Origin of the sequence: Peribacillus sp. NPDC096540 (assembly GCF_050278525.1) — a bacterium.
Classification (GTDB): Bacteria; Bacillota; Bacilli; order Bacillales; family DSM-1321; genus Peribacillus.
On sequence record NZ_JBNNTG010000011.1, the window covers coordinates 101,143 to 143,621 of the forward strand.

General features: G+C 35.4%; 32 protein-coding genes, 4 pseudogenes and 1 riboswitch. Of the genes and pseudogenes, 8 read left to right on the forward strand and 28 right to left on the reverse strand.

The window, feature by feature from the left end:
• Positions 1 to 232 precede the first annotated feature (232 nt).
• A complete protein-coding gene (locus tag ACQKMR_RS12175; protein WP_427697532.1) occupies positions 233 to 622 on the forward strand; it encodes a hypothetical protein in 390 nt (129 codons plus the stop codon).
• A gap of 137 nt (positions 623 to 759) precedes the next feature.
• On the opposite strand, the pseudogene ACQKMR_RS12180 reads toward ACQKMR_RS12175, so the two are convergent.
• Positions 760 to 1,164, reverse strand: a pseudogene (locus tag ACQKMR_RS12180) (recombinase family protein); the annotation flags it as partial.
• Positions 1,165 to 1,968: 804 nt separating this feature from the next.
• Entirely contained in the window at positions 1,969 to 3,399 is a 1,431-nt protein-coding gene (locus tag ACQKMR_RS12185; RefSeq protein ID WP_427697533.1) for a PQQ-dependent sugar dehydrogenase, read from the reverse strand.
• 968 nt (positions 3,400 to 4,367) lie between these two features.
• Between ACQKMR_RS12185 and ACQKMR_RS12190 the strand changes: the two genes are divergently transcribed.
• Together ACQKMR_RS12190 and ACQKMR_RS12195 are read left to right on the forward strand one after the other, a co-directional pair.
• Positions 4,368 to 4,937: a hypothetical protein gene (locus ACQKMR_RS12190; protein ID WP_427697534.1), complete on the forward strand. Its 570-nt coding sequence runs from the start codon at positions 4,368 to 4,370 to the stop codon at positions 4,935 to 4,937.
• Positions 4,938 to 5,243: 306 nt separating this feature from the next.
• Entirely contained in the window at positions 5,244 to 5,612 is a 369-nt protein-coding gene (locus tag ACQKMR_RS12195) for a PQQ-dependent sugar dehydrogenase (RefSeq protein ID WP_427697564.1), read from the forward strand.
• Between the two features lie 285 nt (positions 5,613 to 5,897).
• Here the strand turns inward: ACQKMR_RS12195 and ACQKMR_RS12200 are convergent, their stop codons facing one another.
• Positions 5,898 to 6,146 (reverse strand): hypothetical protein, encoded by a 249-nt coding sequence (locus ACQKMR_RS12200; protein WP_427697535.1) that lies wholly within the window; start codon positions 6,144 to 6,146, stop codon positions 5,898 to 5,900.
• Between the two features lie 83 nt (positions 6,147 to 6,229).
• Complete coding sequence (locus ACQKMR_RS12205) at positions 6,230 to 7,858, reverse strand: acetolactate synthase large subunit (protein WP_427697536.1); 1,629 nt, start codon at positions 7,856 to 7,858, stop codon at positions 6,230 to 6,232.
• 602 nt (positions 7,859 to 8,460) lie between these two features.
• Between ACQKMR_RS12205 and ACQKMR_RS12210 the strand changes: the two genes are divergently transcribed.
• Positions 8,461 to 8,883 carry a VOC family protein gene (locus ACQKMR_RS12210; protein ID WP_427697537.1) on the forward strand — a complete coding sequence of 141 codons (423 nt, stop codon included), beginning with the start codon at positions 8,461 to 8,463 and terminating at the stop codon, positions 8,881 to 8,883.
• A 246-nt stretch (positions 8,884 to 9,129) separates the two neighbouring features.
• Here ACQKMR_RS12210 and ACQKMR_RS12215 read toward each other — a convergent pair whose 3' ends face one another.
• The 10 genes and pseudogenes from ACQKMR_RS12215 to ACQKMR_RS12260 form a co-directional block, all read right to left on the reverse strand.
• On the reverse strand, positions 9,130 to 9,933 hold the full coding sequence (locus tag ACQKMR_RS12215; RefSeq protein WP_427697538.1) for a DUF2935 domain-containing protein: 804 nt from the start codon (positions 9,931 to 9,933) through the stop codon (positions 9,130 to 9,132).
• 517 nt (positions 9,934 to 10,450) lie between these two features.
• On the reverse strand, positions 10,451 to 11,593 hold the full coding sequence (locus tag ACQKMR_RS12220) for a M20 peptidase aminoacylase family protein (protein ID WP_427697539.1): 1,143 nt from the start codon (positions 11,591 to 11,593) through the stop codon (positions 10,451 to 10,453).
• 19 nt (positions 11,594 to 11,612) lie between these two features.
• Positions 11,613 to 12,146 (reverse strand): AbgT family transporter, encoded by a 534-nt coding sequence (locus ACQKMR_RS12225; RefSeq protein WP_427697540.1) that lies wholly within the window; start codon positions 12,144 to 12,146, stop codon positions 11,613 to 11,615.
• Positions 12,147 to 12,246: 100 nt separating this feature from the next.
• Positions 12,247 to 13,353: a mandelate racemase/muconate lactonizing enzyme family protein gene (locus ACQKMR_RS12230; protein ID WP_427697541.1), complete on the reverse strand. Its 1,107-nt coding sequence runs from the start codon at positions 13,351 to 13,353 to the stop codon at positions 12,247 to 12,249.
• An 86-nt stretch (positions 13,354 to 13,439) separates the two neighbouring features.
• Positions 13,440 to 14,756, reverse strand: coding sequence for a MarR family transcriptional regulator (locus tag ACQKMR_RS12235; protein ID WP_427697542.1), 1,317 nt, complete (start codon positions 14,754 to 14,756; stop codon positions 13,440 to 13,442).
• Positions 14,757 to 15,313: 557 nt separating this feature from the next.
• A pseudogene (locus ACQKMR_RS12240) lies at positions 15,314 to 15,835 on the reverse strand (DUF2199 domain-containing protein).
• A 206-nt stretch (positions 15,836 to 16,041) separates the two neighbouring features.
• Entirely contained in the window at positions 16,042 to 16,536 is a 495-nt protein-coding gene (locus ACQKMR_RS12245) for a GNAT family N-acetyltransferase (RefSeq protein WP_427697543.1), read from the reverse strand.
• A 140-nt stretch (positions 16,537 to 16,676) separates the two neighbouring features.
• Complete coding sequence (locus ACQKMR_RS12250; RefSeq protein WP_427697544.1) at positions 16,677 to 17,186, reverse strand: DUF3916 domain-containing protein; 510 nt, start codon at positions 17,184 to 17,186, stop codon at positions 16,677 to 16,679.
• 347 nt (positions 17,187 to 17,533) lie between these two features.
• Positions 17,534 to 17,725: pseudogene (locus ACQKMR_RS12255) on the reverse strand (M20 family metallopeptidase); the annotation flags it as partial.
• A gap of 167 nt (positions 17,726 to 17,892) precedes the next feature.
• Positions 17,893 to 18,150, reverse strand: coding sequence for a hypothetical protein (locus ACQKMR_RS12260; protein WP_427697545.1), 258 nt, complete (start codon positions 18,148 to 18,150; stop codon positions 17,893 to 17,895).
• A gap of 178 nt (positions 18,151 to 18,328) precedes the next feature.
• Here ACQKMR_RS12260 and ACQKMR_RS12265 point away from each other — a divergent pair, with 178 nt between their 5' ends.
• A complete protein-coding gene (locus ACQKMR_RS12265) occupies positions 18,329 to 19,042 on the forward strand; it encodes a class I SAM-dependent methyltransferase (RefSeq protein WP_427697546.1) in 714 nt (237 codons plus the stop codon).
• A 468-nt stretch (positions 19,043 to 19,510) separates the two neighbouring features.
• On the opposite strand, the gene ACQKMR_RS12270 is transcribed toward ACQKMR_RS12265, so the two are convergent.
• From ACQKMR_RS12270 to kdpA, 7 genes are all read right to left on the reverse strand, one after another.
• On the reverse strand, positions 19,511 to 21,310 hold the full coding sequence (locus ACQKMR_RS12270) for a S9 family peptidase (RefSeq protein ID WP_427697547.1): 1,800 nt from the start codon (positions 21,308 to 21,310) through the stop codon (positions 19,511 to 19,513).
• A gap of 460 nt (positions 21,311 to 21,770) precedes the next feature.
• Positions 21,771 to 22,211: a YjfA family protein gene (locus ACQKMR_RS12275; protein ID WP_427697565.1), complete on the reverse strand. Its 441-nt coding sequence runs from the start codon at positions 22,209 to 22,211 to the stop codon at positions 21,771 to 21,773.
• Positions 22,212 to 22,301: 90 nt separating this feature from the next.
• Complete coding sequence (locus tag ACQKMR_RS12280; RefSeq protein WP_427697566.1) at positions 22,302 to 22,766, reverse strand: YjfA family protein; 465 nt, start codon at positions 22,764 to 22,766, stop codon at positions 22,302 to 22,304.
• Between the two features lie 604 nt (positions 22,767 to 23,370).
• Positions 23,371 to 25,695, reverse strand: a complete 2,325-nt coding sequence (locus ACQKMR_RS12285; protein ID WP_427697548.1) for a universal stress protein — start codon at positions 25,693 to 25,695, stop codon at positions 23,371 to 23,373.
• Between the two features lie 63 nt (positions 25,696 to 25,758).
• A complete protein-coding gene (gene kdpC / locus ACQKMR_RS12290; RefSeq protein WP_427697549.1) occupies positions 25,759 to 26,316 on the reverse strand; it encodes a potassium-transporting ATPase subunit KdpC in 558 nt (185 codons plus the stop codon).
• Between the two features lie 24 nt (positions 26,317 to 26,340).
• The gene (kdpB, locus tag ACQKMR_RS12295; RefSeq protein ID WP_427697550.1) at positions 26,341 to 28,380 is read right to left on the reverse strand and encodes a potassium-transporting ATPase subunit KdpB; all 2,040 of its coding nucleotides are present in this window, start codon (positions 28,378 to 28,380) and stop codon (positions 26,341 to 26,343) included.
• 22 nt (positions 28,381 to 28,402) lie between these two features.
• The gene (gene kdpA, locus ACQKMR_RS12300) at positions 28,403 to 30,076 is read right to left on the reverse strand and encodes a potassium-transporting ATPase subunit KdpA (protein ID WP_427697551.1); all 1,674 of its coding nucleotides are present in this window, start codon (positions 30,074 to 30,076) and stop codon (positions 28,403 to 28,405) included.
• A 715-nt stretch (positions 30,077 to 30,791) separates the two neighbouring features.
• A riboswitch (cyclic di-AMP (ydaO/yuaA leader) is annotated at positions 30,792 to 30,933 on the reverse strand.
• A 243-nt stretch (positions 30,934 to 31,176) separates the two neighbouring features.
• On the opposite strand from kdpA, the gene ACQKMR_RS12305 reads away from it, so the two are divergent.
• The gene (locus ACQKMR_RS12305) at positions 31,177 to 31,551 is read left to right on the forward strand and encodes a DUF2294 domain-containing protein (RefSeq protein ID WP_427697552.1); all 375 of its coding nucleotides are present in this window, start codon (positions 31,177 to 31,179) and stop codon (positions 31,549 to 31,551) included.
• Between the two features lie 744 nt (positions 31,552 to 32,295).
• Here ACQKMR_RS12305 and ACQKMR_RS12310 read toward each other — a convergent pair.
• Positions 32,296 to 32,448, reverse strand: a pseudogene (locus ACQKMR_RS12310) (permease); the annotation flags it as partial.
• Between the two features lie 459 nt (positions 32,449 to 32,907).
• Between ACQKMR_RS12310 and ACQKMR_RS12315 the strand changes: the two are divergent.
• Complete coding sequence (locus tag ACQKMR_RS12315; RefSeq protein ID WP_427697553.1) at positions 32,908 to 33,471, forward strand: peptidoglycan-binding domain-containing protein; 564 nt, start codon at positions 32,908 to 32,910, stop codon at positions 33,469 to 33,471.
• 130 nt (positions 33,472 to 33,601) lie between these two features.
• Here the strand turns inward: ACQKMR_RS12315 and ACQKMR_RS12320 are convergent, their stop codons facing one another.
• The 6 genes from ACQKMR_RS12320 to ACQKMR_RS12345 all read right to left on the reverse strand — a co-directional run bounded on the left by ACQKMR_RS12320 (position 33,602) and on the right by ACQKMR_RS12345 (position 40,909).
• On the reverse strand, positions 33,602 to 34,468 hold the full coding sequence (locus tag ACQKMR_RS12320) for a nitrilase-related carbon-nitrogen hydrolase (RefSeq protein ID WP_427697554.1): 867 nt from the start codon (positions 34,466 to 34,468) through the stop codon (positions 33,602 to 33,604).
• A 90-nt stretch (positions 34,469 to 34,558) separates the two neighbouring features.
• A complete protein-coding gene (locus ACQKMR_RS12325) occupies positions 34,559 to 36,049 on the reverse strand; it encodes a sodium:solute symporter family protein (protein WP_427697555.1) in 1,491 nt (496 codons plus the stop codon).
• Positions 36,046 to 36,246 (reverse strand): DUF3311 domain-containing protein, encoded by a 201-nt coding sequence (locus tag ACQKMR_RS12330; RefSeq protein WP_427697556.1) that lies wholly within the window; start codon positions 36,244 to 36,246, stop codon positions 36,046 to 36,048. Before ACQKMR_RS12330 ends, ACQKMR_RS12325 begins: the two co-directional genes overlap by 4 nt.
• Before the next feature lie 190 nt (positions 36,247 to 36,436).
• Entirely contained in the window at positions 36,437 to 37,669 is a 1,233-nt protein-coding gene (locus tag ACQKMR_RS12335; RefSeq protein WP_427697557.1) for a Zn-dependent hydrolase, read from the reverse strand.
• A gap of 113 nt (positions 37,670 to 37,782) precedes the next feature.
• Positions 37,783 to 39,402, reverse strand: a complete 1,620-nt coding sequence (locus tag ACQKMR_RS12340; RefSeq protein ID WP_427697558.1) for an amidohydrolase — start codon at positions 39,400 to 39,402, stop codon at positions 37,783 to 37,785.
• A gap of 622 nt (positions 39,403 to 40,024) precedes the next feature.
• Complete coding sequence (locus ACQKMR_RS12345; RefSeq protein ID WP_427697559.1) at positions 40,025 to 40,909, reverse strand: hypothetical protein; 885 nt, start codon at positions 40,907 to 40,909, stop codon at positions 40,025 to 40,027.
• Positions 40,910 to 41,433: 524 nt separating this feature from the next.
• On the opposite strand from ACQKMR_RS12345, the gene ACQKMR_RS12350 reads away from it, so the two are divergent.
• Positions 41,434 to 41,592, forward strand: coding sequence for a hypothetical protein (locus ACQKMR_RS12350; RefSeq protein ID WP_427697560.1), 159 nt, complete (start codon positions 41,434 to 41,436; stop codon positions 41,590 to 41,592).
• Positions 41,593 to 42,479: the final 887 nt, after the last annotated feature.

Here is a 42,479-nt window from a genome sequence, read left to right on the forward strand (position 1 = left end):
ATTTTAAGTTTTTATTGAAAAATGTCGACACCCTATTAGCTTTTTCTATATGTCTCTTAAGTTCTTCAAAGGTGGACAATCCTTCTTAATCTTAGTAAATCTTTGTGAATGCATGGAATATCTATTAATGAAACATGTCTAACACATCGATTCGCTTTGGTGCAGCCGTCCCTTAAGCTGTTGCTCGGGGTGAAAATGTGCTTGTCATTTGATATTATGGGGCTGAAAAGGAATGAACGAAAATAAGAAGAGATATCTTAATCCGAATGACATTGCATTGCCCAGAGGATATGAAATAGACATATTCTGGCCTGAATTACATATACCTATTAATCTAATGAACACAAAAGCAGGAGACATGCTGGTTGCTGATGCTGGAGTGTTAACTGGAAATGGAAAGGTAGGTAAATTAACGGCTTCCGGATATCAGCTCATTCCAGATGGTTTTAATCCTCCATTGACAGGAATGAACGAATACAACGGCTATATTTATGTTTCACATCGAGGCTCCATCAATGCTATTAAACCATATGGACAAAAAGTAAATATCCTCACCGGTCTCCCAAGTTTGGGGGATCATCATAATAAAAGAGTAGTATTTGGGGCTGACGGGAAAATGTAATTTGGACAGGGAACAGCTGTCACTTTAGGAGGTAAATTGCACCTGTTTTAAGTGCTATTTTGCACTTAAAAATACGCCTATTCTAAACAATAAAAGCACTTATCCAAACTGTGAGTTGGTAACATGTGCTTTACGTTTTATTTTAGAGGTTTTTCCAAATAGCGATAAATGGTTGTTCGAGATACTCCCCATTTTTCCGCCACATCTTTAATTGATGTGCCATTGAGCGATTTCATCATTTCAATATCTTTCGCTTTCAGTTACTCCGGACGTCCCCCAAGACGGCCACGCGCTCTAGCTGCTGCTCGTCCTGCTGCTGAGCGTTCCTCGATCAGATTCCGTTCAAATTCTGCAAAGGCTGCGAAGAGGTGGAACATTAATTGCCCCGTTGCGTTGCTTTTGTCCATCGTTAGGTTTTCTTGCAGGCTGTGAAAGCCCACACCTCGTTCATTCAAAGTATTCACAATCTGTATTAAGTCCTGCATGTTGCGACCAAGACGATCTAATCGCAAAACAACAATGGTATCGTCTTCACGTGCAAAGAGAAATTTCATATAAAAAACCTCTACTATTTGAAGCTTCTTCAATTGTAGATGTAGATTTTTATGAATTTTCTGTCACAGAATACCAACCTACTGACTTCGTTGATTGGCAAAAAGGGATATCTGTTACTGGTATATAGAGATTACCAGATGATCTAAAGCAAAATTATTTCTATTTTTATTGAGACACCACCCAAAGAGATACCATTATCATATCTAGATATTTCGCTGTTTGATAATATCCGAATAGATCGAATATATTCTAGATTACGTAATAAATACTCTGATGATAAAAAAATTGAAGAGGAACTCTTTGAATCTATTAAGAACCTTATACAAGTTCGTCATTTTATTTCTAAAGAAAATTTAACACATTTAAAAAATGAATCAGACAGACGTGCCAAATATGATTTATATTTTTAAAGAGACTTTCTCACAAAACTTTTCCCTTCCTCTAGATGAAAAATGTCCATGTTGCTCCGAAGAGCTATTCAAAGACTATGGATAAGATTGTGGAGAATTATACTTAAGTTCCAAATACAGGAGAACCTTGTCTAAGAAGTCGCAGAATATAACTTCTTCATAGACGACGAGTTATCTCAAGAGGACAAGCAACATAATATCTGTTCTATTGAAAGAGAAATACAAATATTTGGGATGAAATTAAGATGTTCGGCTTTTAAATTTCCTGAAAAATAAACAAACGAAGGAACATGATTGCTTTCTTGTTTGTTTTAAATTTCGATTCAAATAAATCCAAGAAAGAGATTTTTCTGGTATTAAGTAGAATTTTATGGTCATAAATCATGGAACAATTTCAAAAACAGTACCTTGGTTAAAATCAGTCGCTTTCATAGAGCCATAAACCCCTAAATATAGTCTGGTTTGATCCAGATTCGTTCCCAAACTAACATAATAAGCTGATTGCGACCCAAAGTTATAATCGGTTTCAATAACACTAAAATCATTTAGTTTACAATCTGTACTTACCCTGGTATAAGCTAAAACCCCTCTAACCGGAGGTCGAGATTCTTCCTTCCGGGCAAGATCGGTAAACACAACGCTTCCCGTTAAATTTGGGATTCTATTCCCCATATACGGCTGGACTCCTGTAAGTGCAGTTCCTCCAAACTTATCGGGTCGAGGATCTTTATGAAAATAACTAGTTAAAGGCTGTAGACGCCTCACAGAAGTTTTTACTGTGTCATTGTAATAAGCAATCGTTTTCTCATTCAAAGTCGGATTTGCAGAACAGTCCCTTATAAACGAAGTAGGAAAAGCACCTTCCCACCCTCGCCATCCAAAGTTAATAAATCCTTCTTGGTCAGGTTTAATTCTCATTAAAGAAGCTTGAATAAGCTGAGTAACCGGTATTGGTTTATAATGAACGAATGAAAAAATTGACTCTACCAAATCCTGTCCGACATTCCCCACATATTTGATATACTGATTATAAAACTTTTGAAATGAAATGCCTGTTATATTGCGAACCCCTTTTGCAATGACCGTAAGCGTTTCCTGAATAGGTGAGGGAAGTTCATTAAAACGTGTGACTACGGGTGGATCATCGATAAATGTATTCTTAACTACATCAATTTCAATTATTTTACCAGCTATCTCCATATCATCCTGACTTAAATTAAATGGATCATAGCCTGATCCACCATCTCCAGTTGTTAAAATAAGTTTTCCGGTTTCAGGTGAAAAGTTTAAGCTATTGACACCATTATGATTAAAAAATGGTCTTCTTATGTTAAATAATGTCCGTCGTTTTTGAGGTTGACCATTCGATTGTAAAATCCATTCTTCAACTGTATCAATATGATCATATTGAGTTTCTCTATTTATCCACTTTAGGTTTAAAGTTCTGGGATCACACGGGTTAGGCTTAAAATGTTCAGTAAGGGCCCCTGGCCCTTGTGTTCCAGCTACTGAATAATGAAGATAAAACAAACCGTTATAATAAAATTCTGGATGAAACGCTAGCCCTATTAATCCCCGTTCATCATATCCCCTACCTGAAACACCTTGTTCAGAACTACCTAATTTTAAGATTCGCGAGCGAATATCTAAAAAAATCCTAATAACTCCGTTTCCTATGTAAAATATCTCTCCTACCTGAGTTGCAATAAATAGGCTTTCAATTGAGTCTCCCGGAAGTATAGCTGTTTTCAAAACAGTGGGTAAATTTATTTTACTTACAATGGGCCGTAAACTAACCTTAACTTTTATCAACTATTTACACTCCTTCTTATTGTTTTCTTTTATAAGAATATGATTAGAACTGTTCTATTAGTATCAAATAAAGGCCGGGAAATTTACTTAATAATATAAACATATATAGAACAATCTCTTTGTCCACATCTTCAATTTGAATTTCAGCTTGAATCCGTATTTTTGTCGGTTGTCCTTCATAAATAACATCTAAGGTTCCAATTTCTTTTACTTCGTTTTCTTCTTTCATTAAATAGTATTGATTTCGTCTTAACTAAAACCTGAATCCAATATTGAGGATGATAACGTTTTAAAAAAAGTTCTTCCTCTTCAAGAACAAAATTCATTCTTGCTGCATATGATGCTTCTTCATAGTCATTTGTATTATTTTTTTGTTAACCATATAAATGGCCGGACAAACGTTGGCTCGTTTTGAACGTCACAGTTCATCAAATATATTCGATTTTTCAACTCAACAGCCATTCGGCCATGTCGGTGAAATGTTTATCGACCAAACCAGGGATATGGACTTTGTTCCCGCGGAAAGAACTTTGGCTTTAAAGTCGTACGAGTCACTCTTAAAACCGGTAAATTAGGACTTTCTTGTGAATAAGAAAGGTGAGGAGAATTCCCAAGGTTGTATTCGTCCAGTTCAAACAAAATTTAGTCCGAAGGAAAAGTCTTTATATATTGTCGATTTTGGAATCTTAGGAATTCCGACTATTGGAAAAAAAACGATCCCTAAAACCGGTTCTATATGACGTGTTAAAAAGGATAGAGGACTTGGACTTTAATTGAAATGACTGCTGTTTACTCTGAATTACCACTCGAAATATGATTGATTTTCTTTTCTTTTTTTAGTGATGTTAGTAGGTATAAGTGATGTAGTGAAGGCGATTGCATAGATAAATGCGTTTTATGTGAAGTTTCGTACAAAAAAAGGATGGAGTAATAAAGCTTATGTGCTGTAAGAAGAGAAGGAGGAACTCATGAATTGGTTTAGCATTTTATCACATGAATCATACAAGCTCCACCATTATTTTAAAACGTTTTCTTATTCTAAAAAGCTCGTATTAGCCGCCCTTTTTTCTGCACTTGCAGCTATCCTGCAGTCAACCGGAAACTTTCTCCCAGGGATCGGTTATTTTATCAGTCCTTTTGCCACTCTCCCTATCTTGATTAGTACCATTATATCTATTCCCTTTGGGCTTCAAAGTTACGTTTTAACGTTTCTTTTACTGATTCTGATCCAACCTGGCGAATCTTTTGTTTTCCCGTTTACAACAGGGATAGTAGGTTTAGGAATTGGAATAGCTCTTCTTATTTTAAAAAGACGAATTGGCATCATAGTTTTTACGTCTATATTATTAATGGGTGGAATTTGTTTTCTTCTATATATTGTCCATTTCCCTGTTTTAGGACCAATCGCCAGTACATCTCTTTCATTAAAGGTTATAGGATTTATTTACATTTTTTCTTTTATATATAGCTGGGTATGGGCTGAATTAAGCAGGTTTATCTTTAAGAAATGGTATAAATTTATGGGGAAAAATAGGTAAGCAAGTTTAGGGCGCATTGCCAGGAATAAGAAATGCGCTCTTTCTTTGTAAAGGTTCATATAGTTTAATAAGATGTTAGTCACAAAAGAATTTCTTGTTAAAGTATCTTCATATCAGGATCATTTTCGCTACTCCGTTAACGGGCGCGATTGCGGAATAACGAGCAGTCGTTTTTTTACTAAACCGATCACAATAGTACTATAAATGATTGAATATTAATAATTAAGAAACCCAGCTAATCTTCATATGAAGGTAGCTGGGTTTTTTAAGTTGGATGTGCAAAATATCGCCTAAAATAAGTGCAAAATAACTCCTAAAGTGACAGCATGGGGATTGAGGAATCCTTTTCGTCTGAAATTTGATCATGAGAATCGCTTGTTCGCAACCATTCATGGGATTGATGAACGTGGAAGCAGACCAATTGCTAACTCACCAGATGAGTTTCATATTATAAGTCCCGGTACCTGGTATGGCTGGCCTGATTATACTGGCGGGCTTCTTGATACATTACCAATGTTTAAACCGGATAACAAACCTCAGCCAGAGTATCTATTACGTTCCCATCCGATGCAGCCGCCAAAGCCTCTGGCAAGTTTTGAACCACATTCTGCGACTTTGGCATCTTCCCGCCTAAGGGAAACCCTCCATTACCAACCGGTGTTATTTGGCGTGTGATAAAAAAGTAACATAGAGTTTTTTTGTTTAAGTATGCTATTTAGCGGTTATTTTGAACAATTACTTGAAGTCGTTTAAACATAAATGCAGTAAGCTCGACCCATAATCCAGCTGTACAAAAATGAAAATAAGGAAATTGGAAGAATCGCGCTTCCGAATATGATCAGAATCCCGTTTAGCAATAAGACTGCGCCTGTAATAATCAGGCTCAGGCGCCTTTTCCATATATGGCATGCAAAACCGATGCCAATCCATCCCTAACAAACCACTTAAATGCAAAGATTATTACTTCACTCGGTTGAATGAACCAAGCAAACCATATCTTACTGATAAAACCATACTAAGGATAGCGGGTGCCGTTGTAAGGGGACTAATGAACAAACCAGCTGCCGGAATCAATCCGCCAGCTTTCTGGAGAGTAGCCGCCATAGTACTTAGCAGTGCAATGACCGTAATCTTTCTTGAAATAGAAGCCTTTTCATTAAAGGCATAGTGGACTATTTTCGCATGATCTGTAATTGGTTGAAGTAACAATTTATGCTCACCCCTTCAATCGTTGGTCATGCATACTATATTCGGCTTCTCTTTCCTTTATTTATTAAAGTTTTGTGAGTTATCTAACGAGAGTCCTTTAAACGTTCACTCAACCTGAAACTTTCTTGATAATCAACCTCACATTCAACAATTACCGGTCCATCTTCAGATATTGCTTTTTGTAAGACTGTTGTTAGCTCTGCCGCTTTATTTACCTTATATCCTTTCGCACCATATGCTCTTGCAAGGGCGGCAAAATCCGGGTTATTAAATTGGATGTTAGATGAATGCCCTAACTTGTTTCTTTGTTCCCATTCAATCATACCGTATCTTCCATCTCGCCAAATCATAATAACAATCGGTATCTTCAAGCGAACTGCTGTTTCAAACTCTGCTATTGACATGATAAAAGCCCCGTCGCCGCATACAGCCATTACTTTTTTTTCAGGACAGGCAAGTTTTGCACCAATTGCTCCCGGAAGTGCAATCCCCATTGAAGCAAGCCCATTTGATAGGATACATGTATTTGGCTTTAATGTCTCATATTGCCGAGCAATCCACAGTTTATGAGCTCCAACATCTGAAATTAAAATATCGTCATTTGATAGAACTTCCCGTATTTCCTTAATGATACGTTGAGGAGCCATTGGGTATGAATTACTGGTTGAATGTAACAAACGATCTGTCATTATCGTTTCCTTTACATTACGATAAAATGGATCGATTTCTTTCCTTTGGTCAATTTGGTCAATTAAACGCAAAAGATTTGCAGATAAGTCACCAACAAGGGAAGCTTTTACCGGATAATAGTGATCTAACTCATGGTCTTGTACATCGATATGAATGATCGGTGATAGTAATGGGTTCCATTTTTTAGGTTCGTATTCGATGGGATCATATCCTATAGCAATGACTAAATCTGCCCGGCTAAAGGCTTGATTTACAATATCACCTTCTGGTAGCCCAATTGTTTGTAAATGAAGTGGATGATTTTCTGGAACGACGCCTTTCGCCATAAATGTTTCTGTGAAAGGGGCTTGAAGCTTTTCAATTAAAGTTAAAATATCCCTAGATGCCCCACCTTTTGAGGCATTATTCCCTATTAAAAATAGTGGGAACTTTGCTTGATTGATAGCCATAGCCACATCATTGATTGCTTGCTCGGACGACCGTACTTTTTTGTCATAAAGCTGAGTTTGTAAAGGTTCTCCATGGACAAGGGAGGTGGCGATATTATTTGGAAACTCGATATGGATGGCTCCAGTCAAATCCTTTGCAGCAAATGCAAAAGCCTTTGTTATAATTTTAGGAATAACTGAACCATCGTTAATAGGTGTACTCCATTTAGTAATCGGGCGGTATAGCTCGAGAAGATTTATATATTGATGCGCCCCCTTATGCTGCATAGGGAGATCGTTCTGTGCCGTAATTGCAATTAGCGGAATTCGATCCAAAGTAGCACAGGCAACCCCCGTCACCATATTGGTAGCCCCGGGTCCAAGTGTTGAAAGACAAACTCCAGGTTTTCCTGTCAACTTACCCATCATCCCAGCGATAAACGCTGCTCCAGTTTCATGCCGGCAAACGATAAATTGTATGCTCGACTTATTTATCGCGTCCAGCACATCTATGTTTTCTTCCCCCGGCACTCCAAATATGTACTCGACACCCTGATCCTCTAAACATTTTACAAAAAGCTCTGCTGCCTTCAAAAATACATCCCCTTCCTAAAAGCCACTAGTTTTATATCCTTATTAACTTACCTTTTATCTATCCCCTTTCAGGATGGATTTATTCGAGATCAAAAATACGTTATTACTGAATTTATATCAGGGCGAACAAATTTGTTAACTCAAGTAATTTCTACGAGTCACTATCAAATCGTGTGAGTTAAAAATCGAAGATGGATTCCCCGTGATGGGAATGTTTTATTATTCCGATAATGTAGTTGCCCACTTTGTTTATTTATATCCTAATATCGGTATTTATTGTTTGTATTTTGCGGTGCCCTCGATAGTTAATCGTTTTTATTAGGATAGAGCTTTATTGTAGTGTAGGGAATTTAACGATGATAAAGAAGATTGGAGTTCATTGAAAAAGGTTTGTATACTATAAGTGGAAACATATTTTTTTGTGGATTCTACTATCTCTTTGATTATATATTCCATTACTATTCATTTTTAATTTTCTATTCCGTCTAAATTCTTTTATATGGATTATATGTAAATATTTTGATTCCGAACAGTTGAATGATACAATATGTAAATAAATCTTGTAACAATGAAAAACAATACAATTCATAGGAGTGAAAGAAATGTCAGTTGATGTTTATCTTAATTTTAATGGGAACTGTCGTGAAGCAGTAGAGTTTTACGCACATGTTTTTGGAACAGAAACACCACAAATTATGACCTTTGGAGAAACACCACCTAACCCTGATTTCCCTCTTCCAGATGAAGCAAAAAATTTAGTCATGCACACAAGACTTAATATTGATGGAAGTAATGTAATGTTTTCTGATGTTTTTCCTGATATGCCTTTTGTTGAAGGAAACAACATAAGCCTTGCAGTAGTTAATAAGAACATGGATGAAGTTAAATCTATCTTTAATAAACTGAAAGAAGGCGGCACAGTAGTCATGGACCTTCAAGAAACATTCTGGAGTAAACTCTACGGTCAGGTAACAGATAAATTCGGAATTATTTGGCAATTGAATTATGATACTGAAGAAATGTGAAAATTCATTTTTTATAGAAATTTACAATGAAGGATATAGGACTTTTCTCTAGAGAAAAGTTTCTATATCCTTTTTGTTTTTTTCTAATTGAGGATGGTTGAAGGGATAGATTTTAAAAGAAGTAATGAAATTTTAGACTAATGCATGGTTACATTTCACCAATGGCAGGTATACATTACAACTTAATATCAACAAGAATGTGTAAAGATAAATTTAAAAGTCTCCGTTTACGAACATATTAACATCTCAAATACCATCATTTAGTCTAGGTTTGGCTGGGTCGCAGTTAGGCTTTTCTGAATTGGTCGATTCAGCGAGTTTCATTAAATAATAGCATTCTTCACGCGACATATGATCCGCCATTAATGGAGAAAATGTTCCTAGAGCTTGTACACTAAGTTCAAGTTCCTCCAATTCATTTAGAAAGTGCTGAAAAAGTTTTATTTCTAATTTGACCTCTGCATTCATCTTTTCTAATGCAGGGAAAGTGGATAAATTAGTCCGTAAATATCCGGCCAATTCGACTGCTTTTATATAATAATCATTAAAATGCTTCGTATATTGGACACTTTTCTCTTTTAATCGTTTTTCAACATCATCCAATTTGGATGATATGGCACCCGCATGCCCAGCGGCATCTAACAGCCAAACCAAATGATGATGGAGCTCATGATAAACTGGTGGAGTTTGATTGGATTTAAAGTGTTTTAATAACCTTAAATATTCTTCTAATTCGTTCACCATATGATTCAAAAATGTCGGTGAAAGATGTATTTTGATTCTCCCTACTAAATGTTTTTTCATTAGTTTTAACTTAAACTCTCGAAGTTTTAAAGCCGCATCTTCTGCCGCAAAAGTCAATTGTGAAATATCTTCCGAATTGACTTTACCAAGGAGAGTGTCAAATATTCGAATAAACTCCGATGCAATTTCAATATTTTTCAGTTCAACAGGTGCTAAAGACTCATGGATAAAACGGGAATGATCTCCTAAGATTTGCAGCCAAAACTGATGCTCGAATCTTGCTGTCTTTTCCCATACTTCGTTCATTTGTATCCCCCATATCCTAAAATATCAAAACCACTTATGATTTTTTATTCCTTTAAAGATATACTTATGAACAAAAGAATGAAAAAAGGTCAGCAAATTATGTTTATCCGCAAGTTTTTTAAATTATCATTCTAAACGGAAAGATTAAGGTGCGTTGCAGTCCTCTTTGCACTTCAACTTATACTAACCAAGCAGATGAAGAATGTATCTTCACTAGTTATGACTTATCCCAATAATCTTTACCTTGCAATCTGTTTGTATAAGCAACAAATGAAGTATAATAAAGTGTACTCTTATTTATTTTAGGATTAAAAAGAAAAGGCAAAACAAATAGGGACAAGTAGTTTTAAAGTCCTTGAGAATAGAGATTCACTTTTTCTGAAAAAGAAAAACTCATAGAAAACGCTATCCTTCCTGTATATTTCTACAAAAAGAATAACATTATGATGTTAAAAAAGAAGAGTGTTCATTTAAAATTAGCACTCTCCTTATACTAAACAATGCATAGATACCATTTTTATTTATTATATTTTGCAAAAGTTTCAATTACTACCCTAGTTAATATCTCAATTCCTGTGAAAATGGCTTCCTGATTAAATACCATGTTGGGATGATGTAGACCAGGCTCTAAATCGCAGCCCACCCCCAGCATTGTGGCCTTGATTGCAGGCCTTTCTTTTGTATAAAAATGAAAATCTTCTCCACCGGGGGTGATAATAGGCTCCACAAGCCCTTGTGCCCCTAGAGTGTTTTCGATTGCTTTCTCCATAAATTCTGCTGCTTCTTGATCAACAGATGCGGCATAAACTCTTTCTTTGTGCTTGAAGCTTATTTGGCATTGATAGAAGACAGACATTTTTTTCAGGACATCGTCCACTTTCTCAATCAATTCATCCATTGCTTCATTTGTTTGCGCACGTAAATCTAGACTGAACTTGCAGGACCCAGGTATAATATTCGCATTTTCCCCTCCCGCAGAAACCTGTGTCATTTTGACTGAATAAGATAGTTGCGGGTTTAGACGGATTCCTTTAATTTGATCAACAATCGTAGTAATCACTTCAATGGCATTTAAAGTTATATGCGGTCTTGCGCCATGTCCGTCAAATCCGTGAATCTCACCATATACTGTATCAGCTGAGCCATGAATAATTCCGGAAGAAGCTTGTCCATACTTAATTTCCTGAATAGGACGCAGGTGAAGGCCATATAGAAAGTCAACATCATCCAGTACCTGTTTCTCAATTATCTTTAAAGCACCTTCACCAACTTCTTCAGCTGGCTGAAAAATAAATTTTAACGTACCTGGAAGAATAATCTTCATTTTTCTTAATAAAAGCAAGACACCTAATACAATCGTCATATGAGCATCATGTCCACAGGAATGGTTAGCACGAAAAGTCCCGTCCACATCCTGAAGTAGAGCATCCATATCAGCTCGTAATCCAATCGTTAAATTACTTTTACTGTCCTCTGGTGACCACTTACCTACAACTCCAGGCATATCCGAAAAACTGGTCACTTCAAGCCCGTTTTGTTGGATCACCTTTGAAATATAAGATGTAGTCTGGAACTCTTTCCAGCTCACTTCAGGATTCTCATGAAGATGGTGGAAAATCTCCAAAACTTGAGGTTTTATTTCCTTCAATAATTCCTTCATCAAACCGCTCCTTATTTTCTCAGGAGATACCGAGAGCGACTGCCGCTATTAATGCTAAACTAGCAATCAAAGTCCATCCGAGAATTAATTTCCAAATAAATTTAACCCATCTCTCATATGGAATTCCAGCAATAGCCAGGTATCCCATTAATGCTGAGGACGTTGGAATGATGGAGTTCGTAACAGAATCCCCATATTGGAAGGCAAGAACGGCAAGCTGTCTTTCCAATCCCAAAATATCAGAAATAGGAACCATAATTGGCATTGTAGCCGCAGCCTGTCCACTGCCTGAAGAAATGAATAAACTAAGAAATGCTTGGGTGAAAAACATACCTACGACATTCAATGTTTGTGGTAGGTGGCTTATCCCCGAAGCTGCCATAAAGACCAACGAATCTATGATTTTACCTTCTTCTAAAACTAATGTAATTGCCCTTGCAAAGCTACCCGATTTCTCATCCTCAACACGGTCGAATTCACCGGCAGGAATTACATATGAAGCAAGTCCTGCCATGATGATTATGATAAATATGAGCGTATATGTATGTGGCACTTTTAACCATGCCTATTTCTTAACAGTCACATTATTTTTTTCCGTTTCCACCATTTCACCTCATCCTAAATGATTTGCTCAAGCAATTTCAATAAAAATATTAAACTTGCTCTTTCTTTATGGTTAATTGCCCAAGAACTTCCTCGTTGATATTAATTCCAAGCCCCGGTTCTCTTGTAAGATGTACATAGGGAATTTCATAATCAAGATTTCCAATATCCTGACTGAATAGCAGTGGACCTGTAAGTTCTGTACTGGTAATATTTTTTCGTGAAATGGCCGTATGGTATCCTGCTGACGATCCGATTGAGGATTCTACCATGGACCCAATTTGGCAGCTGATACCTGCAATCTCAGCTGTCTTTGCCAAATGGATTGCCTGATAAATTCCACCGCACTTCATTAGTTTTATATTGATTTTATCTACGGCCTTCTTTTTAATTAGTTCCTGTAGATGGTACCCGTGATGGATGCTTTCATCAGCCATAATGGGAATGGTTGTTTTTTCTTTGAGTTCTGCAAGACCGTCAATGTCTCCCATTCTAATCGGCTGTTCTAACCATGAAAGGTGAAATGGTTCCAAAGCTTTTACTGCTGGAAGGGCATTGGCATAAGTTCCCCATCCCTGATTGGCATCTACCCGAATTGGAAACTTCTCCCCCACTTTTTCTCGAACCGCTGATATACGCTCTACATCTGACTCAATACCCCAACCTACCTTAAGTTTTAACGAAGTATATCCTTGGTCGACAGCTTCCTGAGCTTTTTCAGCCATAATCTCTGGTTCGTCAATACTTAAAACCTTAGCAAAAGTTAGGGATTCATGAAATTTCCCACCTAATAAATCATAAATCGGCAATTTTGTGAATTTTCCCATAAGATCATAGCAGGCAATATCAATTGCCGCTTTTGCTGAAGGATTTCCCATAATGGCCGAATTCATAATGTCGTGAATTTTTTCCAAATTAAATGGATTTTCTTGTTTCACAGCAGGCAATAGAACATGCTTTAATACTTCGAATGTTGCATAAAACGTTTCCCCTGTTACATGTTCATCAGGTACTGCTTCCCCATATCCTACTAGCCCGTTATCGGCTATCAATTTTACGATAACAGAAGGCATATACTTATATGTTTCATAGGAAATAACAAATGGTTCTTTTAAAGGCAAATGAGTGGCATAAATTTCACAACGTTCAATAATCAAAACTAAACTCCCCTTCCAAAGTGTCGCTATATGTCGTTAATAAAAATAATATATACTAATCTCCTTTTTCTGTAAAGTCTGAATTTTTAAATTTCAGTTGGGTTCTTTAATTTTTCGGTAGCTAAATATAAATTTCGAGGTCTTCCTTGATCGTAGGGATGTTCCTCACCTCCTTTTGAAAGACAACCTCCTTCAATGAGCCTTTTAATGAATCTTTCTGCCGATCGACGGGTGCAATTCATGTATTCCTCTAGCTCTGCTGCAGAAAAAGCTCGAAAATTGTTTATGGAAATAAACTGATGAATTAACTTTATATTTTTTGCACTCATTTTAAGTTCTCTAGCTAGTCTTTGAATCGATTCATCCTCATTTTTCAATTCCACAAGGTGATTTTCTTCAAATAAAGGTCCTTGCAATTTTTGATCTTCATCCACCAAGCATGCGATCGTTTTACTCTTTAGAAATTTATTAGTAAAAAATAACGCTTGGGCTGAATGTTTTTCCGCCTCCTGAATTGTGTACCCATAACCAATACCAATTTGGAATAAAGTTTGAAATTCTCCTTCCATTTGTCCGATAATATCATTATAAGTATCGTTTTCGAACGCCTGCAATGCTCCACGTGTTGTATAAATCAAATATGGATTTAAGTATTCAAGAGAAACACGAGCTTGTAGCCTTTTACCCAACTTCTGTAAAAAATTTAAAAATGAATCACTTCCCTTAAGATTTTGTTGATAATCTTGAATAGAAATAACAGCAATCTGAGATTCTTCCGTTTTCTTTAGTTTCAACAAGGATATAGCTTTTGTTAGGCTTTCAATTAAGGTATGTTTGGGCTGGACCATATATCTAGAAGGAATGGATAGCCTTTGAAGCTCCTGATAAACTGCATGAATACTCGTTAGTGCAAAAAGGGTTTTTCCTTCCTTAAATTGTTGGCTGTGAAATTGGACATATTCAGCAATATTTAGTGTTTGGGTTTCTTCATCCCTCTTATAAATCCAAGGGTAATCCTTAACGGAAAGGGACTTTTCTACGATTTCTGATTCATCCAGCACCTTCATTAACCGATTTTGATCCGGTAAATCGATAGAAATTTCATTTAAAGTCACTTGTTCCCGATGAGAAATCGATAATAACGAGAGTGCTACAGTCAATTCATCAAAAGGAACATATATAGCTTCTATTACATTTTTTTTAACTTGATTGTAACCATAATAAAAAGGGATTGAACCTGAAAACAGTACTAAATCAGTTTGTTTACCAGCTTCTTCTATTAACAGACTGCTTTCTTCCGGCATCTTGTACTGAAAAGAAATAAATAGAACTTCAGGAAATAAGGGATAATGGACAGATAAGGATTCTAAAAAATACTTTGAGCCTATAACACCAATTTTCATTATGCTGTTTCACCTCTAAAATGAAATATAATAATATTATAACGGCAGAATCGTATCAGTAACTATTTTATATTAAATAATATACCAAAGTCCTGCACACTCCCGAGGGTAAGTCCCAATCGCCATCAAGTTAAGAAATTTATTGTTTCCCAAAACCTTTATTGGTCCATTTAGAACGGTTTTAACTACACTGTTATTGGGGTTGTGGTCTTTTTAGGTTGGTAAATCAATATGTCAAGAGCAAGAGTAATATAATATCAAATAGGTATATTAATTTACGCTTATTGATTTAATATTTACAATTAAATTATTTTTTAAAAATTTAAGAAGTAGGAACCATCCCCCTCTAAACGGACATTTAAAATAAACCCTGAAATCGAAACCTTTATAACAATATATATTTATTTAATGTCACACATTATAAAAGGTAAAAAAAGAAAGATAGGTGAGCAGAATAAAACATGCTCTATCTATCCTTCTTTGTACTACAAATAACCCCTTTTACAAAATTTGTTGTTTCACTCAAGCACCTGTTAGTTGATTAAGCAGAGTTACGATTATTCTTCTACATCACACAAATCTTCTGCAATCTGTTTTATTTTTTTAAATCCAATTCCTTCTCTTTGCTCTAAGGATAATGGGTGTTGTGTTGGTTCTAATTCTATATAAGGCCGCAAACCTATTGGACGAGTGTGTACCATTGTTTTTAAGTTAAGTGTTTCAGGATATCAAGGAATAGAAGTTTGCAGCCAACCAAACATAGGTTTCAAATCCTTTTCTCTTCCTTCTACTTCCCAATACTCCATCATTTTATCAAAATTTGTTTCACTTAATGAAACCCAAACATCCCAAATAAAAGGACCTTCCCTATCTATTACTGGAAGTTCAATACATCCACGAATAAAGAAATATTCAACATCAATAATACACACATCTTCATTCATCTCTATTCGTTTTTCTTGTTCTTCGATTGGTACTTCTTCATAGTAATCAGGAACAGGACTTCCATAACTCAAGGGAAGTTCTTCGTGGTAATTTCCACAACATTTACATTGATAACCAATATTATAATTGCTCATTTTACATCCCCCATATGAAAAACAATAGCGTTATCTCAATGTTAACCCAAAAAGACAATACTAAGTTTGATAATTTAGCCTGACACGTTAGTCGAATAACATAAAATTCTTATTTAACTAAACTACCCCTTTAGTTAAATAAGAAAGAGGCTGCCACAGCAACCCCTGTTATTGAAGAAAGTACCCATTTTGAACAAGAATATCTTTTAAAAGTAGTCGGGAATATCAAAAGATATGGAGTCAATATCATTTTCTTTAGAATAATACATACAAATACTATCCTTATATTTTTGCTTAGAAGAAGGTATTTCAATAAAATTAAATCTTCTATAAAAATATGTCCCAATATCGCTATATAAGAAGAAATTATTACAATCTAAATTTTGCTCTAATTTGTTTATCACTTCTTCAATTAATATAGAAGCATACCCTTTTTGTCTTAAATATAAAGGAGTAGCAATTGACCCAATCCCTCTAACAAGTAAGTCTTCTGAAGGATTTAGTTCATATACTATTAGGGAACTTAATAACTCTTTTGTATCAGTTTCCTCCAGAACATACCATTTCCCCTTTTTGTACTTACTTGAACCCTGACACATCCTTACATATTCTTGAGAAAGCATTTTGTCTCCCCAAACATCATAGCCCATCATATAAACTACTTCCATATCCTTGTCAGTTGCTTCTCTAATTTTTTTCAATATATCTCTCCTTATGACTGTATTTTCTTATAGATTCACTTCGCCTGTTAGCCTATACCTTGTGGTTTGAAATCCTGCGAATAAACGAGTCTTCGTGAGCATTATCTATTAAACTGAGGGAGTTCTATAACTTGTTACACCTACTCTAATTCACCTATAAACCAAATATCCTTTTTATAAACCTCCCCATCTTCATCATTTATTTCTTCTTTAAATCCTAAAACATTCATATTTTCGGAGATGTTTATTCTCCATTCATTTTCAAAATTTCCTTCTTCAGACAGGGGAATCCACTTTTGAAACTCGTCATTTCTTTCAAAGAACCCCTCAAAGTGAGAATTACCACAAAACACTATAATTTGGGAATCAAACAATGCTGGAAAATCAATAGAAACCACCACTCGACACTTATCAGGAGTATTTGGTTTGATTTCAATCAAATGTTCAGCCCTGTCTAATAAAGTTTGGACGCAAATTCGCTTAATTCCAAATGGAGTCCTATCGGAATCAATAAAACCTTGATCAACTGGTAAATGAAGATGCCAATATCCCTTATAAAAGTCCGAAGGAAAATCAGTTGTTTCCTCCCCAATTCGTTTTATCATATTTCTTGTCTTTCGTTTTAAACCTCTTAACTTCTTATTACGCATGATTATCTCCCATCTAATACCCACTCAATTTTAACATTCTTCCCAATATAATTATTGCTGCTTTTTAGAGTTTCCTATTTTATGAAATTCAATATTCTCGATAGTTACAGAACAGTTTGTTGTATTACTTTTGCTATTATTTTTTTGTTTAAAAGTTTTACTTTGTTGCTTGTAATATTCGTATATCTGTTCGTTTGTATGGATCGTGTTAGGATGAATTCCTTTCCTTCGGTATCAATTAAAAGTACACCACTTTAAGTGATGTACTTAATTTCATTCTGATATAAGAGCATGTTCCAGCAGGTAGTACAGTAATTTTAAATCCTTTTATTTAATGAATCTTCATTTTAAAAAATATGTACAGCAGTCCAATAGAGCTCTGTAGTCTCCTCAAGTTCTTCCATATCAACATATTCATTAATTTGATTTGGACTTCCCTGTCTCCTGCTCCAGTCGTGACAATTGGGGTACCAGCCAAATGAAGGAATGTTCAATCTGTTGCTCGCTCCTGGGACTCCGTTATATACCGCTTCTTTTCCAGCCTTTTCATTTTTTTTTACTTAAGTACTTTCAAGTGAAAAAAAAATCCACTTTAAGTACTTTTTTTCCTCTAGATTATTTTCACAAAAATGACATTCCGCGAAACAAAATAAAAAAACCTGAGTCTATGACTTTTTCAGGTTTTTTAGTGTTCTATTTTATTTTACTACCAAAGAAATGCAAGAAAGATTAAGGACGAAATTGCCCCAAAGGCAAATCCAGAAGCAGCCCCGCGACCAAATCCAGAATTAAAACCATAACCAAATCCTCCAATGTTACCACCATCATCAATTGGGCGAATATAAACACGGTTAGGAGTAACCCGATGTATAATTCCACGATGAACCGTCCCTCTATTTGTACGAATTTCTACTGGTCTTCCAACACCTTGCCTGCACCTATGATAATAATTGTGGTTTCCCATTTTAATACTCCCCTTGTTAATCGTTCTACATGGTATGCATCCGGGGACTAGCCTGCATAGATTAAACACCCAATACAAATGAAAAGTCTGTTTCAAATTTACCTTTTTGTTGATTTCAATCACGTATTGATTCAGCTGCATAAAATAAATGAATTACTTTTTTAAAGGAGACAATGCAATGAATCATTCATACCAAGACGCCTTAGCATTCTTAGGAATTGAAGGGGCTCATCCTGGAGGATTTGAACTAACTAAACAACTCTTAAAGAATGAAAAAATAGACCAATCCACAAAAATCCTTGATGCTGGATGCGGAACAGGGCAAACATCTCAATTCTTGGCTCAACACTTTCTTTGCCAAGTTTTCGCATTGGATAATCACCCTGAGATGGTAAAACATGCAAACCAACGATTTCAACAAGCTAACATACCCAGTAATGTTTATATGAATTCCATAGAAGATTTACCTTTTACTAATAATTATTTTGATTTTATCATGGCTGAATCCACAACAGCATTCACTAATATTCAACAATCGCTTTGTGAATATTATAGAGTCCTAAAACCTGGTGGTACTTTGATTTCTATTGATATGACGGCAGAGACTGAACTTAACCTTAATCAAAAAAAGGAAATAATGAAATTCTATAATTTAACGAATGTCTTGACACAATCGGAATGGTTAAATGCATTCAAAAAGGAGGGATTTAAAAATCTAAAAATTCTAAAGTCGAATACAGTTTTAGAAGAATTAAAAAATTCATCAGCTGTCGATAACCTAATTCTTCCTTTAAATGAATCTTTGGAACAAATCATAGAGGAACATTATCGGCTTGTCCTAACTTGTGGAAACAGTTTGGGATTTAGAGTATTTAGGGCAAATAAGGAATAGCCCAATAAAACTCTAATATATATATGCAAATATTTTTACAAATCTGATAAGGGAGTTGTTTTCTCTATTCATCTCTATCAATTATAAATTCCACTTGAATTCGTAACTAACAAACTGTGCAAAGTATAAAATCTCCAAGGGAATGAAATTATCGTAAAATCGGCTTCATATTTTCATCTTTAAATTAATTAATAAAAAAATTTAAAGAGGCTGTCCGAATTTTGAAACAACCTCTTTTTCACTTTAAATTCCTTAATTTTCTTATTACATCTAAGGACTCCGCTTTATTTACAAAGAAATAGCTTAAATAAAATTTGTGTCAGCTAAATTAGTGTTTTTGTCCTGTTGAAGAATTATTTCCTTCAAAATCCTAATTTATTGTTCAAGGTTATACAATTATTATTTGGTAATTTCTAATAGTTTCATAAACTTTGTAGCTTCGGAGGAGTCCAAGACAGGGAATTTAGTTTATGCTTTCTCTTTTGACCGAACGAATTGATTAAAGAATGAAAGTATCTTTTGATAGACGGCAATCTCATTTTCTTTCTTGGAAAAGCCATGTCCTTCATCTTCTAACAACATATATTCAACATCTCTTCCTTTATCCTTTAATGCTTGCACAATTTGGTCTGATTCTTCTTTGACGACACGAGGATCGTTTGCACCTTGAATAACAAGCATTGGCTTTGTCATAGAGTCTAAATAAGTGATTGGAGAATACTCAATGAGCTTTTCTTTATCTTTTTCCGGATTTCCTACCCATTGATCCATAACTGGCTTCCAGTCTTCAGGAACCGAATTGATAAATGAAAATAGATTAGATGGACCGAAAATATCAACAACTGCTTTAAAGTAATCAGCATGGCGACCGTGTAGAAGAAGAGCCATATAACCACCATAGCTTCCACCCATTAATAAAATATTTCCTTTTTGCGCATATCCTTGTTTTATCAACCAATCGAGACCAGCGACATTATCTAAGCGTGGCCCATATCCCCAATCTCCTTCTACCATTTTCATGAATTCCAAACCATAACCAGAAGAACCACGAAAGTTTGGAGCGAAAATACTGTACCCATGATTTAAAAAGAACTGAAATGAAGCTCTAAAAAATTTCCGTTCTGCCGCTTGTGGACCTCCGTGAGGCCAGAAAATGACTTCACCATTATCATTTTCCTTTTTTGCTCTAAAAAACAACGATTCAATCTCAATACCATCAAATGACGGGTATGTTATGACATCCGGTTCAACTAATTCATTTGAATATACTCCAGGAACATAATTCTGAGTTAATGATATCCACTCATTTCCCAATCGTTTATAAATATTATGAGGCTTAGTTGCACTCCTTCCTAATAAGTACAGAGTGCCTGATTTAGCGACTTCAAGCTTTTCTATGACACTGCAAGGGGAAGAAAGCTTTTTCCAATCAGTAGTTTGGAGATTGTATTCATATAAATGATCCTCTACACCCTTTTGACTAGTTACATATAATAATTGATGCTCTTTACTATATTTTAAGCCATCAAAACTCTCATTTTCCAATTCTTTAACTTTACTGAATTGGTCTGTTTCAAGGTCGTATGAAGCCAAATAGGTAAAATCTGAATCATAATCAGTCAGTAAATATATCATTGAATCTGAAACAAAAACACCATCATTAACTGTGTGTTGTTTCTCAGTAGGAGGCGTAAGCAGGATATTTTCATTACCACGTTTCGCATATAGAAGAGTATATGTATTAGCAAAGTGTTTATAGTAAAGTAAGATTTCTTCATTTGGGCTAAAGCCATATAAATACGTTGCTGCATCCTTTCCTTCTAGAACCTTTGTTTCACGCCCCGATTCTAAATCTAAACAATAGGCATTCAAATAGGAAGGATTTCCTTTCGATGAAGTGTAATAAAGTTTACTGCTGTCTTCCGATAACATCGGCATAAAATTACGAGTATCTTCATGATAGACAATTTCCTTCATCGCCCCACCTTGCAAGGGAATCCCGTAAAATTGAGTATTTTCATTGCCGTCTTGGTCAAATCCAGCAATAATAAACCTGCTTTGCTTATCATATAAAAGACCTTGGCAGCTTTGATCCACAAATGTGAGCGGATAAGGGAAGGTGTTTGGCAGATTCATCCCCCATAAATTATATTTGCCACTCAAATTCGTACTAAAAACCAGCTGCTTTTCATCTAGACTAACTGCAAAATCACCAATAGAAAAAGTTCGTAAAAACTGCTCGACATCAGGTTTAGGAAATGAAATCATAGTTTGCAACTCCTTATATTTTTAATATAATGAAAAATCTGTAATTATCATACCATATTTTACCTAATATTTAAAAATAAAACTGCTACTTTTAATTATTGCTCCGACCTAAAGTACCAATCAATTTATTCGGATGATTCGTAATTATATAATCACCATTACAAGATAAAATACTTCTCAACAAACCACTATAATTGAATTAGTAATACAAAGTTTTCATAGTACTCTTTGTACACATCCCAATTTTGAATCAATTACAAGACCAAAAAGCGACACATGTTATCATAGGGTATTAAGCCAGATCCAGATGGAAAGGGGCGCCATTCGGAAAAAGTAAAAAGATAGCCACTCCAATGGAATGGCTATCTTTCAGTTGACAAATCCACCAAAAAAAAGTTGCTGGGCTTGTTGTGAAGAAATTTTTATCATCTAATCATTGTATGATGATCAAAGAACACTTCTAATACCAAATAGATACTGCTTTCTTATAGGCGTCACTATTAGGGATTGCATGTATCCCCTGGGCCTGGGCCTTGCGTGGATCTAAGTCATATACCATTGGTGTATAGCATGAGGTCTGCCCTTTATTTACAACACCATTTCCTCCTGTGCTGTTACACGTATAGGCTTTACCATCTGTGCTTCGAACGATTCTAGCGTCTGCTTCATGATTGTATACAGCCGGACGTGTAACAGTAACTTTCGCCCAGGCGGTTTTACAGGTAGTGCTGAATTTCAATTCTACATACGAAACGGAATCAATCCATTTTGTATCCTTTGTTACAGCCGAGCTTGCACAACTATTATAGTTAGGGCTTTTTCCATCATAATTATGATTTTCGGCTAGTGCTTGATTATTTCCAAATACAAAAAAATCAATAACAAACATCGACAACATCATTACTAAAGATAAACCTATCATTTTAAGTTTATGATTCAAGTCGTTCATCCTTTCTTTACATAAAAGTAGAAGAAGGCTTTTGCTTTATGATTAATACCAGCCAGTTTCACCTGCCGTATATGGCCAAAATGCAACTGCTTGTGCTTTTCGCGGGTCTAAATCATATACCATAGGTGTATAACATGTAGTTTGACCTTTATTAATCTCCCCATTTCCTCCAGGAGATGCACAACTAAATTGTTTATTATCAGTGTTCCGGACGACTAATGCCGTTGCCTCTCCGTTAGTTTTAGCTGGCCTGCTTAGAGTAATCTTAGCCCAAGCGGTTTTGCAAGTAGTACTGAATTTCAACTCTAAATTTGCAGAAGCACCATTTAAATAAATTTTCAAATTCTTCTTTGTAACCGCACTAGCCGCACAACTATTGTAGTAAGGACTTTTTCCATCATAGGCGTGGGTTTCTGCAGATGCCTTATTGGTAAAGAAATCAAGGGAGCCAAAAAGGACAAAAAAAGCTACAAAAGTCAATGAAATACATAAAACCATTCTTTTCATTACATCAATCATTCCCTTCATGAAATTTATTCACCCTCTATATTACAATTTCTGGATATTTCTGTAAGTGTAAAATTCCCTAAATTTATGAAATACTTTACGGACAGTATTTATCATATATCTTGCTACTGCTTTTACAGTCTGATATGTCTCGTTTTTTCATCTGTAAAACAGACGTAAAACTATCAGTCCTCATGAGTTTTGATTATAAATAGGTGTAATACTAAGAAAATATACATGGACCTTTCGTATACAGCAATCCAACAAGCTACGTTGTCGGGGTATTTGGCACGGACCCAAAGACATAATAGTTTTGGGCTCGTTCTTTGTTTGTTGTAAACGGGACAGGAACCAATTGAATGTAGGCAAGTTCATTAAAGAAAAACGAGCATTTGTAAGCATTCTTTTCCGTTTCTTTATAAATACCGATTATTATATGAACCAAAGCAAAATGAATAAAAAACTCCTGGAGGTAGTGAAGGTTGTTTCACTAGTAGGAAGTATTCGGTAGGATTCTTATAACCTAAGGCTATCTAAGTTTATCAAAAACTTTATCTAGAACATTTTTATAGAGGGATTTTTTGATAAAATAATCATAAGTCATTTAATCAGCTACCACCAGAACATCAAGATGTCTAGCCTCTCTTAGTAGACGAGCAACAATTGAACCATGTTTAATTTCTTGCCATCTCGATCTTGCTGAATGCCCTATGATAACTTGTGTCGCTTTTTTATCTTGTAATTGTTTAGTTATTTCACCAACTACTAATCGTCGGTCTGCAGTTGAATATAATTCGAAATTACCACCTAATCGATTCGTAAGACTTATGATTTTATTGAGCATATTCTGCTCATCATTTGACAGAGTTGGTTGATCTTTAACGTACACAACAAACCACTTGGCTTTAAGACGATAGGCAATCCGAAATCCTCTTCTAATCAGGCACTCAGATTCTGGTCTAAGATTTACACAGACAAAGATTACTTCTTCTTTTCTCCACCGCCCTCTTACTCCCTCTTTTCGTATTAATGACTCTAATCTGTCGTCCACATCATCTGCTAATTCACGGAGTGCAAGCTCTCTCAATGCAATCAAGTTTCGTGTCTTAAAAAAGTGGCTAAGGGACTGTTCTACTTTATCCATAGAATATATATATCCCTCCTGCATCCGTTGTCTAAGTGCCTTTGGGGAGAGATCAATTAACTCTATTTCATTTGCAAATTGAAGAACATTGTCAGGAACGGTTTCTCTTACACACACTCCTGTTATTTGTTTTACACTATCATTTAAACTTTCAACATGTTGAATATTCATTGTGGAAATGACGGAAATCCCTGCATTCAGAAGGACTATTACATCTTGATAACGTTTTGGATTTTTACTTCCTGGTACATTCGTATGTGCTAATTCATCTACCAGCACTACTTCAGGATTGCGTATAATTATGGCCTCAAGATCCATTTCTTCCAGTACTACATTTTTATATGGAATATGTTTTCGCGGTATGGTTTCCAACGTTCCTACTTGCGCAGCTGTTTCTTTCCGTCCATGTGTTTCCAATAATCCAATCACAACATCAATTTCGTTTTGATTCAATTGATTGGCTTCCCTCAGCATGGTATATGTTTTTCCTACACCGGGTGCAGCCCCAATATAAATTTTTAACGTACCTCTTTTTACCCCTTGTATCTTTTCTTTTATTTCATCAGGAGAAAGCCTTCGATATGGATTTTTCCCCCTTATCTTTGACTGAATAGCGGGTATTACTCTTTCTCCATGTACTTCTGCACGATCTGCTACAATAAACAAATCAATATTTTTCGTTTTTCTCAATATTTTGTTGACTATTGAACCATGAATAATCTCTTCCCATCTCGTCCTTTTAGAGTGGCCTATAATAATTCGTGTTATATAATGTTGCATGGCATATTCAACTATTTCTTCAGCTATTTCTTCCCCTTTTATTGTCAGTTCTTCAAATTTTCCATTTAATTTATTAATGAGTTTTTGCATGGATCTTTTAAAAATCTCTTCTTCTTTAGATAATTTTCTTTGGGTTGGAATAAAGCTAACAATCAATAACTCCCCTCCTAAACGTTTCGCAATTTGATCCCCTCTTCGTATTAAGATGGATCCATTCCAATGATATTGTACACATACTAAAATCCGTTCCGAAGCACCGGAAGGTCCCAATAACCCTTCCTCTTCTCTATATTCAGTTAGATCCTCTTCCACTTCTCCAGCCAAAAACCGCAGTGACAGTTCCCTAAGCACCGCTAAGTTATTCTTATTGTATAATTGCACATGTTCTTTGGCTTGTTTATCACTTTCTCCTATTTCCCCTTCTTGGAGACGTTTTAAAATGGCTTCCGGCGTAACATCTAAAAGTCGTACTTCATCAGCTAGCGTCAATGTATCTTCGGGTACAGTTTTAACTAAGTGAAGTGGCAGTTGTAGTAATTGCTCTGCCACTTCCTTCACCCCTTTCAACTCATAAATATTTATTGTTGTTATGACACTGATTTCATTGCTGATTAATTCTTTAACATCTTCTAATCTAGTTTGGTTTGTAGCAGATGAATGATTGTTATAAGCTAATTGGTCAATTAAAATTACTTCTGGATTTCGTTTGTAAATTTCCTTCATATTCAAATCCTGTCTTACTTGACCGTTTTGTTCCCATTCAATAGAGGGTATAATTTCTAGTCCCCCTAATTGCTCAAGTGTTTTAGAACTGCTAGTCGCACTAACTACTCCTACAACAACGTCTATCCCCCGTCTTTTTAACTCGTTTCCTTCAAGGAGCAAATGATAGGTTTTCCCTGAACCACTCACAGCCCCAAGTATGATCTTCAGCCTGCCTTTTTTTATTTTAGAGATTGACTGCAGAATTTCATCTGATGTTTTTCTTCGAAATATTTCTGACATTTTTCCACCTCCAGATTTACATCTAAAGAAAAAGGAGATTAGAAAAAACTCTCCTAATTTGAATTACTTAAGTTCATCCAATGCAATATTTAACATCAAAACATTAATTCGGGGTTCACCAAAAACTCCCAATGAGCGGCTTTCCGTATATTTGTCAATAAGATTATATACAGCTTTTTCGGATAACCCTCTTTCATTAGCAATACGTGGAACTTGGACGTTCGCACCATAAGGAGAAACATTCGGATCTAGTCCCGAACCCGAATTTGTCATTAAGTCAGAAGGTACATCATCTTGATCAACAGTAGGATTTTCTTTTAAAAATTCTTTAATATCATTTTGGGTCCGTTCAATCATTTCTTCATTCGATGGTGAATAGTTGGGTGTACCAGATCCAGCTGCATCATATTTAATAGAAGAAATACGACCATGGAAGTAACCAGGATCTTCAAAAGATTGGCCAATCAATTCAGAGCCAATAATTTCACCCGAATCACTTTTTATTAAGCTGCCAGCTGCTTTTTCAGGCATTATCACCTGAGCTAGCATTGTCATCAGTAACGGATACGCAATTCCACAAATAACTAGTAGCACCAAAACCGCACGTATATTCTTTAACATGAATTCTCACCCTTATTTTTAATTTTAAGCAATTCTGAACATCACTAGTATTAAATCAATACATTTTATCCCGATGAAAGGAACTAACACTCCGCCTAATCCATAAAGAGATAAGTTCTTTGTTAGTAATCTTGTTGCGCTCATTGGAACATATTTTACCCCTTTCATGGCTAATGGTATTAGCATTGGAATGATAATGGCGTTAAATATCAGGGCGGATAATATCGCACTTTGAGGTGTTGCTAACCCCATAATATTTAGCACCTCCATTTGAGGTATGGCAAGCATGAACATAGCCGGTATTATCGCAAAGTATTTAGCCACGTCATTCGCAATGCTAAATGTGGTTAAGGCACCTCGGGTCATGAGCAACTGTTTTCCAATGGCTACCACTTCAATGATTTTTGTAGGATCTGAATCCAAATCCACCATATTAGCTGCTTCCTTTGCTGCATTTGTTCCTGTATTCATTGCCAATCCTACATCAGCCTGTGCTAACGCAGGCGCATCGTTTGTACCATCTCCAGTCATGGCTACAAGTTTACCTTGCGCTTGTTCCCGCTTAATAACGGAAATTTTGTCTTCAGGCTTTGCTTCGGCTATAAAATCATCTACTCCAGCTTCTTTTGCAATAGTAGCAGCTGTTAATGAGTTATCTCCGGTACACATTACGCTTTTAATACCCATTTTTCGTAGCTCATCAAAACGTTCTTTCATTCCTGGCTTTACTGTATCTTTTAAGTAAATTACACCGAGTACACGATTTCCTTCTATAACAACAAGTGGCGTCCCGCCTTGCATTGCCACTTTATCACTAATGTCTTTTAAATCACTTGGGACTTTTCCACCTTGATACAGGATGTATTCGATTATTGCATCAACTGCACCTTTTCTGACCTTTTTCCCATCAGTAAAGTCAGTTCCGCTCATCCTGGTTTCAGCTGTAAACTCTATTCCTTCCGTACCATTTTTATCTAATTCTTTTTCAGACAAGCCGGATTTTTTTGCAAATTCTATGACAGAACGGCCTTCTGGAGTTTCATCATGTAAAGATGAATATACCGCAAATTTGTTAAGCTCTTCTTGGCTTATACCACTAACCGGTATAAGGGCAGCAGCCATGCGGTTACCATGTGTGATGGTTCCCGTTTTATCAAGGATGATCGTATTAATATCACCAGCTGCTTCTACCGATTTTCCAGACTTCGCAATTACATTAAATTGTGTTACTCTGTCCATTCCTGCTATTCCTATAGCAGAGAGTAGACCTCCGATTGTTGTGGGAATCAAGCACACCAGTAATGCTATTAAGGTAGCGATTGGCAATGTCACTTTGATATATGAAGCAATAGGTACTAGCGTAGTACATACAAGCAAAAAGATAAGTGTCAAACTAACAAGCAAAGTACTTAGGGCAATTTCATTAGGTGTTTTTTGTCTTTTAGCTCCTTCTACCAAGTTAATCATACGATCAAGGAAAGATTCCCCAGGATCAGTACTTACTTTTACTTTGATATAGTCACTAATAACTTTTGTTCCACCTGTTACCGAACTAAAATCGCCACCAGACTCTTTTATTACAGCGGCTGATTCACCAGTAATTGCTGATTCGTCTACAGCAGCCACTCCTTCAATTACATCACCATCCGTTGGAATTAAATCATTGGCTTTCACTAAAACTGTATCTCCCTTGCGTAGTTCGGTGGCATCGACTATTTTTATACTGCCATCTTTCTGGATTAACCTTGCTTTAGTTTCCTGCTTTGTCTTTTTAAGACTATTTGCTTGTGCTTTTCCACGTCCTTCTGCTAGCGCTTCAGCAAAATTAGCAAAAAGAATCGTCACGAATAAAATGATGGTCACTGCCAGGTTATATCCTCTATCTGATACTCCACCAAAAAGGGTAGGAAATATAGAAAGTAGTAGTGTAATAACAAACCCTATTTCAACTACAAACATGACAGGATTACGTGCCATTACTTTAGGATTTAATTTATTGAATGCACCTTTAATCGCCTCAAAGACCATTTTCTTATTTATGTTTGCTTTACGCTTTGTACTCATTTGGAATACTCCTTTTCAACATTTATCTAATCGTAAGCCACTCAGCAACTGGTCCAAGTGCAATGACTGGGAAGAAGGTCAATGCTCCAATAATTAAAACAGTAGCTAAAAGAATGACAAGGAACGTACAATTATCTGTTTTAAATGTTCCGATTGTTTCTGGAACACGTTTCTTAGCGAGTAATGATCCAGTGACAGCAATCATTGCAATCATTGAGAAGTAACGGCCAAACATCATGACTAAACCAGTGGAAATATTCCAAAATGGTGTATTGTCACCTAAACCTTCAAAACCAGAACCATTATTGGCTGCAGAAGAAGTAAACTCATAAACTACTTGTGAAATACCATGAAAACCTGGGTTTGATATAGCCAATGACCCCATTTGTGTCGCTAAAGCAATGGCAGATGGTACTAAGATAATTAATGGATGCAGAAGAATCGTTATGGCTATTAGTTTCATCTCCTGTCCTTCAATTTTCTTACCTAAGAATTCTGGTGTACGGCCAACCATAAGACCGGCAATAAATACAGCCATTACTGAATACATTAGGATATTTATCGTCCCGACCCCATCACCGCCAAATACACAGTTCAACATCATCATTGCCAGTGGTGCTATGCCTCCGAGTGGAGTAAGGGTATCATGCATATTATTAACAGAGCCTGTAGTAGCAGCTGTTGTCACACTTGTAAATAATGCACTCTGAGCAATACCAAAACGAACCTCTTTTCCTTCTAAACTTCCATTCTCTTGTGAGAGACCTATTTTCTCTAATGCTGGGTTCCCATTATTTTCATTGAAGTACGTAATACTTAAGAAGATAAGCAACATTAATCCCATCGCTGAAAATAGGATCCAGCCTTGTTTCTTATTTCTCGCCATATACCCAAATGTCAATGGAAGAGCAGCTGGCAGAAGAAACATCGATATGATTTCTAAGACATTCGTTAATCCATTAGGGTTCTCAAATGGATGGCTTGAGTTGACTCCAAAGAATCCACCTCCGTTTGTGCCTAAATGCTTGATAGACTCTAATGCCGCTACTGGACCTCTTGCTATATTTTGAGTAGCTCCTTCTAATGTGGTAGCAATTGCCGTAGGATTAAGTGTTTGCGGCACCCCCTGTGACACTAGAACTAAACCAATCAAAATAGATAATGGAAGTAGCACCCGAGTAATCGAACGAGTTAAATCCACATAAAAGTTTCCTATACTCCGCTGATTTGTTAACCCTCTAAAAAATGCCATACATAATGAAATACCAGTAGCAGGTGTTGTAAACATCAGAAATGTTATTACCGCCATTTGGGATAAATAAGAAAGTCCTGATTCTCCGCTATAGTGCTGTAAATTGGTATTCGTAAGAAAACTTGCAGCAGTATTGAATGCCAATAACGGATCCATGTTGTCTATCTTACTAGGGTTACCTGGTAAGATACCTTGAAGGCGAATGATAATGTATGAGATGATAAACATGACTAAGTTACTCAATAGCAGTGACTTGGCATACTGCTGCCAACTCATATCATTTGTATCAATGCCAGATAGTTTGAAAATACCTCGTTCTATCCAGCTAAACATGCGATCTTGTTTTGTTATTTCAAGGGAATAAACATTCGTTAAGTATTTGGCCATCGGTATGGCTAATAAAACGACAAGAACCAATACCAAGCCAATTTGTAAAAAATCCATTTACTTTTCCTCCGTTAGTAACTATTAATATTTTTCTGGATAAATTAGAGCATGAATTAAATACAACGTAATCGCTCCGACGATAAGAAATAAAAACATTCTCTACTCTCCCTCTTTTTCTATAACTTTATTACAAAAAAGAATAAATCCTAAAAAGAGAAAAAAAGTTATAGCTATAAGTAATATCGATACAAAATCCATGTGAATTTCTCCCTTCTCATTCCAAACAACCATTAAGAATAAATTTCTTTTTTCCACCGCTTAATAATTACTGGCAATTGATCTAAAGAGCATTGTTTGTTAAAAGCCGATGACACAATCAGCTCCCATTCTTTTACACATGCCTTACTTTTTTTGTTTTCCACGCTTAATTTTTTCTTGGGTTAGATATTCCTGACTACTAAAACATAAAAAAATAGACCAATGCTTACTCTCTCTCCAGTATGTAGCCATGCAAATTCTATTCAGTTTCCAGCAGCGTAAAAAACATTCACGCATCGGAAAAAAGAATGACTTGCACAAGCAAACATATAGTTGGAGAAAAAGTACTCATTGGTCTACTTAACGCCTAGCAAGCTATACAGCTCTCTCTGCGATCAGTCTTCCAAGAAACCTTTTTCATTTATAGGCATAATAAAAAGACCTACTGAAATGACAGGTTGCTTTTTTGCTTTAATCACAACAAAAAAAGCCTCCTGAATTAAGGTGGTCTAATGACCTCCTTCGCTTTAGCCGACGAAGTTAGCTGACGGGTAGGATGGCGAAAGAGTGTCTCATCCCTTCTGCAAATGCAGAATTAACCCCAATAATAGTGGGTCCTCCGTTCTCAATTACTTGAGATTTGGCCGATATCAAATTGTTATTTATGAGGATTATTCTACGCTCACCATTGAAGGTTTGTAAACCTCATTAAATCTCGAAAAAACTTCAAATTCGTTCATATAAGTCCATTTCAATCAAATTTATCCAATAAAACCTTTATTTACTCAGAAATACTATTTATTACGTATTTTTCTAAAGTTTTACAAACTATATTGACAAGAACTTAGATGGGGCATTATGATAAACTCCATAAATTACTGAGAAAAAATGGAGGCAATATGTTAAATTCTAAAAAGAAACTTGAGGCTGAGATAAGTGAAGCATTTATTAAGTTCCAGCGTGATCTGATAGGCAGAGGACCACAGGAAGCCAAAACATACATAATTAATGACATGTTGATTACTCGTTTTAAAGGTGTCCTGACAGTGGAAGAAAAGCACCTTGTCAGTCACAATTCCGGCAAAAAACTTGTAAAAAAAATGCGCTCGCTTCTTCGTGAAATGTACACCAAGGATTATGAAAAAATAGTTGAAGATCATACTGGGTGCAAGGTTCTTTCCTCCCATAGTGATATTAGCACTAAAACAGGTGAAAGAATCGAAGTTTTTATTATGGATAAGGATTTAGAGAGGTACATAGAAACTATCAAATAGGTAATAGTACTTGATTTGAAATTAATTATGAAGATAAAAAGTATTGAAGTTTTTTAACGAACTTGTTTAGAATTAGTACATAACATTTCCTTAAAGGTTCTAGATACGATTCCAATAAGCCCCTATATTATATTAAGATTATTTTTATCTAACAAATTTGCTGGTTGTTTATCCCATTCATCAATAACATCCTGTAACCGATATGGTCGAAAGCTGGATTATTTTATTGATCTTTTTTGATAAAAAACATCTGTAGGATGGCTATGAATGTTGTCATCTTAACCGATGTTTTTTACGTTTTCATTAAATACAAAGACCGTTATTAGTACTTATTATGTTTCTGCATTTTATAAATTCCAGAAATTTAATACATTTTATAGGTAGGGATCGTCAGAATCTTCAATTGTATCCAAATCTTTTACTATGAGATACGAAATAGTTGCTTTGAATGGCTGGTAATAAATTGAGGATTATTTCTCCTGAATCAGCGATACAATGTATAACTTGGAATCGCATTACAGAGAGCTGTTTAGCACTCACTGCTTCTCCTTAATGTGTAATACCATCAAACTCAATGGTTTTGTCCATAAAGTTCCCTGGGAAATTATATAGGATATCTAATCCTTTTAGTTAGTTTTTATCATTTAAAAACAATACTCTTTTATTGTGGAGAGTGCCTTAAATTTCTCCTCCCTTAACTCTTAATAATCTTCTTCTCCGTAATAACTGCTTGTATTAGTTTGTCTTCGGTACTACCTTCCCAACCATTTTTTCACTAACAAATATCTGTATTAATCCAGCCACAAAAACCTCGATTAACACAAACGGAAATGATTATAATATTAAGATACTAATAAGTATTGTATTCAATTGTAAAAAGACTGACACAGCAAGCATCCTCACCTTAACTTTGTTTATAGAAGTGTATTATTACCATATTATTAATCTTATGACATAGACTATAAACGTAACAACATCAAATTACTATATCATTGTGGAAGCAGGTATATTTATTGTTGAGTAAGCCAAGCCACGTACTTCCATCATTTCCACTACATTACAAGAGCTCAATTTGTACCGCGCGGGTATCATCTCACTGTTAGCAATCCATACTTGGGTGATAATGTTACTATAAACAAATTTGGTTTTCCATACAGATTCAACACCTTTTGCAGCGCAGTAGTATCATTATGTCCAAATGTCCAAGATTTAAAGATTACTTGCATTTGTCATGAATTTTTTGCATTAGAACTCAACAGAGTATATAATTACATTTCATACAAAATATGCAAAAAGGAGAATGAGAGTTATAACCAAGTTGTGTTTACCATTTTAATATTTAAGGAGGAAATGTCTATGAGCATGAAAAAATCCTTAATAGGAGTGTCTACAGCTGGATTCATAGCACTTCAAATTTTACTCCCTACAATGACTGAAGCATCAACGACCGTCAAATCCACCACTCATTATGTAAATGCAAGTGATCCTTACCCGGGTCATGTCATAAAATACGGGGATCGAGGACCTGAAGTGAGCAAAGTACAGAACCAATTAAACAAGAACAATGTCCCAATCTCTGTGGATGGCATTTTTGGTTCGATAACGCTTAAGAAGGTCAAAGAATTTCAAATGCGAAGACATTTGAACACAGATGGAATAGTTGGACCTTCCACTTGGACTGCGCTCTATCAAACTGAATTTCCTTATCCAGGTCATGTTATTAAAATTGGAGATCAAGGTATGAGTGTGACCAGAATTCAAGCACGTCTTAATGACGCAGGGGGATCAATTAAAGTGGATGGTATTTTCGGACTAAAAACTCAAGTCAAAGTGAAAGAATTCCAGAAAAAATTCGGATTACAAGTAGACGGAATTGTTGGTCCAGAAACCTGGGACATTCTCTTTAATTATCAAGAATAGGCTGTGTGAATAAATTAGCCATCATGTAAACATAAGTATCGACTCGACAAATAGATAAGGCTGTCGAGGGTTTCTCGACAGCCTTACATTACCATAACAATAGAGTCTATTTAACAAAATATGTTGTACATTATGTCATCAGCTTATAAGGCTCATACTTAGTATAAACATCTTTACGGCGCTTTCGATCTTTAAATGTTGTAGCTGCACCACTTTTCCGATTTTCATATAGTTCATCAATATCCACTGCTCCGGTAATTACTGTATGTTTATTAGCTTCTGCTTCAGCTACTACCCCATTGGCTGGCCAAGCTTTGTCACAAGGACTTAATATGCTTGCACGCCCATATCCGTTCGGTAGAGGGTCCCCTGGTTCACCAACAGTAGGACAATGAACAAAGTATACTTGGTTCTCAATGGCACGTGCATGAGCACAATGACGTACTCTCCAAAAACCAGCCTCAGTAAAAGTGTATGAAGGACAGAAAATAATGTCTGCTCCGTTTACACTTAGTATTCTTGATATTTCTGGTATCTCTGCTTCATAACACACTGCTATGCCAATCTTTACAGGACCTATAGAATACACTTCAAGATTATTCCCTTCAGATGTTTGCCAATTTGCTTCAGCAGGAAAGATATGAGTTTTTTTATGTTCAACATAAGATCCATCTTTATCAAAAATGTATGCAATATTAAAGTACTCATTTTCACGACATTCAAGATGTGAGCCTGCAATGATAACCTGCTTTCTTTTTCTTGAAATTGAACTAAAAAGTTCTTTATATTGAGTGGTATATTCGTCGATCTTGATTAATGACGAAGCATTCTGATCCGGAAAAGTCGCTAATAACCCGATAGTTAACAGTTCAGGAAAAATGATATAATCTGAGTTTTCGGGTACTTGATTGATTAAGTCTTCTACTTGTTTCTGGAATTCATTAAAAGATGCTGCTTTTTCTACACGAAATTGACAAGCAGTTATTTTAACTTTCACAGAACCCCTCCCAATTTATATCTTAATGTAGAAACGATATAATCATGAATTACATACAAACGGCCAAAGCCCTACTTGATCTAGTAAGCCTCAGGAAATATTACTTTTATTTATTTCATTCATTTGCCTATCCTGAATAGAAATATTTTTAGTTAGTTCACTTACAATAAACGTTACTATTATATTTATTAACAAAGCTATAACACCTGTACTGATGTCATTAATTACGTGTGGTATATTCGGCAGAAATGTAGCAATTTTCACACCTGAAATTGTCGCATATAAAACAATAAGTACTCCAGCAAATACCCCAGCAATTGCTCCATATTTATTAATTATATTGCTTTTTGGTAAACTGCAAAATAATGCTGGTGCTAATTGAGTAATTAGACTATATGACATGATATTCAAGATCGCTAGTGCTTCACCACCTGTTACAGTAACAATTAAGGCAATGATTGAGATACCAATAATAATCAATCTTGAAACAATTAACTGTTGTTTCTCATTCGCTGCTGGAACCAAAACTTTGTAAAAACTATTTGTTAACCCTACCGATGCAGCCATTAGCATAACGGAGGCCGGCACTAGAGCTGTCAATAAGCCTGCAGCTCCGATTAAACCGATTACCCATGGATCAAATGTTTGAATCGCTAACCTTAAAAGCGAAAGATCTCCATCAGCCCCTTGCAAACCCGGGATTTCCATAATAGCTGTAAAACCTATGAAAAAGACAAAGAGCAATAACAAAGTGTATAGTGGTAAAGCAATTGCATTTTTACGAAGTGTTCTTTCTCCATTTGACGAAAGAACAACCATGAATGTTTGTGGTAATAAATAAAACCCTAAAGCATTTAACAAAACCGTGGAGATAAACCAGGATTGACTCAACCCTTGATCAGCTAAGATTAACATTTCAGGTTTAGCAGCCTGAACTGTCTCGAACATTGGCTGAATTCCTCCAAAGTAATGAAACGGAATATAAATGCCTAAAAATATTACAACCACCAAAATCATAAAATCTTTAAGTATAGCGGTCCATGCTGAGCCATGTATACCTGATATCATTACATAAGTTGTTACAACGATAGCACCGATTATGCTCGCTGAAACTGGTGAAATTGCTCCGTAAGAAGCTTCTGAAACTATTATTCCTAACCCTTTGAGTTGTATAACTATATAAGGGACGAGTGCCAAACTTCCCAAAACTGCCACTATCATCCCCATTGAGCGACTGCTGTATTTAGATGCAAAATAATCTGGTTGAGAGATAATTGAATGTTGCTTTGAATATCTCCAAACTTTAGGTACTAACCAATAAGATAGTACATAGGCTAAGAATATATATGCAGGAACGTAATAAGCCGCTGCACCTTTTGAGTAAGCCCATCCACTTCCGCCAAGAAACGTAAATGTTGTATAAATTTCACCTGCAATTAGTAGAAAAATGAAGAATGTACCGAAGCCCCTGCCACCTACGGCAAATTGCTCCATATCCATATCCTTTCCTTTTCTTGCTTTTATCCCTAAATAAAGAGCTAGAACTAAGAAGATAGAAATAATAAATAATGAGATATTCATTCTAGATCACTCCCTTTATTATCAGGATCAAATTTATATACAAACATTAAAATAGCCGATGCCATCACCATCCAAAATGAAACCCAAAATAACAAAAAAGGCATTCCTAATATGTAAGGTTCTATTTTATTTGCATAGGGCAAAAAACCTAAAAACCCTATGAATGGTATCCAGAGCAATAGCTTAATAGCTTTCAAATTATACCCTCCCTGTAATTCGTAGGTTCGATAGTTAATCTTTAAATTAAGTGAATCACCATCAGTAAGGTTTTTTTATCCATTACTGATGGTTTGATGAATCATCATTTGTCACCCGTTTATGTTCTTCAATCCAAACTACAAACAAATTACAAATGAACTCTATTTTAATTATTCTTTCTAAGAATGTTTATTTGGACTGTATGGCAAGTACAGTTTCTAATATCACATTTACTCCCTTTTCACAATCTTCCCATGTAGTAAGCTCTTCTTCACAATGACTTTTACCATTAATGCTTGGTACAAAAACCATGGCAGTTGGAATATAACTAGCTATGAACTGGGCGTCATGACCAGCTCCACTTACCATTCTTTTATATGAAAGACCTAATGAATTAGTAGATTGTTCTAACAAATCACAGATTGACTTATCGAACCAAACGGTATCCCGGTCCCATAATTTTGTTGCTTGGATTTCACAGCCATCTTCTGAACCGGATGTTGTAAGCCCTTTAATTATTTCCTCAATCTGCCTAATCGTTTTTGGATCCTTATGTCTAGCTTCTAACGAGAAAATAACTTTATTTGGAATAACCGTATGAATATTAGGAAACACATTTACCCTTCCCATCGTAAAAACTAAATCATCGTCAAGCATACCAAGTTTTTGACGAGTCTCTGTGATTAAGCTATTCGAAGTAAAGAAAGCATCTTTTCTCATATTCATAGGAGTGGTTCCGGCATGATCAGATTCCCCTGTTACTTCGATTTCATAGCAAACCATTCCAAGAACACATTCAACAACACCAATGGTTAGTGACTCACGTTCAAGAATAGGTCCTTGTTCAATATGCAACTCTAAAAATGCTGTGGCCTCTTTTAAACGAGACTCTACTTCACCTGCATACCCACTAGTATTTAATGCTTCTTCAAAAGTAGTTCCTTCACTATCTGTTTTTTGTAGCATAATAGATTTTTCGAATTTTCCTGAAAGAATTCCAGATGACATCATAGAAGGTTCAAACCTGGCTCCTTCTTCATTAGTAAAATTAACAATCATTACCGGAATTTTGGGTTTGATATTATTTTCTACTAGGGTTCGCACCACTTCTAAACCAGCTACTACTCCTAAGATGCCATCAAACCGTCCACCCTTTTTTACTGTATCCATATGTGAACCCATTACAATCGGCGGTTTGTTTTCAGTTCCTGCTAAAGTAGCGTAAATATTCCCCAAATCATCAACTTTTATGGTCATTCCCAATTCTTCACAACAAGAGCAAAAGTAATCACGAACTAATCGATCTTCTTCAGTCAGTGATAAGCGAGTGACTCCATTGTTTACTGTACGTCCAAAATCCGCAAATTTTTCAAGCGTATTACTTAACCTCTCACCATTAATTAATAATTTTTGTTTTTTCATAAAGCATATCCCCCTTCAAATAAACTGCAAAATTTCTTAAAGCTCTATCTTCGGCTTTACACTTTTCAAATTCTCGCATTGAAAAAGTAATGTAAAAGACCCAATACTATAGATTATATTTCCACTAATGATTCTCTATGATATAGAATCTCACCATCTATAATCGTTGATTCTACTAGTAAATCTTTTATATGAAGCGGGCTAACTTTTAAAATACTGTCAGTTAAAACCACTAAATCTGCCAACTTGCCTACCTCTATACTGCCTTTAATATCTTCATCAAAACTCGCAAAGGCGCCATTCCAGGTGTATAGTTTAATGGCTTCCATTACGCTAATCGATTGAGCAACACCTATTTCCGCCCCAGACTGGCTTCTTCTATTTACAGCAACGTGAATACCTAATAAAGGGTTATAATCAGTAACTGGAGCATCTGAACCACCAGCTGCTAAGATGCCATTATCAATATAATCACGCACAGCATACATGTGGTTGACTCGATTACCATAGTGTTGAATATATATATCCCCGAATTCATAAGGAAATGGAGGGTTTGGGATAGGGATGAGTTCGAGATTTTTCATTCTCTCTTGTAAATCTGGCGACGAAATCCCCGCATGCTCAATTCTATGGCGATGATCTTTTCTTGGAGATTCTTCCAACGCCTTTTCTACACAATTTAAATACATTTCAATCGCTCTATCTCCTTGAGCGTGTACAGTGATTTGATAGCCTTTTTTATGTGCTTGTCCTAAAACTTGATAGATTTCTTCTTCACTATAATAAAGAATACCGAAATTATCAGGATCACTTGAGTATGTCTCACGAGTGGCAATCGTAGGACCAGTACTACTTCCATCTGTAAACAATTTGACAGGTCCAATTTTGAATCTTTCGTCCCCAGTACCGGTTACCACACCTGCTTCTACCATTTTATTAACAAATTCATGAGAATTATTTAATGAACCAATCATTGCATATATACGAACACGAATATCCTTACTTTTAACAGCTTGTTGAAGTAAACGGAAACTCTCAGGACCATATGCACCTGCTTCATGAATACTTGTTATGCCAGCTTCAACGAAATGCTCTGATGCAATTTTCACAGCTTTCATAAGTTCACTTTCTGTATAACTTGCAATTTCAGTCATTATCATATTTGCCGTTTCAATTAATCTGCCTGTAAACCTTCCAGTCTTATCCTTTTCAATGATCCCTCCTGTAGGATTCTCAGAGTTTTCATTAAATTTGGCAATCTCTAACGCCTTGCTGTTAACCACGCTTATATGACTGCATGTACGAGATACTATAATTGGGTGTTCGACTGAAATTGCATCTAACTCGGCTATTGTTGGATAACGCTTTTCTTTCACAACCGTTTCATTGAATCCCCAAGCACGTATCCATTCCCCTTTAGGGATTGTTGATGCTTTCTCCTTCAGATCATTTAACAAATCCCCTACAGATTCGATATGATCAGCCTTACAACTTACTGCCAACTGATTAACTCCGTATAAAATAAGGTGAATATGAGAATCAATAAATCCTGGAAGTAGTGTTTTTCCTTGCAAATCGATCACTTTCGTTTCTTCACCGATAAAACCCGTAACTTCTTGATTTGAGCCAACAACTGAGATACGATTCCCTATCACCGCTACCGCTTCGACTACTTTATTCTTTTGATCAACTGTAATAACTTCTCCGTTAATGAACACAATATCAGCTTGCATAAACACACCCCTTATTGAATTACGCTTTTAGAGAATCAGTATTTAAAAGCTTACTTCTGATCTGTTAATTCCTATTTTTATAACAAAAATAATTCTAGTATTCTTTAAATATTTACACTCGTCCTTTTACGATTTCAAGGAACTTAGGACACACCGTAAAATCCCAATATTAGGATTTCATACCTTGGGTATCCTACCTATTCAATTTAGAATATTCAGTTTTTAATAGTTTCATTATATCTACATTAGAAATTAAATACATTAGACATAAAGTTAAAAATTTCATCGATTTTTTATACTTTTCATATGATTATGTCTTATTCACAAATTATCCAGGGGTAAAATTACCTTTTTGTCGAGGCGTAATAAAGGAGGATATAGAGAAAGCAGAGTAATGATAGTCATCTACATATACCCCTTATTGAAAGAGAATATTCTAACACGCAATACGAATTATAGAATTCAATTCATACATAACAAAAATTCCCTTTTCATCTCCCTTTAACAGAGTGGTATTCTTTGAAATGTTTGGAGGAAGACATTTTCTTAGTAGAAAAGGATAGATAAAGCCAATGAGATGGCTTTATCTATCCTTTAAAATTTCTTCTTTTTCATTTACCTATTAAATCTCTTGAAACCTCCCAATAAGCCCCATAGTCAAATACTGTTTATTTTCATTAAAGTCCCATGGCCAATATCTAAGGGATAGTTCACTTTTATCCACTTTTTCCATAAAATCTTTTATTCCAATCAGTGCTGCACCATACCCAATATTAGAGGCTAAAGCAAAGATAGCATTAAACCCTTTATTAATAGTTTCCATATATTCAGCCTCTATCTTTAAAATATCAGACCATGTAATATAAAACCCATTTTCAATGCAACATTTAGAAATGGAGTGATGCAAGGTAAGTACAATCTGATCTCTTAGATCGAGAAATCCATCCTTAATCTTTTCTAATTCTTCCTTCTCATATTGGTGCTCATATTCAGAAAGTGTATCTATTGCCCAATTATAAAACAATTGGGTATAAATTGCGGATGTTGCAACGATATCAAAATGATTAATATAATCAGCGAAAACTCCATCTGCTATCTGACCTAACTGATTCTCAGTTTCTTTCATAAATCGTACAATATCCTTGACTTTTTCCCTACGCTCAAGCAAAAAAGAAAGCTTATGTTCAAAATCTATTTTATTCAACCCTGTTACATCGAATTCAATCAGTTTGATTTTATTACGAGTACTTTCCGAAAAATTCTTAGTACCTTTTTTCATACTTTCTACATCTATATCGAATAAATAAATGGAGTTACATTTAGTCGCAAGATGGTCTAAATCTAGATCATCGCAATTGCCTGCTCCAAATATTGCTACGTTATCAACTAAACCTTTTTTCAAAAAAACGGCATCGAATAATCCTGTGACTTGTTCACGATGCTTTGTCCATCTAATTCTTCTGAATTCATCTCTATTATGATTCATTTCTCTTTGAAAAGTTTCCAAGAAAATCGCTCCCTTTGAGGTCCTCTTTACTAAAATATTGTATCAAAATATTTCTATAATGTAGAGGGCTTCAAATAGTTTCACAAAGCACCGAAAACAATACTGCTAATATACAGCAGTTCAGACTGTAGACAAACTCGATAAATAATTGAGTTTGTCTACAGTTTTTTTTGAGGATTTGTAAAATTTGAACATTGATTGGAACGTAGGGCGGTCCGGGAGCCTCCTCGGCGCCCTTTGCGCCTGTGGGGTCTCGCTTGGACGCGCTTTTCCCACAGGAGTCTCGCACCTTTCGTTCCAATCAACTTTGTTTTAACATTTAGGTAGAACCCCTTTTTCCAACAGTCTTTTTTGTTTTAGGCTATGTTAATGATTCATGTTGTTTTTATTTTTAAACAAAGATCTTCGTAATTGAAGGTCTACATTTTTTATGGCAGCAATTCAATTTGGCAATACAAAAGTATTTTTCTACCAATAATTTAAACAGTTAGTTAGAATATAAACAAAGAAAGGTGATACATAATATGAAAAAATATATTACTTTTGTTGGACAAATTTTAATGGGTATTTCTATTTTATTTCTTGTTATGAAAATATTTTCAGTTTCAATAGCAGTACCTACATTTTTATTAGGGTTATTTATTTATATTTATGGGAGATTAAATAATAAAAAATCTCAATAGGAGGTTTTAGGTTTTAAAAAAATAAAAGAGTCTAGTATAAAAATATACTAGACTCTTTTATTTCATAGTTTACTTAATAAGTTCCTCCTAAAATGTGTAACTTATTCAACTACTTCTTCTTATAGACCCAGATAAAATAATATACTGCAAGTGAAGTTAATCCAACATTCGTATATATGAAAAATATTCCAGCATACCAAATATTTTTTTCAGCAAGTGGGTCGAAAATATAATGTAAAAAATGATTTATTGCCACATACCATATGCAAACATACCAGAATACTTGCTCTTTTCCTGAATTGAATTTTTTAACAAGTTGAAGAATAACAACCCAGAGCACGAGTATTAATGATGTGCCAATTAAATTGAAGGGGTAAGTTACAAAATAAAAAATGTATGCACTATTATAAAACGCAATAATGGACAACAAAAGCATTAATAGTGATTTTCTGGATTCTTTTCGTGTAATAAAAATATATAAACCGACTAAAATACCAACACAAGAATAAATATAGTGAAATATATTTTCCATTTCAAAACCTCAAATTTAGCAACAAACTTTTATTTTGTTTCGATAAATAACGACATTCTTATACTATTATAGGTTAAACTGCTTGGAAATAAAGAACTTTCAACAATCATTTTACTCACTGTTTCGTTAAAATCTAAAATACTTTTATTTAGTTCTATACTATTTCTTACATTTTCAGTGTTGTTCCTATAATTAAACTTTTCTTTCTGTTCCGTTTTTGAATTAGCACCACTTATTTCCAAATTACACCAGTTCTTATACAACTAAACTGCCCCGTTAGTTCCGTAAGAAAAAGGCTGCCTTAGCAACCTCCCTAATTGAATTAGGAATGAATATAGTATTCTTTTAAACTGAT

What these genes read in the sequence shown, in the direction of transcription:
- ACQKMR_RS12175 (WP_427697532.1), top strand. Translation starts at nt 233, where the DNA reads ATGAACGAAAATAAGAAGAGATATCTTAATCCGAATGACATTGCATTG.
- ACQKMR_RS12190 (WP_427697534.1), top strand. Translation starts at nt 4,368, where the DNA reads ATGAATTGGTTTAGCATTTTATCACATGAATCATACAAGCTCCACCAT.
- ACQKMR_RS12210 (WP_427697537.1), top strand. Translation starts at nt 8,461, where the DNA reads ATGTCAGTTGATGTTTATCTTAATTTTAATGGGAACTGTCGTGAAGCA.
- ACQKMR_RS12215 (WP_427697538.1), bottom strand. Translation starts at nt 9,933, where the DNA reads ATGAACGAAGTATGGGAAAAGACAGCAAGATTCGAGCATCAGTTTTGG.
- ACQKMR_RS12220 (WP_427697539.1), bottom strand. Translation starts at nt 11,593, where the DNA reads ATGAAGGAATTATTGAAGGAAATAAAACCTCAAGTTTTGGAGATTTTC.
- ACQKMR_RS12235 (WP_427697542.1), bottom strand. Translation starts at nt 14,756, where the DNA reads ATGAAAATTGGTGTTATAGGCTCAAAGTATTTTTTAGAATCCTTATCT.
- ACQKMR_RS12250 (WP_427697544.1), bottom strand. Translation starts at nt 17,186, where the DNA reads ATGCGTAATAAGAAGTTAAGAGGTTTAAAACGAAAGACAAGAAATATG.
- ACQKMR_RS12260 (WP_427697545.1), bottom strand. Translation starts at nt 18,150, where the DNA reads ATGGGAAACCACAATTATTATCATAGGTGCAGGCAAGGTGTTGGAAGA.
- ACQKMR_RS12265 (WP_427697546.1), top strand. Translation starts at nt 18,329, where the DNA reads ATGAATCATTCATACCAAGACGCCTTAGCATTCTTAGGAATTGAAGGG.
- ACQKMR_RS12270 (WP_427697547.1), bottom strand. Translation starts at nt 21,310, where the DNA reads ATGATTTCATTTCCTAAACCTGATGTCGAGCAGTTTTTACGAACTTTT.
- ACQKMR_RS12275 (WP_427697565.1), bottom strand. Translation starts at nt 22,211, where the DNA reads ATGATGTTGTCGATGTTTGTTATTGATTTTTTTGTATTTGGAAATAAT.
- ACQKMR_RS12280 (WP_427697566.1), bottom strand. Translation starts at nt 22,766, where the DNA reads ATGAAAAGAATGGTTTTATGTATTTCATTGACTTTTGTAGCTTTTTTT.
- ACQKMR_RS12285 (WP_427697548.1), bottom strand. Translation starts at nt 25,695, where the DNA reads ATGTCAGAAATATTTCGAAGAAAAACATCAGATGAAATTCTGCAGTCA.
- kdpC (WP_427697549.1), bottom strand. Translation starts at nt 26,316, where the DNA reads ATGTTAAAGAATATACGTGCGGTTTTGGTGCTACTAGTTATTTGTGGA.
- kdpB (WP_427697550.1), bottom strand. Translation starts at nt 28,380, where the DNA reads ATGAGTACAAAGCGTAAAGCAAACATAAATAAGAAAATGGTCTTTGAG.
- kdpA (WP_427697551.1), bottom strand. Translation starts at nt 30,076, where the DNA reads ATGGATTTTTTACAAATTGGCTTGGTATTGGTTCTTGTCGTTTTATTA.
- ACQKMR_RS12305 (WP_427697552.1), top strand. Translation starts at nt 31,177, where the DNA reads ATGTTAAATTCTAAAAAGAAACTTGAGGCTGAGATAAGTGAAGCATTT.
- ACQKMR_RS12315 (WP_427697553.1), top strand. Translation starts at nt 32,908, where the DNA reads ATGAGCATGAAAAAATCCTTAATAGGAGTGTCTACAGCTGGATTCATA.
- ACQKMR_RS12325 (WP_427697555.1), bottom strand. Translation starts at nt 36,049, where the DNA reads ATGAATATCTCATTATTTATTATTTCTATCTTCTTAGTTCTAGCTCTT.
- ACQKMR_RS12335 (WP_427697557.1), bottom strand. Translation starts at nt 37,669, where the DNA reads ATGAAAAAACAAAAATTATTAATTAATGGTGAGAGGTTAAGTAATACG.
- ACQKMR_RS12340 (WP_427697558.1), bottom strand. Translation starts at nt 39,402, where the DNA reads ATGCAAGCTGATATTGTGTTCATTAACGGAGAAGTTATTACAGTTGAT.
- ACQKMR_RS12350 (WP_427697560.1), top strand. Translation starts at nt 41,434, where the DNA reads ATGAAAAAATATATTACTTTTGTTGGACAAATTTTAATGGGTATTTCT.